This is a genomic window from Actinoallomurus sp. NPDC052308, assembly GCF_040679195.1.
Lineage (GTDB): Bacteria > Actinomycetota > Actinomycetes > Streptosporangiales > Streptosporangiaceae > Actinoallomurus > Actinoallomurus liliacearum.
In genome coordinates this window covers 1-55,747 of the sequence record NZ_JBFAUM010000008.1, presented here as the reverse complement: position 1 = coordinate 55,747, position 55,747 = coordinate 1, and the positions used below count along the sequence as shown (strand labels likewise).

The following is a 55,747-nucleotide window of genomic DNA, read 5'->3' as shown; positions in this document are numbered from 1 at the left end:
GCGTGGTGAAGAACAGGAAGCCGCGGTCGTGCGCCTCCTGTTCGATCTCGGCGCTGGTGAGCACGGCCGCGAGAGGAAGGCCCGCACCGAGCGTCTTGGAGAGCGTGAGGATGTCGGGGACGATCCCGTCCCGTTGGAAGGCGTACCAGTTCCCGGTGCGGCAGAGCCCGGTCTGCGCCTCGTCGAGGATCAGCAGCATGCCCCGCTCACGGCACTTCTCGTGCAGGGCGGCGAAGTATCCGGCGGGCGGCTCGATGAGCCCGCCGGCGCTGAGGATCGGTTCGACGATGCACGCGGCGAGGCTGCCGACCGACTGGGCGTCGATCAGCTCGAAGCCGAAGTCCAGTTGGCGCCGCCAGTCGAGCTCACCGTCGGCGGTGGTGAAGTCCGGCCGGTACGCATTGGGCACCGGGAGGGCGAAGTTCCCCGGCACGGCGGGGCCGTAGCCCTTGCGGCCCGCGCTGTAGGTGGCGTTCGCGGCGGCGTTGGTCATTCCGTGCCAGGACCGGGCGAACGACACGATCTCGTGCTTGCCGGTGACGAGCTTGGCCATCCGGATGGCCGCTTCGTTCGACTCGGCGCCGGTCGTCAGGAGCAGCGCCTTCTCCAGCGGCGCCGGGAGCGTCTCGGCCAGCCGCCGGGCGAGGTCGACGACGGGGCGGCTCAGCATGCCGCTGTACAGGTGGTCGAGATGGGCCACCTGCCGGCGCACGGTGGCGACGATCTCGGGATGCGAGTGGCCGAGGATCGCGCTCATCTGACCGGAGGTGAAGTCGAGGATCTCCTCGCCGTCCTCGGTGAACAGGACGCTGCCCTCGGCGCGTTCGATGATCTTCCGCGTGAAGTCGCCGGCACCGGCGTAGCGCGTGAGGTACCGGTCGGCGTCGGCCCAGAAGGTGTCGGCCGAGGACGCCGGAACAGGAACCGTGGTCGGAGCGGTCATGCCCATGACGCTAGGAGACGTCCGAGCGACACGTCCATCTCATAATTCCGGCTTTCCTGTTCGGAAGAACCGAACAAAGATGGCGGCATGACACTGAATCCGGTGCGTCTGCGGCTGTTGAGCCAGTTGGACGCTCTCGGCACCATCCGGGCCGTGGCGGTCGCCGCCCACCTGAGCGCGTCGAGCGTCTCGCAGCAGCTCGCGGTGCTCGAGGCCGAGACGCGTACGCGCCTGCTCGAACGGACCGGACGGCGGGTCCGGCTGACGCCCGCCGGGCTGATCCTCGCGCGGCGGGCGCGGGCGGTCCTCGACCACATGGACGCGGTCGAGGCGGAACTGCGCGGTCTCGGCGAGGAGCCGGCCGGGTCGGTACGGCTGGGAGCCTTCCAGAGCGCGATCCACGGGCTGGCCGTGCCGGTGGTGACCCGGATCGCGCGCTCGCATCCGCACGTCGACGTCGAGTTGCTGGAGGTGGAGCCGCACCAGAGCATGCAGGCGCTGCGAGCCGGCGACGCCGACATCGTCATCACGACCACGGACTTCGTCGAGGTGCCCCTGGACCCGGACGTGGACATCGTCCCGCTGGCGACCGACCAGATCGTGCTCGTCGTACCGCCCGCCCACCCGCTGGCACGGCGGGGCCCGATCGATCTCGCCGCCTGTGTCGACGAGTCCTGGGCGTTCGACATCCCTCAGTCGTACATGGCGAATCTCGCGACCAGGCTGTGCCGGCAGTCCGGGTTCGAACCGCGGGTGGTGTGCCGGTTCAGCAACTACCTGATGGCCCTGCAGCACGTCGAGGCCGGCCTGTCGATCGCCCTGCTGCCCGGCCTCGCCGTGGACCCCCGGTACCGGGTCGCCACCCAGACACTCGCCGCGCCGGTCACACGCACCATCGCCGCGGCGGTCCGGCGCGGATCCGCGTCGAGGACCGCGGTCAACCTGGTCGTCGACGCGCTGCGCCAGAACCAGGACCTGCCGTCTGCGGCGTCGCCCCTGTGACGGCTGGCCTTTTTATGTAGATCGGTCTATTCTCGTGCGCATGGCCGCGAAGGGCGACGAGACACGGGCCCGGATGCTCGAGGCGACCCGGACCCTCACCGAGGCGAAGGGCTACCACGGCACCGGGCTGAACGAGGTGCTCGCGCTGAGCGGCGCGCCGCGCGGCTCGCTCTACCACCACTTCCCCGGCGGCAAGGACCAACTGGTCGGCGAAGCGCTGACCGGGGCCGGCCGGGAGGTGGACGGCCTGCTCGCCGACCTGGCCGAGGAGGCGGCCGGCGTGCCGGCACTGGTGCACGCCCTGTTGGACGCGCTGGCCGAGCGCATGACGGCGGCGGGTTTCGCGAAAGGCTGCCCGGTGGCCACCGTGGCGCTGGAGGTCGCCTCGTCCAACGACGCCCTGCAGCAGATCGCCGCCGAGGTGTACGGGGGCTGGCAGCGGCGGCTGGCCGACGCACTGCGCGCGGACGGACGTGAGGCGGCGGAGGCCGAAGACGTGGCCACCACCGTGCTGGCGCTGATCGAGGGGGCCCTGGTCCTCGCCCGCGCACAGCGCAGCCGGGAGCCGATCGACCGGGTACGCCGCCGGATCGCCGCGGTGCTCGGCTGAGTTCTTTTTTCGGCGTCGAATATGTAGATCGGTCTAAATAGAAGGTGGATCATGGACGCGGTGGTCATCGGTGCGACCGGTCTCCTCGGTCGCTGGCTGGTACTCGAGCTGCTCAACCGGAACCGGGCGGTCGCCGCCATCGTCCGGGGACGGGAAACGGAGTTGCGGGACTGGTTGCGGGATCGCGGCGCCGACCCGACGCGGTTGACGGTGGTCCGGGGCGAGATCACCGAACCCGGACTCGGGTTGACGGCCGCCGACGACGAGACGCTCGGCGACGTACGAGACGTGTTCAACGCGGCCGCGGTGTACCGATTCGGCCTCGACCGGGAGACGGCGCGAAAGGCCAACGTCGACGGGGCCCTGCACGTCCTGGACTGGGCGGCGACCCGGCCGAGGCTGCGCAGGCTGATCCACGTGTCCGGCTACCGCGTCGGGCTCGACCCGGCGCCCACGTACCCGATCCCGGCCGCCGAACTCGACGCGCTCTACCGCGCCAGGGGCGCCTACGACGCGTCGAAGACCGAGGCGGACGCGGCGGTACGCGTCACCGCCGCGCGACGCGGGGTGCCGCTGACCGTCGTGAACCCCAGCACGGTGATCGGCCACTCCGGCACCGGGGAGGCCGGCCAGTACATCGGCCTGGCCGAACTGGTCCAGAACCTCTGGGCGGGACGGCTGCCCGCCCTGGCCGGCACGCCCCGCACCTTCGTACCGGTGGTCCCGGTGGACTACTTCGCCCGCCTGACGGCGGCGATCCCCGAGCACGATCCGGAGCCGGGCGGTCTGCACTGGATCCTGGACGAGGCGACGCCGAACCTTCCCGAGCTGGTCCGCCTGCTGGCGGAACATCTCGGCGTGCGCGCGCCGCGCCGGCTGGTGCCGCTGCCGATCGTACGGCGCCTGCCGCGGGCGGTCAGCCGGGTGGAACCGGAAACGCTCACCTTCCTGACCGAGGACCGATACGACACCGGCTCGGCCGACAAGGTCGCGGCCGCCGCGGGCCTGACCCGCCCACCCGTACGGCCCGCCCTGCGGCATTGGGCCGACCGGCTGGTCGCGGACCGGTTCGGGGCCGCCGAATCGCCGCTACCCGGTGGATTCCACGAGGTCGCCGGGGCGCGTACCTACCTGGCCGGCGACCGGACCGCGCCCCGCTACGTCCTGCTGCACGGCCTGCCGCTGGACGGCGAGGCGTGGGCAGGGGTGATCGGTGAGCTGGCCGCGCCCGCCCTGGTCACCGACCTTCCGGGCCTCGGCCGGTCCGGCCTGTCGGCCGCCACCGAGGCCGAATGGCTCGCCGAGCTGCTCGCTCCCCTGCGGACCCGCCCAGTGATCGTCGCGCACTCGGCCGCCGCCGCGCCCGCGCTTCGCTTCGCCGCCGCGCACCCCGACCGGGTCGACCGTCTCGTCCTCGTCTCGCCGTACTTCCTGCAGCGGCCCGCGCCCCGGTTCCTCCGCGTGCCCGCGCTCGCCACGCCGCTCCTGAGACGCAGTTCCTCCGAGCGGCTGGCCACGGCGCTGCTCGGCGCCCCGTCGCCGCATCCGGCGATCGAGAGCGCCCGCGCGCAACTACGCCGGCCCGGAGTGGCCCGGCGTACCGCCCGGCGACTGGCCCTCGCCCACCGGCCCGCCGAACGCGCGTCGCTGCGGAACCTGCTGGCCACCGCGCCAGTGCCGGTACGGCTCATCGTGGGCGAGCTCGACCCGCTGGTCGACGGCACCGGCGATGTCCCCGTGTCCACCGTCGCGGAAGCGGGTCACCACCCGCTCATCACGCACCCGGACGCGGTCGCCGCCGGCCTCGACCTCGCCTGACCGCCACGGGGTGGGGCTCAGTCCTCGATCCAGCCGTACCCGGCGGCGAGCGCGATGACCCCGTCCCGCAGGCGCATGATCTGCGCGCCCGTCAGCTCCGGAGCCGTCTTGAGGAACGCCTCGGTGAGCTCGTTGCGAAGCTCCGCGGCGGACAGCAACTCACAGGTGCCCTCCTCGACGCGCGGCACCTCGGCCGGCCGTTCCGGCGAGCCCGTCCGCGCGGGCGGCCCGCCCTGCTTCTCCGGCGCGGCCACGACCCGTACGTCATAGCCCTTGCGGCCCCGGCCGCTGTCCACCACCTCGAACTCGACGCTCGCGCCCGGAGTGAACACACGCTTGTCGACGAGAAGGTCGTTCGCGTGGACGAACACGTCGTCGCCGCCGTCGTCGGGCGCGACGAACCCGTACCCGCGTACCTCATCGAACTTGACCACACGCCCTCTGACCACTGAACCCGACCTCACACCATCCGCGACTCACCGGAATCCCACTCGAACGCGCCACCCGCCCACCGGACCGCCAGGTCACGGCGCCCCCCGCGTTCCTGAATCAATCTAGTTCATCCACCGCCCCGGGCAGGAGGCCGTCTCCGTACGCCTTGGGGTGTTCTGTCAGTACACCGAACGGCAGGAACTCCCTCGTCGGCGCGACCAGCGGTTTCCTGGTCAGTGCGAGGGGTGCGCGGCCCGTCCGCCTCCCCGAGCCTCCTGACCGGCACATCGAAAGGCATGAACGATGGCAGAGAGCACGGACGGCACTCAGCCCTCAGGCGCCCAGGCGCTGCTCGGCGACTTCGCGCCCAAGCTGGTGGAGCTCACCGATGAGATCCTGTTCGGGGACGTGTGGAAGCGTCCGGGGCTGTCGGCGCGCGACCGCAGCCTGGTCACCGTCACCACCTTGGCGGCGCTCTACCGCACCGAGCAGCTGGACTTCCACCTGCGCACGGCGCTGAAGAACGGCCTGAGCAAGGACGAACTGGTCGAGGCCCTCACCCACCTGGCCTTCTACGCCGGCTGGCCGAACGCCATGAGCGCGGTCACCCGGCTGAAGACCATCATCGAGGAAGCCGGCGGGACCGTCTGAGGTCGCTTCTGCGGCACGGCGGCACGCCGCAGGGGTGCAGGGAAGCACCGCCCCCCGAATGAGGGGACGGGCTCACCACCATCGTGGGAAGCGCCGCCGGGCGCGCGAGCCGAGGCTGGAGACGTGTCTCAGCGACTCCTCCGCAGGCTCTCTGCCGCAGTCACCGCCACCGCCCTGCTCGCCGGGTGTGGTTCCGGTGGCCACCCCAAGGCCTCGTCCTCGCCGAACGCCCAGGACGTGGCCGCCGCGTACCGGCGGCTCGCCCAGTGCGTCCGGGCCCATGGGTTGCCGAACTTCCCCGACCCGGTACGGGATCCGCAGACCGGCCAGTGGGGACTTCCCGCCGGCACTCCCGATCCGCCGGAGAACGTCATGGACGACTGCCGTTCGACCGCCGACCGGATCCCCGCCGACAGGACCGGCACGACACTGTCCGCGCGGGACATGGCGAAGCTGCGCGAGTTCGCCGAGTGCTTCCGCCGGCACGGCGTCCCGGACTGGCCGGACCCCGCCCCGGACGGCAGCTTCACGATGCCGGCGAGGCTGGCCGGCCAGGGCAAGCAGCCGATCATGAAGCAGCTGGAGGCGTGCAAGCGGTACGGCGTCGGAGGCGGGCTGAAGATCAGGCGACCTGGGGATCCGTCCCATGGCTGACGGGAAACGGGTCGGGGTGATCGTGGTGGCGGCGCTGACGCTCGCGGGAGCGGCGGGCGGGATGGTCTGGGCGGCGGACGGCTCGAGCTCGGGGGCACGGCGCGGTTCCGCCGGCGGCGTCCCGACGGGCACCGCTCCGGTGGAGCGCACGGAGATCGCGCAGCGCCAGCAGGTCACCGGGACACTCGGGCACGCGGGCGGCCTCGACGTGGTGGCGGCCGGGCAGGGCGGAGTCGTCACCGGGCTCCCCCCCGTCGGCAGGGTGGTGCAGCGCGGGCAGGCCGCCTACGAGGTCGACGGCACGAAGGTGCCGCTCCTGTACGGAGCCCGCCCCGCCTGGCGGACCTTTCGGCCCGGGATGACCGACGGCGCCGACGTCCGCCAGTTGGAGAGCAACCTCAAGGCCCTCGGGTACGGCGACGGGCTCACCGTGGACGATCACTTCTCCACCGCGACGTACCGGGCGATCCGCCGCTGGCAGGCCGACGCCCACCTGCCCGTGACCGGAACGGTGCCCACCGGCCAGGTGACGTTCCTGCCCGGGCACCTGCGCGTCGGAGGACTCGACGTCAGGGTCGGCACGCCCGTGCGTCAGGGCCTGCTCGTCGAACACGGAACGGGCAGCAAGCCGGCCGTACGGGTTCAGCTCGACCCGGCGATCGTTCCGAACGTGCGCGTCGGCGACCCGGTCGTCGTGACGCTGCCCGACGGGAGCAGCCGGAAGGGCGAGGTGAGCGAGGTGGGGGCGGTCGTGGTGCCGCAGACCGGCCAGACCTCGGAGAACGGGCAGGCCGCCGCGGGCGCGCCGGGCGGGACCGGTGGGACGGCCGCCGCGGCGACGGCCACCGTCACCATCACCGTGGACGGCCCGATCCGTGGAGTGCTCGACCAGGCCCGGGTCCAGGTCGGCATCACCTCGGCGGCGCACGAGAACGTGCTGGCCGTGCCGATTGTGGCGCTGCTCGCACGGCCCGGCGGAGCGTACGAGGTCGTGGTCGTCGACGGTGCCGCGCGACGGCACGTGACGGTGCGGACGGGGCTGTTCGACGAGGTCACCGGGCTGGCCGAGGTCTTCGGCGGCGGGCTCGCCGAAGGCCGGCGGGTGGAGGTTCCCAGTGCCGGTTCTTGAGCTGGAGGACGTCCGCAAGGTCCATCCCGGCGAGCCGCCGGTCGAGTCCGTACGCGGCGTGAGCCTGGCCGTCGGTTCCGGCGAGATGCTCGCCGTCCGGGGCGCCTCCGGATCGGGCAAGTCGACGCTCCTGCACCTGATGGCCGGCCTGGACCGGCCCACCAGCGGCTCCGTACGCCTGCGCGGGCAGCGGGTCGACCTGATGTCGGACCGGCGGCTGGCCGGGCTGCGCGCCCACCAGGTGGGCGTGGTGTTCCAGCGGTTCTTCCTCCTGGAGACGATGACGGCGCTGGACAACGTCGCGGAGGCGCTGCTGTACCGCGGCGTGCCGCGAGCGCGCAGACGGGCCGCCGCGCGCGAGGCGCTGGCGCGGGTCGGACTGTCCCACCGTGTCCGGCACCGGGCGGCCAGGCTGTCGGGCGGGGAACGGCAGCGCGTCGCCATCGCCCGCGCGATCGTCGGCCGGCCCGCGATCGTGTTCGCCGACGAGCCGACTGGGAACCTCGACTCGGCCAACGGAGCCGAGATCCTCGACCTGATGCGCGAGCTCAACGGCTCGGGCACCACTCTCGTCATCGTCACGCACGAGGACCGGGTCGCCGACGCCTGCCGCCGCCGGATCGAGCTACGCGACGGCCTGGTGGTGGCATGAAGAGCACGATGCGGGTGGCGGACCTGCTTCCGGTCGGGACGCTGGGCCTGCGCTCCCGCCGGCTCCGCACGACCCTGTCCGGGCTCGGTGTCGCGATCGGGATCGCCTCCCTGGTCGCGGTGCTCGGCGTCACGAGATCGAGCGAGTCACAGCTGCTGGCCCAGATCGACCGCCTTGGCACGAACCTGCTGACCGTCGCCGACGGGCAGACGCTCGACGGCGCGGAGACGGAACTGCCCGCGACCGCCGGACCGATGATCGGGCACCTGCCGAAGGTCCTGCGCGTCGCGCCGACGGCTCAGCTCGTCTCCGCCGGCGTCTACCGCAGTGACCGCGTCCCCGCCGGGCAGGGCGGCGGGCTCGCGGTGCGCGCCTGCGACTCCACGCTCCTCACGACGCTTGACGGTTCACTGCTCGCCGGTCGCTTCCTGGACTCGGGCCGGTATCCGGTGACCGTACTGGGCCACGACGCCGCCCGTACCCTGGGCATCGGTCACTTCGACGCCGGTACGCGGGTCTGGCTCGGTGGGCACTGGTTCACCGTGGCCGGGATCTTGAATCCGCTTCCGCTGGCGCCCGAGATCGACCGTTCCGCGCTCGTCTCCTTCGCCGCGGCCTCCGGCCTGCTCGGGTACGACGGGCATCCCAGCCGGATCTACGTCCGGGCCGACCAGGACCACGTGACCGACGTCGCGGCGCTGCTCGCCGCCGCCGCGAACCCGGCCGCGCCGACCGCCGTGGGAGTGAGTCGACCGTCCGACGCCCTGACCGCCCGCGTGGCGGTGACGCGGACCTCCGGCGCCCTGTTCCTCGGGCTCGGCGGCATCGCGCTGCTGGTCGGCGCGATCGGCATCGCCAACGTCATGGTCATCTCCGTGCTCGAGCGGCGTTCGGAGATCGGCCTCCGGCGGGCGCTCGGCGCCGCGCGGTCGCACGTCGCCGCGCAGTTCCTGACCGAGTCCCTGGTCCTGTCCTTCCTCGGCGGGACGGCCGGCGTGCTCCTGGGCGCGGCGGTCACCGCGGGCATGGCGTACGCGCGCGGGTGGGCCGTGCTGATCCCCGGATTCGCCCTGTGGGGCGGAATCGGCGTCGCGCTGGTGGCCGGGGCGCTGGCCGGGCTGTACCCCGCGCTGCGCGCGGCCCGGCTCTCCCCCACCGACGCCCTCCGTGCCGCCTGACGTCAGGAGTCGTCGGACAACGCCTCATCGAGCGGGACCAGGCCCTGCTGCAGCCCGAAGATGGCCGCCTGCGTACGGTCCTGGAGGCCGAGCTTGGTCAGAATGCTGGAGACGTAGGACTTCACCGTCTCCTCGCTGAGCGACAGCCGTCGCGCGATCTCCCGGTTCGACCGGCCCCTGGACAGGGTCGCCAGCACGTCCCGCTCGCGGGGCGAGAGCACCTTGAGCGGATCCTCCCGGCCGCCGTCGCGGACCTGCCGGACCAGGATCGACGCGATACCCGGGCCCAGGACGCTGTCACCGCGCGCGGCGGCCCGTACGGCGGCCACGACCTCCTCGGCCGCCGCGGTCTTCGGCAGGTAGGACAGGGCCCCGGCACGGATCGCCTCGACGACCCGGTCCTCCTCGAGGAAGGAGGTGAGCACGATGACGGCAGGCGGAGTCTCGTCGCCACGCAGTGCCTCGAGCACGCCGGGGCCGTCCATCCCTGGCATCACCATGTCCAGCAGGACGACGTCGGGCCGCAGAGCGCGGATCGCGGTCACGGCGGACAACCCGTCGCCGCACTCTCCGGCGACCTCGATGTCCCGTTCCTGCTCCAGCACGAAACGGAGGCCCTGGCGGACGACCTGGTGGTCGTCCACGACGAGCACGCGGATCACGGCGTGCCGTCCGGGATGCTCGCCGTGACGGTCGTCCCCTCGCCCGGAGCGCTCACCACCTCGAAGGTGCCGCCGAGCTCCGTCGCGCGTTCGCGCATCAGGTCGAGCCCCATCCCGTGCCCGTCGACCGACCGCCGGTCGAACCCCCGCCCATCGTCACGCACCCGCACGACGACACAGCCGTCCCCGGCCGTCAGGCTCAGCTCGATGAGTCCGGGCTCGCCGTGCCGGACGGCGTTGCCGAGCGCCTCCTGGGCTATTCGCAGCACCGCGTGCTCCACCGCCGGCTCGAGCCGTACCGTCTCAAGATCGGTCCGGACCGGCACGCCGAGGCGCGCCTCGTACGCGCGGCACAGTTCCGTGAGCGCGGGCATCAGCCCGGCGTCCTCGATCGCGACCGGACGGAGTTCGAGCAGCAGCGCCTGCATCTCCCGCATCGTACGGTCGACCGTGCGCTCCATCGACTCGGCCTTGTCCCGCAGGTCCGTCTCGGCCGCGAGCGCCTTGCCCAGCCCTCCGGCCAGCAGCCGCAGGGAGAACAGGTCCTGGGAGATCGAGTCGTGCAGTTCGCGGGCGATCCTCGACCGCTCCGCCCGCCGCCCGTCCGACGCCGCGGCGTCCCGTTCGGCCTGCACGGCCGCCTCGAGGCGCTCCGCCATCCGGTTGAACGCCTCCTCCAGCCTCCCCACCTCGTCCCCGCCCGACTCCGGGATCCGCGCCTGGAAGTCGCCGTCGGCCATCGCCGTGGTCACGTCCGCCAGCCGCCGGATGCGCCGGATGAGCGCGCCCGTGCTGAGCAGCCCGAACAGCACCCCGACGGGAACGATCAACAGCAGCACGATGAGGCCGGGCAGCAGGAGCCGGCCGACGTGCCCGGCCGCCTGCCGCCGCCCGGCCGGAAGCTGCACGTAGACCATGCCGATGACCCGGCGGCCGTGCCCGGCCGGGCGACCGGTACGGGCCGCCGTGGCCGCGCCCCAGGCGACGACCGGGCTCGACGCCCAGGCGACCGACCGGCCCTGCTGCTTCCGCAGGCCGGAGCGGGCCGTCGTCGCGGCGCCCTTGACCGGGACCGGGGAGCCGACCGGATTACGGCCCGGCGCGGAGCTGAGCACGATCCTTCCGTCCCGTGCCGCCAGCGCCTCCAGGGCGACGCCGTCCCGCATGCGAGCGTCACCGATCCCGGTCTGCGCGCTCGCCTGGCCGCTCAGGCCGGCGAGGAGGTCTTGGTCGGACACCCCCGGCGTGGCGAGGCCCAGGTCGACGGCGGCGAGGCTGAGCGTCTTCGCGTCACCGGCCGCCTGTGCCTCCGCTCCCCCTGTGTCGCCGGCGCCCGTCAGCACCCGAGGCGCCACGAGCAGGAGCAGGACGGCCTCGACGACCAGCACGGCGGCCACGGAGACCATGACATACGAGAGCGCCATCCGAGTCCGCAGCCCGTACCGAGAAAACACCTATCGCCCGCCATCCGGTCTCGGCCCGGCAGGTGACCAACTGCGCGTGGGAAGACCAACCAGGACCGCCGCCCGATCCGGATCCCGCCGCATACCCCGATTGTGAATCACGGCTCTATACCGCACACGGGGTTTAGGAATCCACCGGCGATACGGCGGACATGCGGGGCCTGACCTGCGCGGTAGCGGCTGCGGCGAGGTGCGCGGCGGGCGGCCATCCCGCGTACATTCCGTGCGGAATTTGTGGGGTCACGCCTCGGCGACCGCCGTCTCCAAGAACCAGACCAGCCGGCGATTCGGACGCGGGCAGCCGAGGACCTCCCTCAGCCGAGGCCACATGTCCGCCTCAACTGGATACCAGTCGACGTCCCACTCAGGTCCCCGGTCCGACATGTCACGAAACTGATCCAGCTGCTCAGCTGTGATCGGAAAGGTGGTCGGCGGGCCTTCTCGCACGGGATAGCCGGTGAGTTGCCAACGAACGTCGGCCGCATCGTACAGAGGCTCGATAGGCACGGGCTAAAACCTAGTGACAGGCACCGACATGATCGGCAGGAGCGGACCCCTTCTGACGCTTCTATGTTTGTCAAGCGGTCATGGTGGCGTTGAGTGCTCGGTAGAGCTCGCGGGCGATGTAGCGCTTGAGGCAGCGGCGGATCTCGCGTGGGGTCTTGCCTTGGGCTGTGCGGCGGTCGATGTAGGCGCGGGTTCGGGGGCAGTGGCGTATCCGGGTCAGGGCAATGGCGTGGATGGCACGGTTGAGTGCCCGGTCACCGCCCCGGTTGAGGCGGTGGCGGATGGTCTTGCCGCTGCTGGCGGGGATCGGGCTGGTGCCGCTCAGTGCGGCGAAGGCGGCCTCGTTGCGGCACCGGCCGGGATGGGAGTAGCTCACGATCGCCTAGGCGGCGCTGACCGGTCCGACGCCGTAGCGGCTGGTCAGGCCGGGCGCGAGGTCGTTGACGATGGCCAGCAGCTGGGCGCGGTTGTCCTCCAGCTCGCGCCAGGCTTGGGTGAGTGCGAGCGCCAGACGGCGGATCTCGGCCTGGCGCACCACCTGATCGCGACCGGCGTCAGCGGGGAGTTCGCGGTCGGCCAGCGCGGCCAGGGCGGCCTGGGTCAACGGGCTGCGGGCGGCCTGACGGTCGGTGTCGTCGCCGGCGAGCAGCAGGGCACGCAGCCGGTTGGTCTGCGCGGTCCGCATCACGGCGATCTCCTGGCGCGCGACCAGCAGGATGCGCAGCGCTTCGCGGTCGCCGTCGACGCGAGGGCAGGCCACCCGGTCGGTGTCGGATCGCAGGGCGGCCAGCACGGCCAGGTGAGCGTCGATGGAATCGGACTTGCCCCTGCCGCGGCGATGGGTGCGGCTGGGTTGCTCGCACTCGATGACCCGAACGCCGGCGGCACTCAGCGCTCGCGCCAGTCCCACTCCATAGCTGCGGCTGCCCTCGATGGAGGCGACCACACGCGGTCCGGGCGCCACCTCGGCGATGGCCGCCAGCAGGCGGGTGAATCCGGCGTTGTCGTTGCCGATCCGCATCGCTTTGATCGGTCTGCCTGCCGCATCGTGCTGTACGGCGGGGTCGCCGCCACCGGCTGAGTCTCCGTCGCCCGACGGTGGCAGCATCGCTCGGCATGGAATGCGTCTTCTGTGACCTGCTCAAGTCCGGCACCGCGCGCTGGGTCACTCGTCAGTCCGCCGTCGCCGCGTTCGCGCCGCTGAACCCCCTCGCCCCAGGACACACGCTGGTCATCCCAACAGAGCACTACGCCGATATCTTCGACACTCCACCCGGCCCGCTCGCCGACGCCATGGCTGAGTTCGTCGGTTAGTAGCAGCAACGTTTGTTCACGCGTTCGGTGAACGATAGGGGGCCGCCCGGACCGGAGATGTCGATGAGATTGAGTAACGGTCTCGGCGTGTCGTCTGAGGTATGCCGCTGAGGAGTCTTTGTGTCAGCGCCGTTCTCCCTGAGCTTTGGGAGAACGGCGCTGGTGCGGTGATGGCTGATCGGTCAGGCCGATCTGTTGTCGAAGAAGGCGTAGACGCGGTGGATGCGCCCGTCGCGGAACGTCGTGACGTCGGAGCCGGTGGCGACCGGTGTGGGCGCGTCCAGCGGACCGTATTTCCAGGCAAAGCGGGCCTGCTGGTGGTGGGCATTGACCGGGGCCGCCAGATCGAAGCGGAAACCGGGTGGTGCCTGACTTTGGAGCCGGGCGAACAAGGCGTCGAGGGCGTCATGGCCTTCGACCGCGTCGTCGGGATCGGTGTAGGCGCAGTCGGGGGTGAAGATCTCCTGGATCGTCGCGCGGCGGCCGACCGGATCGGTGTCGTTGATCGCGTCGATCAGCCGGTGCACGAGTTCGGCGTGGGTGCTGCTCATGAGGTGTTTCCTTCGCTGGTCAGTGTTGGACGGTGACGACGATCTTGCCGAGCTGGCCGTTTGCTTCCATGTGACGGTGGGCGCCGGCGATGTCGGCCAGGTCGAAGGTGGCGTCGATCACCGGGACCAGGACGCCGCTGCGCAGACCGGCGTTGATGAACGCTTCCCCTCGCCGTAGCGCAACGGGATCGTCGGTGACGACGTTGAGGCCGAATCCGAAGATGTTGAGCGGCCAGTTCATCGGTAGCGGAGCGGGGCGCGGGTCGAGCCATCCGTAGACGATCAGTATGCCGCCCCGGGCCACCGCGCGGGCGAGGTCGGCCAGGCCGGGGCCGCCGATGGAGTCGAAGACCAGCCGGGCACCCCGGTCCGAGGTGAGTGCCGCTACCCGCTTGACCAGGTCGTCTTCGTCCATCACCAGCACGTGTGCGGCTCCGGCCTGCATGAGCCGGTCGGTCTTGGCGGCGGTGCGGGTGACGGCGATGGGGACGGCGCCGATGTGGTTGGCGATCTGGATGGCCGCCATGCCGACGCTGCTGGAGGCGGCGGTGATGACCACCTCATCGCCGGGGTTCATCCGGCCCACCTCGACGAGGGCACCGTAGGCGGTGAGATAGGACAGCCACACGGCGGCACCGGTGACCGCGTCCACCGAGTCCGGCCGTCGCAGCAGGCTGCGGGCGGCAACGTTGACCCGGTCCCCGTAAACGCCGTTGGTCGACATGTGGATGCCGGTGGCCAGCACACTGACCGCGTCCCCGGCGGAGAACTCCTCGACGCCCGGTCCGACGGATTCCACCACGCCGGCGGCCTCCGTGCCGATTCGTGAGGCGGGCAGCGTCGGCTGGTAGTAGTACCCGCCGGAGCGGAACAGTGCCTCGGCCCGGTTCAGCCCGATCGCGTCGATCCGGACCCGCACCTCGCCCTCGCCGGGCTCATCAAGGCGCACCTGTTCCAGGCGCAGCACCTCAGGCCCGCCCAGCTCGTCGAACAGCACCGCCGTAGCGTTCATCAGCGTCCCGCCCCAGCTCTCGTGCTGCGTTCATTTTCCGTGCACCGTTCAAGTTTCATGCGGCGTACTCTACTGGAGCGGTGTAAGGTGTCAAGCGTGGACGAGCAGGTACCCGGAAGACGGGCGCGACTGAGGGCGCAGACCACCGCGGAGATCAAGAACATCGCGCTCAAGCTCATGACCGACGGCGGCGCGGACGCCATCTCGCTGCGTGCGATCGCCCGCGAGATGGGGATGAGCGGCAGCGCGATCTACAGCTACTTCGAGACTCGTGACGCGTTGATCACGACGTTGATCAACGACGTCTACACCTCACTGGTGGACCAGGTGGAGGCTGCCGGGGACGCCTGCCGACCGGACGACGCGGCCGACCGGATCCTCGCCTGGGGACAGGCCGTACGTGAGTGGGCGCTGGCCAACCCGCAAGGATTCCGGCTCATCTACGGCGATCCGGTCACCGGATACCAGGCGCCTGAGAGCGGGCCGGCTCCCGAAGCGGCCAAACGCGCGTGCCTGGGGCTGACCGGACTGGTCGCGGCCGCCTGGCCGCACGCCCGGTCCCTGCAGACCGGCGGCGATCACCAATGGTCCGATTTCGCCCCCACCTTGGTGGCCACGGTCCGGAATGCCTTTCCCGACCTGCCGCCCGCGGCCCTGGCCCTGGCCCTCCGTGTCTGGGGTCGCATGCACGGCCTGATCGCCCTGGAGATCTACGGTCACCTTGGCCCGCAGACACACGAGCCCGCCAAGCTCTACCGCGCTGAAATGATCGACCTGCTCAGATCACTGGGACTCGAACAACCGAAGTAAACAGGCGAGGGTTCTCTATCAAGCCAACCGGACCTCATCGACCAGGGGCGTCTGACAGCCGCCGACTATGCTGGGGAGTCGCCATTCCTCTAGGTCATTTAGGTTGCTGTTTGGCTGGTGACTGTCGGGCGGTGGGTCAGCCGGCGGTGGCTTGGTGCTGTTGCTTGGCGCGGGTCTGGGCCAGGCGGTAGGAGTCGTGCCGGTTTCGATAATGGCTCCGCCGAAGGTGAGGCGGTCGACGATCGCGGCGCAGAGCCGGGGGTCGGTGAAGGTCTTGGTCCAGCCGCCGAAGGATTCGTTGGATGCGATCGCCAGGCTGTTCTTCTCCTCGCGTTCGGTCAGGACCTGGAACAACAGTTCGGCGCCGCGCCGGTCCAGCTCCATGTATCCCAGTTCGTCGATGCAGAGCAGGTCCACCCGCCCATAGCGGGCGATGGTCTTGGACAGCTGCTTGTCGTCGGCGGCCTCGACGAGTTCGTTGACCAGCTTGGTCGCGAGGGTGTACTTCACCCGGAAGCCGGCCATCGCTGCTTCGGTGCCCAGCGCGATGAGCAGGTGGGACTTGCCGGTTCCCGAATCGCCGATCAGGCAGAGCGGCTGGCCCTTGCGGACCCAGTCGCAGGCGGCGATGGTGTGGATGGTGGCCGGGTCGATGTTGGGGTTGGCGTCGAAGTCGAACTCGCGCAGCGACTTGTCGCGGGGGGAAGGCGGCGGCCTTGATCCGGCGTTCGGATCGCCGCATACAGCTCGGTCTTCGACTGCCGTGGCATCCAGCCCCCTTCACGGTGAGTTACGCATCACGCTCCCACCGCAAAGACTCTGGTGTTCACGAAACTCATCGACACCAGATCCTGATGATCAGGGGCGTTGCCCAAACTCATCGACAAACGCTGCCGCTAGACGTCGACAGAACCACCATGGCATTGGTCCAGCACGTGGCCATGGCCATGCGCACCACCTTGGACGCCAGCGGCGTGAACGTCCTTCACGCCAGCGGTCCCGGCTCAAAACAGTCGGTCCCGCATCTGCACTTCCACGTAGTCCCGCGCTGGCCGGACGACCGATTCTCGACGTGGCCGGCCGGACGTTCCCATCACCACATCCCCGCCGATCCAATCGCACAGCTGGCCGACGCGCTCAGACCACACGAGTAAGCGGCGTCGATCGACGACGTCCGACCAGCCTCTGCACGTTCACCCGTACCTGGCTCTGCACGCGGCCGTTAACTACCCCGATCGTGGATCAGGACTTCGCGCCGAACACGGGGGGTTCAGGAACATTCGTGTTACCACGGGAGAGAAATGTGCCTTCTTCCGCTGCCGAAGTGCGCGGGTGGATGATCTGAACATCGCCAAGAGAGAAGGACCGGGGAATGACAAAGATCGCCATTATCGTCGGCAGCACACGGCCCGGCCGGATTGGTCGGGTCGTGGCGGATTGGGTGCATCAGCTCGCGTCGAAGCGCGTCGGGGTCGAGTACGAGATCGTCGACCTCGCCGACCAGAATCTCCCTCTCTACGACGAGGAGGTTCCGGCCGCCGTCGGCCGGTACGCCGGGGAGCGCACGAAGCGGTGGGCCGAGGTCGTCGGCCGGTACGACGGATACCTCGTGGTCACACCGGAGTACAACCACGCACCGCCCGCCGCGGTGAAGAACGCGTTCGACTTCGTGTACGCCGAATGGCAGAACAAGGCGATCGGATTCGTCGGATACGGCGCCGCGGGCGGCGCGCGGTCCGTCGAGCATCTCAAACTGGTGGCGGTCGAATTGAGCATCGCACCGGTCGCCGCCCAGCTCGGCCTGCTCATACCGGGCGACTTCCCGAACTACCCCGAATTCGCGCCGCTCGAGAACCGTGAGGCGGAACTCGAGCGCGTGCTGGACCAACTCGAGTCCTGGGCGCAGGCGCTGGCCGCCGTGCGCGCCTGACGGCGGCACGGACGGCTTGTTCCCACCCCGGTCGCGTGGAAGGCTGGCATCGTCGCCGGAGAAGGGAGCGCGATGCCGGCACGACCCCGACTGCCCGAGGATGTGGAGCCGGACGTGTGCGCGGCCTTCCGCGACGCGCTCGACCGGGTTGGGAGCAAGTGGGGGCTGGCGATCCTCGCGGCCGCGAGCGAAGGCCCCATCCGATTCGCGGAGCTCAACCGGACGATCCCCGGCATCAGCCGCCGCATGCTCACCCTCACCCTGCGCACGCTCGAACGGGACGGGTTGCTCGTCCGTACGGTGCATCCCACCGTGCCGCCGCAGGTCGAGTACACGGCGACGCCGCTGGCCAAGGATCTCTTCGCGTCCACCCGCGCGCTGTCGGCCTGGGCGGAGAACAACCACGAGAAGATCGCGGCCGCCCGCGCGGCGTACGACGACGGCGAGACCGCCCACGGCTAGCGCCCTGACCACGTACGTTCACGGTGTCGGCTGCCACGCCATAGGCCGTGCCGGGCGCACGGTGTTGTCGTGGTGGAGCATCCGCGGGCTCCGGTTCAGCCGCCCAGCTTGACCGCACGGCGTACGTCGGCGGCGTAGGCCTCGGGCTGTTCCCAGGCTGCGAAGTGCCCCCCGGCACGGTGCTCCACATAATCGCGAACGTTCAGGAACGCCTCGGCGTAGCTTCGCGGCTCCGGTTTGGTGTCGCGCGGGAACACGGAGAGCACGGTCGGCGTGTCGATCCGGTCGGGGAGGGCGACCGGTTCGACGTAGGTGGCGAAAGAGGTGCCGATCGTGCCGGTGACCCAGTAGGCGGTGACCCAGGTCAGGAGCTCGTCCGGAGTGAAGGCCGACTCGTCGGACCAGGACTCCAGCTTCTCGACGATCCACGCCGCGAGGCCGGCGGGTGAGTCGCCGAGGGCGACGGCGAGCGTGTTCGGCCGCGTCGACTGCTCCGCGATGTACCCGCCCTCGGTCCGGAACCACTGCGCCGCCCGGCCGAGGTAGGCCGCCGCGTCGGGCGTGAGCTTCGCCGGGTCCGCCGTGAGCGCGTGCTGCGGGGCGATGTTCGTGAGGTGCAGGGCGGTCACCCGGTCCGGGTGCTCGGCCGCGAGGATCTCCGCGACGGTGCCGCCCACGTCGCCGCCGGACACCGTGTACCTCGAGTAACCGAGCTCATCGAGAGCGTCCGCAACGATCCGAGCGATCCGGTTGACCGACATACCGGGGCCGGTAAGCGGGGCCGCGAACGGGAAGCCCGGCAGAGCGGGAACCACCACATGCAGGTCCGCGAGCAACGGGAGGACGCGCTCGAAGCGCAACACCGAGTCCGGCCAGCCATGCAGCAGCACGACGACCGGGGCGCCTGGATCCGCGGACCGCTGATGGATCGCACGCAGGTCGGTGCCGCCTGCCCGCACCGTCACCCAGGGGAACGCGCCGATGCGGCGCTCGTGCACACCCCAGTCGTACCCGTTCGCCCAGCGTTCGAGCAGCTCGTCGAGGTGGGTGCCGCTGATGCCGCGCGTCCCGTCGTCACTCCATGGGGTCGTGACGCGCCGCGTTCGCCGGAGTCGTTCCCGCATCTCGTCGTTCATGTGTATCAGCGTACACATGATGTGTATGCTCGTACACATGACCTTGCGCAACGCGGCCGCCACCAGGCAGCGGATCCTGGAACACGCGCGCAGCCAGTTCGCCCGGCACGGGTACGCGGCGAGCACCGTCAAAGGCGTGGCCGACGCGGCAGGCGTGTCGCCCAACCTCATCACGCGCTATTTCGGCGGCAAGGACGGCCTTTTCCTGGCGGCGACCCGGGTGGAGATCCCGGTCTCCGACTCCTTCGACGGCGACCGTTCCGCCCTGGGTTCGCGCCTCGCGGCGAGCATCGTCCAGCGCTGGTTCGGCGCACCCGGGGAGGATCCGCTGCTCGTGCTGCAACGCGCGTCCGGCGAACGCCCGGAGGCGGCGGAGGCGCTGGCCGCCTTCCTCGACACGAACTCACTGGAGCCGCTGCACCGCTACCTGCGCGACAGCGGCCTGGACGACGCGGACGCCCGCAGCCGAGCCGCGGCGATCGACGCCTTCGTGCTCGGCGTATCGACCCGCCGCCGGGTCCTGCGTTCCGAACTCGGCGACCCCGCCGAGCTCGAGGCCTGGCTGAGCGCCACCATCCAGCGCCTCGCCGACGGGTGACGCACGGCGTGAAGAAGTACTGAAACTCCGCTTCCGGTCAGTGCACGTTCCAGGTCAGGGCACTGGTTCGGCGGCCCGGCACCCACCGAGGCGGGTGCCGGGCCACCGCGCGGCGCCGGTCGGTCAGCGGTCGCGTGACACCGTCAGCGGGAAGGTGCCGTGGCCGACGTCGGTGAGCGTCGTGGTGTACGCCGCGAGGTACCGGTCCAGGTACGGCGAGCGGTCACCCTGGGTCGGCACGTCCGACCGGGCGTCCAGCACGGCCAGGGCGAGCCGCGCGCCGGAGACCGCCACGGTGTGACCCGACGGTACGTCCAGCCAGCCGTTGGAGCTGATCGTCCCGATCTGGACGCCCAGCCGGTGTCCTCGCTGGAAGGTCCAGTCGGTCGACTTCAGGTCGAAGGAGATCCGGCCCTTCCTCTGCAGCAGTGCGACGTTCTCGTCGAACATCGTCGCCGTGCCGTCCGGGGCGACGTCCCACAGGCGCACCATCACGTTGCCGGTCGTGCTCGCTTCGAACGTGATCCGCGGCGTAGCCGTGAGCCGGAGCGTCCGGGAGGCGGGCGTCGACCAGGTCCAGAAGCTGGAGGCGGCGGTGTCGCTCCGCTTGGCGGCGTTCTTCTCCGCACCGGACAGCGGCTCGATCCGCGGTGCCCGCTCCATGTCCCAGCGGCCACGGTTCGCCGCCGAAGCCGCGGGCGCCGGGGCACCGCCGTCGTCGACGTACCGGCCGGCGGAGAGCCGCGCCTCGTACGACGTCGTGGTCACGGGCCAGGTCCGCTGGGCGCGCCAGTGGCCGAGGCTGTCCTCGACGGCGTACGCCGGGTCGGTCACCGACGGCTGGACGCCGCGGAGGTACTGGTCGTAGAACCGCATCACCTCGTCGAACCAGCCGGCACGTCCCTGCGACAGCCGGCCGTTCGCGTCGGTGTCGTTGCCCCGTACGTGCTCCCACTGGCCGAGCCAGCCGCGTTCCCGGCCGTGATGGTTGCCCAGGTACTTCTCGGCGTCCTCAGGCTTGGTGTTGGGCTCGATGAAGCCCTGGGTCACGAACAGCGGTGTGCTGGTGCCGCGCGCGTGGGCGGCCAGGTCGCGTGCCCTCCAGTACGCCGAGTTCGGGGCTGGATTGTTGTTGTTGGCCAGGTTGTCGCTCAGGCACTCCGGATGGCTGGTCTCGTACTCCGCGGCCGCCTTGTACCGGTCGCTGTCGTCGGCCATCGGCGGCATCGTCGCGATCGAGTTGTACGCGAGCGGTGTGCCCGTGACGTTCGGGCGCGGGACCCTGTTGCTGAACAGGTAGTCGTACATGTTCCAGACGGGCTCCTGCGCGACGACCGCCTTCAGGCTCGGCCGCTTCAGGTCGTTGCCCACCAACCCGGTGACGGCGTCGTACGACTTGCCGTACATGCCGACCTTGCCGGTCGACCAGGGCCGACTGGCCGACCAGTCGATGGCGGCGCGGACGTCGGCCTGCTCCCCCGGGCCGACCCAGTCCAGGCACCCGGTGCTCCCGCCGAAGCCGCGCAGGTCGACCATCACAAAGGTGTAGCCGCGCGCCATCAGGCCGGCGCCGTCGATGAAGTCCTGGAAGCGCGCCGACGGTCCGACCTGGTCCCAGCCCTCGGGACCGGTCTGCCCCGCGTGCGCGAAGTAGGGGCCCACCGAGAGGATCACCGGGGTTTTGGCTCCGGGCGGCAGGTTCGCCGGGCGCAGCACGTCGGCGTGCAGCACGACACCGCTGCCGTCGGAGGAGGGGAAGTACGCCTGCGTCCACGCCGCGCCCTCGGGCACCCGGGGATTCTGTTCATGGGTGATCGGGCTGTCGTCTGCCGCAGGCGCCGACGCCGCCTGTGCCGACGCAGGAAGACCGCCCGCGATGAGGGTGGTGGCCAGTGCACCGGCCGCCGCGACGGCCGATGCCTTCTTGCGCAAATCCATACGCGCTCCGCTGTAATCAGCTCCCAAGCGAGGCCCGCCTGGAATGCGTAGCGATTCAAGCGGAGTTGCCGCCGGTCTGGACGAAGGCGACATGACCGGTTGTGGACGACTGGCCGGGCGCGGGGGGGCGGCGCAGACACCGTCCGCCGGGCCGGTAGAAGACGCCGTCACTGGGCAGTAATCACGCCATGACGGGACAGGAACATTACGACGCCGCCGAACGCCTGCTCTCCTCGGCCGGTGAACTGGACGCCGCGGTGCCCGGTCAGCAGCAGGTCATCCGCCAGTTGCACGCCGAGGCCCAGGTCCACGCCACCCTCGCCGTCGCCGACTTCATCCGTAACCACAAGATTTAGCGCCTGGAGCACGGAAGCGGTTCCATGATCACCAGCTTGATCATGGAACCGCTCGCGTGTTCGGCGATGTCAGCCGCAGTGTGAAGGCTGGGAGTACCACATGACCCAGCCGGGATCTGCCGCGCCTCCCCAAACGATGCACGTGTGCGGAGCGTTCACCTTCACCGGGCCGGCGTAGTAGGCGTACTTGGTGCTGGTCGACGGCGGGTCATTGATGAACCCATACGAACCGTCGGATTCCACCTTGGCGATCGCGGCGAGCACGTGAGTGGGGGTCCCGAGGTTGACCTTCTTCGACGTGACCACACAGTCGGTGGTCCCGTTGTACAGCAGGTGGATGGTCGCGACGCTGCCCAGGTCGTGGTGGTCGATCTCGTGGTAGTTGCTGCCGCACGCCTCGGCCGGTGACGCCACCGCCTCCGCCGGGCTGCTCACGGCCACCGACCCGGCGAGCATGCCCGCGACGGCGAGGGCGAGCACGGCCCTCTGCTTGAGCCTACGCATCTGGCACATCCATTCCATATTGGGGCTTTTTGGGGCAGCAGAAGCTTAAGTGGCGGCTGATGCGTGCCCTGGATCGGGGCGTTCGACGTTTTGCGTCAGTCCGTGCCGCCGGTCGGAATGGCGGTCAGGGCCGCCATGTCCAGGGCGAGCGGCGTGATGTCGACCAGGTCGAAACCGGCCGCGCGCAGCAGTCGCCGGTACTCCTCGTCGGTGCGTTCCCGGCCGCCGATGTTGTTGACGGCCATGTGCACGTCCCAGGCGATGGCCAGGGACGGTGTGCCGTCCGTCGGAATGGGGCGTTCGATGATGACCAACCGGGCGGTCTCCGCCATGGCGCGGCGGCAGTTCGCCAGGATCTTCAGGCACTGCTCGTCGTCCCAGTCATGGAGGATGCGGGAGAGCAGGTAGACGTCGCCGCCCTCCGGCACCTGCTCGGTGAAGTCGCCGCCGACGACCTCGCACCGGTCGAGCAGGCCGTCCTTCTCGAGCACCTCGCGGGCCGCGTCGGCGATCGCGGGCTGGTCGAACAGCACTCCGCGAGCGGCGGGAGCCGCCGTCAGGACGTGGCGGAGCAGGTCGCCGTGGCCGCCGGCGACGTCGACGACGGTGCCCGCGTCGGCGAAGTCGACCACCTCGGGAACCCTGCTGAACCACGACGACCCGGCCGCCATGGCGCCATGGAAGACGCGGGCCTGCTCGGGATGTTCGTTGAGGTAGTCGAAGGGCGGCAGGCCCAATGCGTGCTCGAACGCGTTCTCGCCCGTACGAACGGAATGCGCGAGGGAGCCGAAGCTGCGGTAGAAGATCCCGCCGTACAGCCGGGCGACGTCGCGCAGCGCACCGGTCCGCAACGTCCGGCCGAGCCGGGTCAGCTCCCACCGCTCGCCGTCCCGGCGCACGACGCCGAGCGACGCGAGGTAGCGCAGCACCCGGTGCAGCAGGTCGGCGTCGGCGTTCGTCAGCATGGCGAGCTCGGCGCTGGTCGCCGGCTGGGAACTCAGGTGGTCGGCGATTCCCAGCTCCGCGGCGGCGCACAGGGCCTGCGTGGTCCACGCGCCGGTCAGCATCTCGAACATCTGCCGCGTCGCCTCCTCGTCGGCGCGCGGCTCCGTTTCGGCATGAACCGGACGAGACGATTCGGCCGACCGCAGGTGGGTGGCCAGCAGCTCAAGCGGGCCGTCGACGAGCAGCTCCAGCCGGCGCGGCCATCCCTGGGGCCGGCCCCGGCCCTCGGTGCGGAAGTACAGCACGGTACGGCCCGCCGGGCCTTCGTGGGGGTTGAAGCCACCGCCGTCGGGCGTCATTCCGCCGGGGCCGGTAAGCAGCTCCCACAGGCGCTCCGTCACGTCGGACTCGGACACGTGGAGCGCGAAATGCGTCTCGTTGTCGGCCCGGCGTTCGTCGTCCATCAGCCGTTCGAATGGCTCACCGGACCCCGCGGGGCAGACGAAGATCTCGACTTCGCCGCCGTGATCGGGTTCACCGCCGGTAATCGAGGCGTGCACGATCTGAATCGGCACATCCTCCTCGGGAATGCCATATCCACGGGCCACCCTGTCGCGTACGACGGTGCTCGGCTGGGGCGGCGCGGCGGTCAGTCCCATTTCCGCCAGCCGAGCGAGGAAGGCCTCCGGCCGGCCGGATGGGAAGACCATGACCGAGCCGTGCACGAAGCGGCAGTGTCGCGCGATGTCCGCGGCGAGGTGCCCGGGCGTGCCATCGGGCAGTATTTCGGCGAGCAGTCGGCCGGTGCTCAACGAGCGGGTGAACTCCATGACCCGTCGGATGCGCCGCACATCGACATCCTCGAGCGATGAATCACCCGCGTCGCCGGCCTCATCGGAAACATGCGTGGTCGTCATCGGCCCGGCCCCCAATTCACTTGGCCACAATGGTGATCATCGTTCCACACAGCCTCATGCGTTTCCAGGGATCACAACCCGCCGTTAGTTCATTGGTCAGCACCCCGAGTTCACCAGCGAGGGGCCGACGGATACCTCGGCATGGAGGCGATAGCTCAGCGGCCGGGCATTCACCGGCACGCGATCGGAACGCCCATGCCGATGGCACGGCTAAGCGCCGGTGCCTCGCCCTCCCCTGCCGTGGGGGCGAAAATCGGCCGGTTCGCCGACCGTCACACAGAGACCGGTGATCAGGTTCCGGCAGTCGGCCGGGTCGACATCCGCGAACGCACACCGCGTCATCTCGCACCGGGCGGGGCTCGGCGCGAGATGTGCGGTCAGCGGGTGGTGAGGGTGCGGATGATCTGCGCGATGGTCTCGGTCACCGCGTCGCGGGCGGGGCGGAGGTACTTGCGCGGGTCGGTCAGCGTCTCGTCGGTCAGGGTCCGGCGTACGGCGGCGGTGAAGGCGACGTTGAGCTGGGTGCCGACGTTGATCTTGGTGAGGCCGGCGGCGACGGCCCGGCGCAGGTCCTCCTCCAGGACGCCGCTGGAGCCGTGCAGGACCAGCGGCACGGGCACGGCGGCGCGCAGCTTCTCCACGAGCCCGATGTCGAGGCTCGCGCTCTTGGTGGTCATGGCGTGCGAGCTGCCCACCGCGACCGCGAGGGCGTCCACTCCCGTGTCGGCCACGTAGGCGGCCGCCTCCCCCGGGTCCGTGCGCGCGGTCGGCGAGTGCACGCCGTCCTTGCCGCCGACCTCGCCGAGCTCCGCCTCGAGCCAGAGGCCGTGCTCGTGCGCCCAGTCCGCCGCCGACCGGGTCGCGGTGAGGTTGTCCGCGTACTCCAGGTGCGAGGCGTCGTACATCACCGAGCTGAAGCCCGCGTCGGCGGCCCGGCGCAGCAGGTCGAGGTCGTCGACATGGTCGAGGTGGAGGGCGATCGGCACGCGCGCCGTCTCCGCGATCAGCGCGCAGGCTGCCGCGAGCGGCTCGACGCGGCCCAGATGGTGGCGGACCGCGTTCTGGCTGATCTGCAGGATGCCCGGGGCACCGGCGAGCTCGGCGCCGGCCACGATGCCCTCGGCGTGCTCGACGGTGATGACGTTGAAGGCGCCGACGCCTTCGCCGGCCTCGCGTGCGGCGGCGACCAGGTCGCCGGTACGGCTCAGTGACACGGGCGAGCACCCTCCCTGGGCGGAATGTCCCTCGATGTCCACTCTTGACGATCCCAACGAATCCCAACTATAACCATGTAACCCCCAATTAACCAGGATGAAACTCAAGCCCCGGTGGTGTTCTCTCGTGCCTGACCTGCTCGTAGGTGTCGACGTGGGGACCAGCTCCGTCAAGGCGGCCGTCTGTACGGCCGACGGACGGGAGGTCGCCCACGGGAGTGCCGCTCTGACCTGGAGCAGCACCCCGAACGGCACCGAGACCGACCCCGCGCGGGTGCTCGCCGCCGTACAGGCCGCGCTGGACGACGCGCTGACGTCGGCCCCCGAGGGCCGGGTCGCCGCGCTGGGCGTGGCGAGCATGGCCGAGGCGGGGGTGTACCTCGACGGGAACGACCGGCCGGTGGCCCCGCTCATCGCCTGGCACGACAGCCGGGACAGCGAGCAGGCCGCCCGGCTGGAGGCGGACCTCGGCGCGGAGACCTTCGCCGCCGCGACCGGGCTGCCGCTCGGCACCCAGTGGTCGCTGACCAAGCACCGCTGGCTGCGCGACCACGGCGGCCTCGATCGGGCCGTCCGCCGGCTGCACGTCGCCGAGTGGGTGGTGTACGCCCTGGGCGGCGAACCCGCGTCGGAGTTCTCCCTCGCCTCCCGTACGGGCTGGTTCCACCTGCGCGACGGGAGCTGGTGGGAGCCGACGCTGGAGTGGTCCGGGATGGACCCGGCGCTGCTCCCGCCGACCGTCGCGGGCGGGACCCCGCTGGGGCGGGTCGCCGCCGACCGCGCCGGTGACCGCCTCGCGGGAGCCGTGCTCACCCTCGCCGGCCACGACCACCTGGCGGCGGCGGTGGGCGCCGAGGCCACCGGCGACGGTGACGTCCTCGACTCGTGCGGGACCGCCGAGGCCCTGGTCCGTACGGTGCCCGCGCCGCTCGCCGAGGCGGCGGTGGTCGAGCTGACGCGCCACGGGGTGACCGTGGGCCGGCACGTCCTGCCGGACCGGCTGTCGGTGCTCGGCGCGACCCGCGGCGGGCTGCTGCTCCAGCACGTGCTGAGGCTGCTCGGCCGGGACCGCGACGACCTGCCCGAACTCGACCGGGCGGCGCTGCGGACCGACCCCGGCCCGCTGCGCGTACGGCTCGCCGGGGACGGCACCGCGACGGTCAGCGGCGCGGGGCGGAACGCGACCCCGGCCGCCGTCTGGCGGGCCGCGCTCGACGAGGCAACCTCGGGCGCGGCGGCCCTACAGAAGATCGTCACCGGCGCCGCCGGTGCACACCGCGAAGTGGTGATGACCGGGGGCTGGTCGAACAGCGAGGCGATGGTCGAGCTGCACCGCCGCGCCTTCGGCAACGCACGCCGGAGCACGGCCGTGCAGGCGGGCGCCCGCGGCGCGGCCCTGCTCGCCGGGCAGGCGGCGGGACTGTGCCCCGCCATCCCAGGGAGGAACGAATGACCGAACCACTGCTGGAGGCCCGCGGCATCGAGAGGAGCTTCGGGCAGGTCCAGGCCCTGCGCGGAGCCGACTTCACGGTGTACCGCGGCGAGATCGTCGCCCTCATCGGCGACAACGGAGCCGGCAAGAGCACGCTGGTGAAGATCCTGTCGGGCGCGGACCAGCCGAACGCCGGGCAGATCCTCGTCGAGGGCGACCCCGTACGGCTCGACAGCCCGCACGCCGCCCGCGACCTGGGCATCGAGACCGTCTACCAGGACCTGGCCCTCGCCTCGGACCTGGATCCGGCGGCCAACCTGTTCCTGGGCCGCGAGGTGTTCCGGCGCGGGCTGCTCGGCCGCCTCGGTTTCCTCGACAAGCGCGCGATGGCCCGCGACACCACCAGCGAGATGGAGCGGCTCGGCGTCCATCTGAAGGACGCCGCCGCGCCCGTCGCCGCCCTGTCCGGCGGCCAGCGGCAGAGCGTCGCCGTGGCGCGGGCCGCGATGTGGGCCCGCCGGGTGATCTTCATGGACGAGCCGACCGCCGCCCTCGGGGTCGTGCAGACCCAGCAGGTGCTCGAGCTGATCCGCCGGGTCCGCGACGCGGGGATCGCGGTCGTGCTGATCAGCCACAACATGCCTCAGGTGCTCGAGATCGCGGACCGGGTCGAGGTGCTGCGGCTCGGCGCCCGGGTGGCCCGGTTCGAAGCGGCCGACGCCACCGTCGAAGACCTCGTCGCCGCGATGACCAGCGGAACCGCAGAGGAGCGTGCCGCATGACGACCGTCCAGACCAAGGCCGCGGATCCGCGACCGCCGGCCGCCGACCGTTCGTGGCGGACCGTCGCGGACCGCCTGCGCCGCGGCGAGACGACCCGGATCTTCGGCGCGCTGGTGCTCCTGTGCCTGGTCTTCTCGATCCTGCGCCCGCACGCGTTCCCGACCTCGGGGAACATCGTCAACATCGCCTCGGACGCCGCCGTCCTGCTCGTCCTGGCGGTCGGCGCGACGTACGTCATCCTCACCGCCGGCATCGACCTGTCGGTGAGCGGCGTGCTGGTGTTCGCCGGCGTCATCTCCGCCAAGGTCATGCACGGGCTCGGCGGGCAGTCCGTCGGCGTCCTGCTGGTCGGCCTGCTCGCCGCGCTGGTGGCCGGGCTGGCGTGGGGCCTGGTCAACGGCTTCCTCGTGGCGAAGGCGCGGATCCCCGCGCTGATCGTCACCCTCGGCACGATGGGCGCCTCCCAGGGCGTCGCGCTGCTCATCACGAACGGCGTCGACGTACGGGACGTGCCGTTCAACCTGGTCATGAGCGTCGGCTCCGGCACCGTCGCCGGGGTCCCCTGGCTCGTGGTGATCGCCCTCGTCGTGGCCGTCATCGGCGGCGTCATCCTGTCGCAGACCCGGTTCGGGCGTTACACGTACGCGGCCGGGTCCAACAAGGAGGCGCTGCGGCGTACGGGCGTCGACTCCGCCCGTCACCTCATCAAGGTCTACGCCGTCGCCGGGCTGCTCGCCGGCCTGGCCGGTTATCTGTCGCTGGCGCGGTTCGCCACGACGACCCTCGGTGGCCACGCCACCGACAACCTGTCCACCATCGCGGCGGTCGTGATCGGCGGTACCAGCCTCTTCGGTGGCCGCGGACTCATGATCGGCACCGTCATCGGCGTCTTCATCCCCACCGTGCTGCAGAACGGCTTCGTCGTGCTCGGCGTCCAGGCGTTCTGGCAGCAGGTCGCGGTCGGAGTCGTTCTGATCGCCGCCGTCTACCTCGACCAGATGCGCCGGGCCGCCCGGGAACGGCCTTAGTCCTACAGGAGGAATCAATGCGGACCATCGGTGTGCTCGGAGCGGCCGCGGCGCTGGCAGTCGGCCTGGCCGCCTGCAGCAGCGGCGGAGGCTCCGGATCCGGTACGACCGGCGGAAGCGTGAAGGGGAAGACCATCTCCTTCGTGCCGGGCGTCTCCGGAGACAGCTTCTACATCACGATGCAGTGCGGTATCCAGGCGGAGGCCGCCAAGAACGGCGTGAAGGTCGACATGCAGGCGCCGCAGCAGTTCGACGCGTCGCTGCAGACCCCGATCGTCAACGGGGTCATCGCCAAGAAGCCGGCCGGGCTGCTGATCGCCCCGACCGACGCCAAGGCGATGGTGCCGCCGCTGCTGCGGGCCAAGCAGGCCGGGATCACGGTCGGCCTGGTGGACACCACCCTCGCGCAGAGCGGCCTCGCCGTCACCGGCGTGTCGACCGACAACAAGGCGGGTGGCGCGGCGGCCGCGGACGCCCTGGCCAAGCTGATCGGGCAGAAGGGCAAGGTGCTGGTCATCGCTTTCAAGGCGGGCGCCTCGACCTCCGACGACCGGCAGCACGGGTTCGAGCAGGCGATCAAGAAGTACTCCGGCATCCAGTACCTCGGCGCGCAGATCAACGACAACAGCCCGGCCAAGGCCGCGTCGATCATCTCCGCCACGCTGGCCGCCCACCCGGACCTGACCGGCGTGTTCGCCACGAACCAGTTCGCCGCCGAGGGCGCGGCCACCGGCCTGCGCAACGCCGGAAAGCAGAGCAAGGTCAAGGTCGTCGGCTTCGACGCCGGCCCCGTCCAGGTGCAGCAGCTGCAGCGCGGTGACGTGCAGGCACTCGTGGCCCAGCAGCCGTACCAGATCGGCACCCAGGCGGTCGACCAGCTCGTCGCGTCCCTCACCGGTAAGAAGCCGACGGCTGAAATCGGGACAACGACCACGACGATCACCAAGGATGACTTGTCGACTGACACAGGACGGCAGGCCGTCTACAAGACCACCTGCTAGCGACGGGTCTCGGCCCGCCTCGAAGAGAAGGGACCGTGGTGGCACCGACTGGTGATTCCGCCCGACGGGCCGGACGCCCTCCGTACGCCGCGCAGCGCCGCCAGCTCCTGCTGCGGACGCTGCGCGACACGGGACGCATCGACGTCACGGACATGGCCGACCGCCTCGACGTGTCGACCGAGACGATCCGCAAGGACCTCACCGAGCTCGAACGGCAGGGGCTGCTGCACCGCGTGCACGGCGGCGCGGTCGCCGTGGAGGACCTGTCGTTCGAGCCGGCCGTCGGGGCGCGCACGGAGTACACCGACGAGAAGCGCCGGATCGGCCGGGCCGCCCTGGCCGAGGTGCCCGCCGAGGGGTCCGTGCTGATCGACGCCGGGTCCACCACGTCCTGCCTCGCCGAGGTCATGCCCGCCGACCGCGACCTCGCGGTGTTCACCAACACCCTGACCATCGCGATGACGCTGACGACGCGGCCCCGGCTGAACGTGCACACCCTGGGGGGCCGGATCCGCAGCCGCACGTTCGCCGAGGTCGACAACTGGGCCGTCCGCGCCCTCTCGGAGATCCGCGTGGACGTGGCCTTCCTCGGCACCAACGGCTTCACCGTGGAGGACGGCCTGCGCACCCCGGACGAGTCGGAGGCGGCCGTGAAGCGGCTGATGCTCAAGGCCGCCCGCCGACGCGTCCTGCTCACCGACCACAGCAAGCTCGGCCGGATCAGCCTGTTCAAGTACGGGGATCTGGCCGAGATCGACCTTCTGATCACCGACACCGGCATGCCGGACGCCGACGTCCGCAGGCTCGAGGACGGGGGAGTGAAAGTGATACGGGCATGATCGTGACCGTCACGCCGAATCCGAGCGTGGACCGGACCCTCAGCGTGGAGCGTATGACCCACGGGGACGTCCTGCGGGCCACGAACAGTTGGAGCGAGCCCAGCGGCAAGGGCGTCAACGTGTCCCTCGCCCTGCTCGGCCACGGCTACGCCACCCGGGCGCTTCTCCCCATCGGGGGCGCCGAGGGCGCGCGGCTGGAGGCGATGCTACGCGCGGCGGGCCTGGACTACGTCCCCGTCCCGATCGACGGCGAGATCCGCAGCAACGTCAGCGTCCTCGAGCCGGACGGCACGGTCACCAAGGTGAACGAGCCCGGTCCAGAGCTGTCGGAGGCCGAGTTGAAGGCCCTCATCGACGCGGTCGCCGCGATCGGTGAGGGGGCCGGGTGGATCGTCGGCTGCGGCAGCCTGCCGGTCGGCACGCCCGCGGATTTCTACGCTGACATGGTGGCCGCCGCGCGCGGCACCTCCGCACGCATCGCCGTGGACAGCTCCGGGCCGTCGCTGACGGCCGTACTGGCGGCCGGCCCCGACCTGATCAAGCCGAACGCGGCCGAGCTCGCCGAGGCGGCCGGCCGCCCGGTCGAGACCCTGGGCGACGCCCTCACGGCGGCTCATGTCCTGCAGGACCTGGGCGCGAAGTCCGTCCTGGCCAGTCTCGGCCCGGACGGCGCGGTGCTCGTCGAGGGCGGCGAGGCCGTGCACGGCGAGGCGTACGTCGCGGAGACCCGCAGCACCGTCGGCGCGGGCGACGCCCTGCTCGCCGGGTTCCTCGCCGCGGGCGGGCGCGGGCCGGAGGCGCTGCGCTCGGCGCTCGGCTGGTCGGCCGCCGCCGTACGGCAGCCGGGCACCGTGCTGCGCGCGGACGGCACCGACACCGCCGCCGAGGTCACCCTGCACGACCGCGTCGACGTCGACCGCCGCCTGCGCCACTCGTAGCGCGTCATCGCCCGCGGATCGACGATCCCGAGGTGGCGGACGGTCACGCGTAGCGAGTTCTCACCGGCGAACCGCCGAACCGCCGACTCGCCGCGGGCGGTCACGCGTGCACGCGCACCGGGTCGATGTCGTAGCCGAAGTACCGCGGCCCGGCCAGGGCGAGTCCGGCCTCCGTGTGCCAGCGCGGATCGGCCGGCGCGGCGAAGACGGTAAGGCGCTGCCCGTAGCGCAGCGCCTCGGTGGTCACCGCGTCACCCGACTCGCGGTCCAGCGCGCAGATCAGGTCCGGCACCGACGCGCGGATGACGCCGTCGCGCTCGGCGACCAGGTACTCGTTCTGGAATCGCAGGACCAGCTCGGCGCCGCCGTCGCCGTCCGTACCGGCGAGCCGGGCCTCCCCCCGCGCGAACCCGGTGACCGTACGGCGGGAGACGTCGACCACCTTCCCGGTGAACAGCCGGCGCCCGCGCAGCCGTTCCACCACGACCGCCACCGGATCGGCGTGGGCCGCGCGGGCCGTGCGGACCAGGCCGCCCAGTTCGGCGCAGAGGCTGAGAGTGCCGGGCACCAGGGCTTCCCGGGCCTGAGCGCCGGTCATCGCGTAGGTGCTGATCGCCGCCGCGCAGCCCATGTCGACGGTAACGGAGCGGGCCAGCCGCTCGGCCCAGTGGTTGTCCGTCGTGTCCAGCACCGCCCGATTTCCCTTCTCGTCGGCGATCGCCATGGGCGTGGCCCGGATCCCGTACAGCGACGGGAGGACCATCTGGATCTCCGGGAAGGCGCGTCCCATCCCGTCGGCGTCCACGAGCGGCAGGCCGAGGTGCGCGGCCGCGGCCACGGGGATGACCGAGTTCACGCCGCCGGCCTCGGCGCAGGCGACGTGCGTCGGCGTTCGGCCGAGATGTGCGGCGAGGGTGCGGGCGGTCACGGCCACCTGCTCGACCGACGGCAACTTCTCGAGCATCACCGTGGGCGCGCCCATCATGGCGACCGGCAGCACCACCGCGTCCGGCGGCAGCTCGTCCAGCGCGGTGAGCCGGACCGGACCGTGCCGGCGGACGGCGGCGGCCGCGAGGAGCCGGCCGATGTACGGGTCGCCGCCGCCACCCGTGCCCAGGATCGCGGCGCCGCGCGCCAGGTCGTCCAGCTCGTCCACCGTGACCTGTTCCATGTCACTCCCCCAGCCGGAGGTCGCCGACCGCCTTCACCCTGATCCGGGTCGCGTTCCCCGGCAGGTACGGGATCGGCACCTCGTCGAACTCCACGATTTCCACGGTGGGCCTGCTCGCGCCGGCGGCGACCGCCCGGTCGACCGCCTCCTGCCTGGCCTCATCCAGCACCGTGTCCCGCCGGCCCGGCTCTATGGCGTACACCCGGTCGACCTCGCCGCCGATCTGCGCGATGGCGGCGCCGATGGCGTTGGCCACCGCGTGGTGTTCCGGCCGGTGCACCTTTCCGACACCGTCCAGTTCGTCGGGCAGCAGGATCGAGCCGCCGCCGACCGCGATCACCGGAAGCGGCTCGGCGGAGGTGCGCATCCGGTCCACCGCCTCCAGCACGTCGGCGGCGACGCGGTCCATCGCGGCCCTCGCCAAGGCCCGGTCCAGGCGCGTCACGCGTGCCGGATCGCCGATGTCGGCACGGCCCGCGGCCACCGCGACGTCGGTGGCGGTGAGGGTGTCGCCGCCGAACACCAGCGCCTTCGACGTCAGCTCGTAGCCGACGGAGTCGGGCCCTACCGCGACGTCGGACGGCCCGCCGCGGATCCGGCTGCCGCCGCCGACGCCGATCGACAGCACGTCGGGCATCCGGAAGTTCGTGCGGATGCCCGCGACGCCGACGTCCGCGGTCGCCTCACGAGGGAAGCCCCGTTCCAGCATGCCGACATCGGTGGTCGTGCCGCCGACGTCCACCACGGCGCAGGTGTGCAGGCCGGACAGGACCGCGGCGCCGCGCATGGAGTTGGTGGGTCCGGAGGCGAACGTCGCCACGGGGTACCGGCGGGCGAAGTCGAGGTCCATCAGCGTGCCGTCGTTCTGGCTGAGGTAGAGCGGCGCGGTGATGCCCGCGCCGGCCACGGACGCGACGAGGCCGTCCATGATGTGCGCCGCGAGCTCGCGCAGCGCCGCGTTGATCACGGTGGCGTTCTCGCGCTGCAGCATGCCGATCCGGCCGATCTCGTGCGACAGGGAGATCGGCACACCGGGCAGCTCGGCGGCGATCAGTTCCGCCGCGCGGATCTCGAACTCCGCGTTCACCGGGGAGAACACCGACGTGATCGCCACGCTGCGGACAGCGGCCCGTGCCATGTCCTCGGCGGCCCTCCGCAGCTCCGTCTCGTCCAGCTCGGCGATGTGCCGGCCGTCGAACTCGTGCCCGCCGTGGCACAGGTAGGACCGGCCCGCGATCGCGTCCACGAGCCGCCGCGGCCAGTCGACCATCGGCGGCAGCGACGCCCCGGCCGGCAGGCTGAGGCGTACGGCCGCGACGGGCGCGAGCCGGCGCGCCTCGACCAGCGCGTTGATGAAGTGCGTGGTGCCGATCATCACCGCCCGGACGCCGGCCGGGTCGAAGGGGTACCGCCGCCGCAGGTCGGCCACGGCGGCCGCGATCCCCGAGGTGACGTCCTCGGTGGTGCTCGTCTTCACGCCGGCCAGCACGCGCGCGCCGTCCAGCAGGACGGCGTCGGTGTTCGTGCCGCCGACATCGATGCCGATGCGCACGTCTCGTCGCTCCTTGTCGTCGAGGGGGTCAGACGGGCAGCGGCTCGTGCTCGGCCTCGGCCGTACGGCTGGACCCGAAGCCGCGCGCCAGCCCGAGGCGTCCGGCGACGGCGTACAGCACGAAGGCGAGAGCGAGGGAGTTGATGCTGCTCAGGCCGACCGTCACGTACTTGCCGACCAGCGCCGCGACGAGCCAGACGACGAGTGTCGCGGGCACCCAGGTCGGGGCGTCCTCGGGAACCGTGCCGACCGCCCTGGCCGCGTCGAGGTCACCGCGCCAGTTCCGTACGACGAAGTACTCCGCCACCATGATCCCGGCGATAGGCGGGAACACGACGCCGAGCAGGGTCAGGAAGTCGATGAAGTCGTTCAGGATGCCCGTCGCGCCCAGCACGGTGCCGGCGACGCCGACGGCCGCGGTGATCGGCGCCCGGTCGAACCGCCTGCCGGAGACGGTCCCGAGGAAGTTCACCACGCCCAGGCTCGAGGAGTACAGGTTCCAGTCGTTGATCTTCAACGTGCCGGCGATCACCACGAGAGTGCCCACCCAGCCGACCGAGGACAGGACGATCACCATCACGTCGGCCGTCCGGACGGCGTGCGCGAGCAGCACGCCGGACATCCCGATCGCGTACTCGCCGAGCGTGATCCCCACCACGGTCTGCTTGACGACGTCGCGAACGTCGCGGTTGAAACGGGTCATGTCCGGCGTGATCACGGCGCCCACGATGAACCCGCCCGCGACGAGCGTGGTGGCCTGCACCAGCCCCATCCGGGGGCCCGGCGGCGCCGACGTCAGCAGAGCGCCCACATCGTGCTTGGACAGCTCGCTGATGATCGACCAGCCGACGAGCGCGACGAACGCGGGGACGGTGAGGTAGGCCGTCCACGCCATGGAGTGGAACCCGCGCATCACGATCGCGGTGACGACCACGCCCACTATCAAGGTCCAGGCCCACTCCGGCAGCCCGCCGACCAGCATCACCAGGCCCTGCGCGGCGATCGCCGACTGGACGCCGAACCAGCCGATCAGGCTGATACCGATGGCCAGGCCGATCACGGCGGATCCGCCGCGCCCGAACCCGGTCCAGCGGGCCAGCATCGAGGTGGACAGTGCCTCACGGACCCCGATCACCCCGATGAGGATCGCGACCACCTCCAGGATGAGCGCGCCGAAGGTGAAAGCGAGGAACGCGTTCCAGAAACTCATGCCGAACCCGATGGTGGCCCCGAGCAGGAACTCGGTGAGCGCGGACATCTGGCCGAACCGCTGCACGGCCACCGACCACCAGGAGTAGCGAGCGCCCTGCGGCACCCTGGTCAACGCGTAGTCGTCGACACCGACCAAAGCGGCCATGCCGCCTCCTCAGATTGGGCGGAGCGGTTAATCCGCCACCGTAATCTCCGGTATCACGGTCATCGCGCGGAATACACGGCCGCTTTATGCCAAGTGCAAGACGCGTCACGGGATCGGCGACGGGACCGCCCAGCTTGCCGATCTCCGGCGCGGCGACCACTATCGGCTGCTGAACCCGACAGCGTTATCTTCCGGAGGGCCCGTGCGTAGGCTGGTCGTGTCGCAGAACCCCCGTCGCGGCTTCGTCGACCTGACCGACGCGCTCACCGACCCGCGCGGCGGGCCGCTGCGGATCGTGGTGGAGCCCGGGCACTATCGGATGACGAGCTGCCGATTCTGGGGTGTGGCCGACATCGAGGCCGGCGGTGGGCCGGGCACCGTCGTGATCGACTGCGGCGGAGAATACAACCTGCAGGTGGAAGGCCAAGGACGGGTCGTCCTGCGCGGGCTGACGCTGCGCAACTACCACGAGGACGGCTCCGCCGTGAACGTCGTGGGCGGTCATCTGAGCGCCGAGGACTGCACCTTCTCCGGTATCGCCGGCACCGCCGTCCAGGCGTGGGACCGCGCGCAGCTCTTCCTGCGCCGCAGCGTCGTGCACGGCGGCGGGATCGTGTGCACCGACAGCGAGGGCGTCATCGAGGCGAGCGCGGTGGCCGAGGCCTCGGGCAACGGCGTGGTGCTCCATCGGGGCAGCCGCTTCACGTTGCTGGACGTCGCCGTGCGCAAGGCGGGAAAGTTCGGGATCTGGGCGGACACCGGATCGGCTCCGCGTATCGAGGGATGCCGAATCGAGCAGCCGGCCTCGGCGGGCATCGTCATCGAGGGCAAGGCCGTCGCCGCCGTCATCGGCACACGCGTCGACGGCGCCGGCGAGGCCGGGCTCATCGTGCGCGCGAACGCGACGGCGACCGTAAGCGACAGCGGTGTCTCCGGCACCGGCGACGTCGGCGTCTGGGTCACCGACGGAGGGAACCTGACGGCACAGCGGATGTCGGTCGAGGCCGCCGGCGTCAGCGCGGTCTACCTGTCCGAGAACGGGACGGCCACGCTGGCGCAGTGCCATGTCGAGGAACCGAAGGCGAGCGGAATCGTGGTGGAGGGCGAATCCGCGATCACCGTCGGCGGTACCCTGATCCGTCGAGCCGGCATGAGCGGAATCGTGGTGGGCACCGCGAACGCGACGGTGGAGGACACCCTGATCCAGGAGGCCGGGCATGCCGGGCTGGTGGCGTTCGAGGCCGGTCGCCTCACGGCGCGCCGGGTCACCGTCGAGGACGCGACGCAGAATGGCGTCCTCGTCCGGGGAACGGCGGTCGCGCGTCTGGAGGACTGCGCGATCGCCAGGAACGAGACGGAAGGCGACGGGCTGGCGGTGACCGAGGCCGGCACCTGCTCGTACTCCGGCGGGTCCATCGCCGACGTCAACGGCGGCGGCGCGACCGTGAGCGGCGCGGAGTCGTCACTGACACTGCGCGGCACTCGCATCACCGGGAACGGAGTCTGCGGCGTGGCGGCCGTCGAGGGTGGCGAACTGGTGCTGCGCGACTGCGTGATCATGGGCAACAAGGGGTCGGGGATCCTGGCCACGGTGGAGTCGACGGTGACCGCCGAACGCACCGTCTCCCACGACAACGAGCGGGACGACATGGTGGACGTCGTCATGCCGGACGACGCGGAGGACGAGTCGACGCCGGCGGAGGCCACCGCCCCGGCGAACGACGTCTCGATCCCCGCGCAGCCGGAGTCCCGGCCCGCGACCGCCGAACCGACGCGTGCTCCGCGTGCGCCGGAGCCCGAGTCGGCGCCCGCTCCCCCGGAGCGTCCGGCGCCCGCCGTGCGGCCGACGGGCGAGGACGGGCTGCTGGCCGAGCTGACGGCGATGGTGGGGCTGGACGAGGTCAAGGATGAGATCCAGAAACTGGTGAAGTTCCTGCGGGTCGCCGAGCAGCGGCGGCGGGCGGGACTGCCCGAAGGACCGTCCATCGGACGGCACGTGGTGTTCTCCGGCGCACCCGGCACCGGCAAGACGACCGTGGCCCGGCTCTACGGGAGGCTGCTGGCCGAGCTGGGCGTGGTGTCCTCCGGCCACCTCGTGGAGGTGTCGCGGGCGGAGTTGGTCGGCAAGGGTCTCGGCGAGACGTCCGCCAAGACGCGCGCGGTGTTCACCAAGGCGCGCGGCGGCGTGCTGTTCGTCGACGAGGCGTACTCCCTGGCGCGCCGGTTCGGGACCGGCGGCGACTTCGGGCAGGAGGCCATCGACACGCTGGTCAAGCTGATGGAGGACCACCGCGACGAAGTGGTGGTGGTGTTCGCCGGGTACCCGGCCGAGATGCGCGAGTTCCTCGAGGCCAACCCCGGCCTGCGGTCCCGCATCTCGCGGACGATCGAGTTCGCCGACTACGGCCCGGGGGAACTCGTGGAGATCGTCCGCCGGATGGCCGACCAGTACGGGTTCCGCCTCACCGACGCCGCCCATGAGGCGCTGCTGACCCACTTCGGGAACGTCCGCCGCGACGAACGGTTCGGCAACGGACGCGAGGCCCGGCGGATCTTCGAGGCGGCGTTGCAGCAGCAGGCGCTGCGGCTGGCCGACCGCGACGCTCCGTCCGCGCAGGAGCTGGTGGAGCTGCTGCCCGAGGACCTCGACGGCGTCGTGGACCGGGGCCTCGGCCTGCGGCACGGAGACGGCCGGGACGACGCCCGGGTGGCCGCGCTGCTGGAACGCATGGACGGCATGGTCGGCCTCACCCAGGTGAAGCAGCGCATTCGCGACATGTTCGACCTGCTGGCCACCGAGCGGCGGCGCCGGCAGGAGGGTCTGTCCAGCGAGCCGTTCGCCGGGCACCTGGTGTTCTCCGGTCCGCCCGGCACCGGCAAGACCACCGTCGCCCGCCTGTACGGGGAACTGCTCGCCGCGACCGGCCTGCTGGCACGCGGCCAACTGGTGGAGGTGTCGCGGGCGGACCTGGTGGGACAGTGGATCGGCCACACCGCGGCACAGACCACCGGGGCGTTCGAACGCGCCCGCGGCGGGGTGCTCTTCATCGACGAGGCGTACGCTCTGACCCGCACCGACCACGAGCGGGACTTCGGCCGCGAGGCGATCGACACGCTGGTCAAACTGATGGAGGACCACCGCGACGAGGTCGTGGTGATCGCCGCCGGCTACACCACCGAGATGGCCGACTTCCTGGCGTCCAACCCGGGACTGGCCTCCCGGTTCTCCGGCACGGTCGAGTTCCCGCCCTACGGCACCGACGAACTGGTGGCCATCCTGACCCGGCAGGCCGCCGACGCCGGGTTCACGGTGACCCCCGAGGTCCGCGACGCCGTCCGTTCCCACCTGGACGCCGACGCCGAGACCTTCGCGCGGGGCAACGCCCGTGAGGTCCGCAAGCTGCTGGAGGCGATGCGCACCGCCCAGGCCCGCCGGATCGCCGCCCGCGAACGTGCCGGAGACCCCGTGCCGGCCCACGACCTCGGCCTGCTCCTCACCGACGACCTCCCCTGAGCCGGACCGGCTCCATGTGACAGGTGATGGGAATTCCGGGTCACTCGGAGTCCGGCGGATCGGCCAGGGCGTCGCGGAGGGCGGCGCGGGAGGTGATGCCGAGCTTGGGAAATACCTGGTAGAGGTGCGTGGAGACCGTTCGCGGGGAGAGGAAGAGGCGGGCGGCGATCTCTTTGTTGGTGTGGCCTGCCGCGGCGAGCAGGGCGATCTGGCGTTGTTGCGGAGTGAGGGACGCCAGGCCGGTGCTGGGCGTGGAGACGGTGATGCCGGTGGCTCGCAGTTCGCCGTCCGCGCGGGCCGCCCAGGGGGTCGCTCCGAGCCGGTGGAAGGTCTCCGCGGCGGCTGCCAGTTGACGGCGGGCGTCGGTAGTGCGCTTGGTACGGCGCAGGTGGGAGCCGTAGGTGAGTCGGATGCGTGCCAGGTCGAAGGGCCAGCGTTCGCTCCCCGGTTCGGTGATCGCCTGTTCGAGGGCGGCGATGTCGGGGCGGGGTTCGGTGATGGCCGTGCAGGCGAGGACGACCAGGCGTAGCCGTGGGGAGAGCCGGTCGAGGCGGCAGTCGCGGGCGGCGGCGACGTGGGCCGCGGCCTCGGTACGGCGGTTGGTGTGGATGGCCGCTTCGACGAGGTCCAGGAACACCCACAGTGCCTGCGGAGCGTAGGGGGCGAGGGTCCCCGGTGGGCTGATGGCGGCGGCGTTGTGGAAGGCGGTCTCGAAGTCCGCTCGGCCGAGGGCGGTGAGGCTGCGGATGTGGGCGGCGTAGGCCGCGACGATCCCGGCGCGCCGGGGCGCGGCCCAGGCGTCCATGTGGCGGGCGATGCGTGTGGTCGTCCGGGAGTCACCGCAGGCTGCCGCCAGCAGGGCGGCGGTGAGTCTGCCGGGCCAGGCCAGCAGGTGGTAGCCGTGGGTGTCGCAGAGCTGGAGCCCTTCGTCGGTCAGCTGCCGGGCCTCGTCCCATCTGCCGGTGTGGAAGGCATCCTGGGCGAGGAGGAACAGCGCTTCGATTGCGGAGGTGACCGCGCCCCCTTCCCGGCCGTGCTGGATGGCGCGCTGGAGGGGCTCGCGGCAGTCGGAGAGCCGGTCGAGGTAGGAGACGGCGATTCCGGTGCGGATGATGCGGGCGGGGCTGACCTGTCGGCCGAGGTCGGCGACGGAGGCGTCGGCGCGGGCCAGCATGGCCGGGGTGAGGCGGGCCGGGTCGCTGAAGGTCGCCGACAAGATCGCCAGGAGTTCGGGTGGGCGCGGCGTGAGGCGGTCGACGGTGGTCCGCAGAGATGGCCACAGGTCGGCGCGGCCGCCGAAGAAGCAGATCATGAGCAGGGTGTAGAGCGCCTCGATGAGGACCTTGTCGTGGGCGTCGCGGGGGTCGTCCAGGTGGTGGATGGCGGTGGTCAGCAGCCGGTGCGCGGTGTCGACGTCGCCATCGGCGTGGAGCAGCTGATAAGCGCCGGCGACGGCGGTCGAGAGCGGGCCGCGGGGGCCGGGGTCGGCGCGGCGGGCCTGCTCCAGGAGGCGGGGGGCGTCGCGTAGATCGCCGGTGACGATGGATCCCAGGTAGGCGGCTTCGGCCAGCCGTCCGCTCCGCCCCTTCCCGGATGGGCTGAGCTCGGCGGCGCGCAGCAACTCGGTGACGGCGCCGACGGAGTCGCCGCGCCTCAGGTTGGTGTGGGCGACCTCCTGGAGGAGCGCGGCGACCCGTTCGTCCGGTTCCTCGGTGGCCTCGGCCAGGTGCCAGGCGTGCCGTTCGGGCCGGTCGGCGAGGCGGGCGGCGAGTTCGGCGTGGGCGCGGCGGCGCTGTCGGCTGGTCGACAGTTCCACGACCGTCGACCGGATGAGCGGATGACGGAACGTCAGGCGTTCGGCGGACTCATCGGCGTGTACGAGACCGGCGCGTTCGGCGGGTTCCAGGCCCGGTCCCTCGCGGTCGGCGGCGAGGGCTCGGATCAGGCGCAGATCGCCTGTGCCGTCCAGGACCGCCGGCAGGAGCAGTTCGTAGGTCGAGGTGGGCAGCGCCTGGATACGGGAGGCGAAGACCGTCTGCAGTCGGCGGCTCAGAGGTAAGGCCGCGGGAATGGTTCCGGCGGCGGTGTGGGTGAGGTCGCCGAGGGAGACGGGGAGTTCGAGCAGGGCGAGCGGGTTTCCCAGGGCGGTCTCCAGCAGCCGCCGCCGCACGCGTGGTGTCATCACGGGGTAGCGGGTGGTCAGCAACTCCGCCGCCGCCTCTTCCGAGAGCGGCTCGACGTGCATGACGGTCAGGTCTCCCTGGTCGAAGAAGCCGGCCTGGCCTGTCCGGCACGCCGCCAGGAGGCCCGCCGGAAGGCCGGTGAGGCGGCGCGCCACCATCCCGAGCACGAGCGCGCTGGCGTGGTCCAGCCACGGCAGGTCGTCGACGATGAGCAGCAGTGGCCGCTCCTGTGCGGCCTGCTGTCGCAACAGTGCCAGCACCGCGCCGGCGACCAGAAGTGGTGGGGGCGGCGGCCCTTCGCCCAAGTACAGGGCCACGTTCAGAGCCCGGGCGTGCAGGGGGCTCAGGTGGGACAGCTCCGCCGAGCACGGCTGGAGGAGCTGGTGAAGGGCGGCGAAGGAGATGTCGGCCTCGAACTGCGAGCCGGTCGCCCGCAGCAGCCTGATCCCGCAGTCGGCGGCGATGGCGGTGGCGTGGTCCAGCAGGGAGGTCTTTCCGACCCCCGCATCGCCCGACAGCAGGAGCGTCTCCCCCGCTCCCTCAGTGACCCGGCCGACGAACAGGCGTAGCCGCTGAATCTCCATCTCGCGGCCGATCAGTTCGACCGGTCCGGTGGCCGCCCGGCCGTGGGGTGCACTGTGCCCGTCCATCTCCCGACCTTGCTCTGCCTTCCGGACCATGTCCAGTCCGCGGATCGGTCACCGGGCCTGGGAAGGATGATGTTGTTCAGGCTGTCGTGTACCGGGTCGGGCCGCAGCGTGGGCGTCCCGCCCGGCCGGAGCGGCCGGGCGGGACGGTTCGGCCGCGGCGCGGGAGCGCCGCGGCCGCTACTGGTCGGTGAGGGCCGCGGCGGCCTCGGCGATGACGGCGGCCACGGCGGCGGGGTTGGACACGTAGACCGCGTGGCTTCCCGGAGTCTCCGTGACGGTCGATCCGGCGCGCTCGGACATGGCGCGCTGGGCGGGCGGCGGGATCATGTGGTCGTCGGTGGCGACCAGGTACCAGGACGGCTTGGTCCGCCAGGCCGGTTCGGAGATCGCGCCGCCGAGCGCGTCCACGCCCCACGGCACCTGTGAGTCCGCCATGAACGCCGCCTGTGCCGCAGGCAGATCGCCGGCGAACGAGGCCGCGAACTTGTCGCGATCCAGGAACAGGAACCCGTCCTTGGGTGGCAGGATCGGCGGGACGGGCGCGCCGGGCGGCGGGTCGACGATCAGCGTGTTGACCGATTCGCCTTTGTCGGGCGCGAACGCGGCGATGTAGGCCAGCGCGGCGACGTTGGGGTGGTTGCCGGCCTCGGTGATGACGACGCCGCCGTAGGAGTGCCCGACCAGGACGGCGGGACCGTCCAGGCCGTCCAGCACCTGGTGGGTCGCGGCGACGTCGCCGGCCAGCGACAGGGTCGGATTCTGCACGACGGCCACCCGGTAGCCGTCGGCGGTCAGGTGGTCGTAGACCCCCTGCCAGCCGGAGCCGTCGACGAACCCGCCGTGCACCAGCACGATGTTCTTCACTTCCGGACCTGCGTTCACGCCGTTGCCTCCTTCGCCCGAGCTTCGCCCCCGGACTCGATGGGGAGATGCCACGGACGCTAGAACGGCGGCAAGGCGCATCGATTGCGTCAGATGACGTAGTTCGCGAACGGCTAGCCGACGTACGCCGGGGCGAGGGCGGCGGTCATGACGCGGCGCGGTGACCCCGTGCCGTCGGCCGGCACCGTCCACAGGTCACTGCCGTAGTCGCCCGCCATGGCGTACACGACGGTGTCGGGGCCGGACCAGACGACCTGGTCGTCGACGCTGCGGTGCTCGGCGAGCGGCGTCTCGCGCATCGTCGCGAGGTCCAGCGCGTACAGCCGCCACGGCGCGTCCGGCGACGCGCCCCTCACCCGTTCCTTGAACACCAGGCGGGTGCCGTCGGGTGACAGGGACGGGCATTCGACGTTCTCCCGCAGGGTGCGCACGGTGTGGGCGGCGTCGTCGCCCCGAACGAGGTACGTGCGCCCGCCCGTCGCCAGCGTCGCGTAGAAGTGGGTGTCGTCGGCGAAGGTGACGCCCCAGAAGTTGACGTCGGCGGCCCGGTAGGGGCGGCCGTCCCTGGTGATGGCGTACGGCTCCAGGCTGCTCTGCAACCGCCAGGTGCGCGTGTCCAGGATCGAGGTGCGGGTGGAGAAGGCCGTGCCGGCGTAGGAGTCACCGCTGACGAACACCGTCCAGGCGACCATGCGGCCGCTCGGCGACACCCGCGCCCGCGTCGGGATGCCGCCGAGCGGGAAGTGCCGCAGCTCGCGCAGCCGCGAGTCCAGGACGACGGCCCGGTAGGTGTCCTGGACGGCGCCGTGCACCGCCTGCAGGCAGATCCCGGTGCCGGCGGCGGTGGAGAAGCGCAGGCATCTGACCCCTGACGCGGTCCGCGGGCCGTCCGGCGCGACGGCGGGTACGGTGGCGAGCTCGTCGCGGTGCGGCCCCCAGGCCATGTTCCGGAACACCATCAGGCGCCGGGAGCTCGCGGCAAGGGAGACGCGACCGGCCGAGACCGGCGGCCCGCCCGCCTGCTCCCGGTCCCTGCGGCCGGCCCGGTTCGCGGCGTGCAGGACGGAGGCGGTGGCGACGGCGGCCAGCACCACGACGGCGGCGGCCAGGACGAGCAGGCGGTTGCGGTAGGTCATACCGGCCCTTCCGACGCGGGGGCGGGGGTGGTCATACGCGTACGGCCTCGGCGGGACGCAGCCACGCGGTGACCGCGACGCACAGGGCCAGGGCGAGCGTGGTGGCGGTCAGGGCGGTGCGGTCGCCCCACGCCGTCCAGGCGGCGCCGAACGCCAGCGAGCAGACGAACCGCGCCGTGGCCTGGCCCGTCTGGACGAGCGCGAGGCCGCTGGAGCGCAGCCCGGACGGTACGGTCGCGGCCGCGGCGGCCATCAGCACGCCGTCGGTGGCCGCGTAGAACGTGCCGTGCAGGGCCAGGACGACGTACGGCATCGCGGCGAAGTGCCACGACGTGAGCAGCAGCCCATAGGCGGCCAGGAGGAGGACGTGCCCGCCGAGGAACACCCGCCAGCGGCCGAGCCGGTCCGCGAGCCGGCCGAGCGGCACGGTGAGCGTGAGGAACGCCGCGGCCGTGCCCAGCGGCAGCAGGGCGAACCACTGCACCGGCACGTCGAACCGGTGCTGCAGCACCAGGTACACGAACGAGTCGCTGACCGTGGCGAGCCCGAGCAGCAGCGCGCAGATCGACAGGCGCCGCAGGTCACGGCCGCGGAGCAGCGCGAGCGCCGCGCGCAGCGAGACCTTCGGCGCCTCCGCCGTCTCCGCGTTCCGTCCGGACCGTCCGGGCACGAACAGCAGCAGGACCAGCACGCCCGTGACGGCCACGCAGGTGCTCACGGTGAACACCGCGTCGTACCCCTCGGCGGCCTGCCGGAGGATCACGAAGGCCACCAGCGGGCCGAGCAGCGCGCCCGCGGTGTCCATCGCGCGGTGGACGCCGAACGCGCGGCCGTGCGTCTCGGGCGCGGACGCGAGGGAGATCATGGCGTCGCGCGGAGCGGTGCGCAGGCCCTTGCCCGTACGGTCGGCGGCCAGCACGGCGCCGATGAGCGGCAGGGAGTGCGCGAGCAGGAGGAGGGGCTTGCACACGGCCGAGAGGCCGTACCCGGCGACGGCGACCGCCTTGTGGCCGGCGCGGCGGTCGGCGAGGTGTCCCCCGGCGAGCCGTACGACGGCGCTGAATCCGTTGTAGACGCCGTCGAGGAGGCCGAAGCCGAGCGGTGAGAGCCCGAGCCCGGCGACGAGGTAGAGCGGCAGCACCGCCGTCACCATCTCCGACGAGACGTCGGTGATCAGGCTGACGGCGCCGAGCGCGAAGACGGTGGGCGCGATGGCGGCGGCCCGGGGCCCGGGACGCAGCGCGCCCCGGGCCTCGGCCACGCCGCCGCTGTCGGCGACGTACATCCGGTCAGCTCGCCCAGATGCCGGTGATGTCGGTCGCGGAGGCCGCGTTCCCGGCGTGCGAGGTGCCGTACATGTCCTCGATCGTGCGCAGGACGTTGTAGTGGTTGTACCGGGTGCCGGAGCTGCTGCCCGCGCTCACCGGCTGCCCGTACAGGACGGTGGCGATGCGGTTGCCGCTGAGGCTGTTGTCCTCGTCGAAGGTCACGATGAGGACGCTGTTGTGCGTCTTGGCCCAGGTCGCGTACGCGCCGAGGTTGGTCTTCAGCCACGTGTCACCGGTCGAGACCGAGCAGTCGTGCATGTCGCTGCACAGGTTCGGGATGACGAAGGAGACCTTGGGCAGGGTCGTGAAGTCGGTCGGGAACTGGCCGAACGTCAGGGCGGTCGAGGTCGGCACGTTGCCGAACCCGAACCACGGGTTGTGCTTGCGGGCGTAGTTGCCGCTGCTGCACGTGGTCGAGCCCTGGCTCGGCAGCGACTCGTTGTAGCTGGCCCAGGACTTGCCCGCGGCCGCCAGCTCGGACGCGAGGTTCGGGGCGGAGCTGAACCCGGGGGTGTAGCAGCTGTCGTCCGTGATGCCCTGCGTCGAGCCGGAGAAGATGGCGAAGTAGTTGGGCTGGCTGGGGTGGGTGAGGGCGTAGGAGGCGGTGAGGACGGCGCCCCCGCTCTTGAGGGAGTTGATGTACGGCGCGCTGGAACTGCCGATGATCTGGCTGTAGGCGTGGTTCTCCAGCATCACGATCACGGTGTGGTCGGGAGTCGGGACACTGCCCGCGGCGTTCGCGGTGCCGCTGGTCCCGGCCCACACCCCGGCCGCGGCGGCCGCGAGGCCGAGCGCGGACGCGAGGGCGGCGAGGGTACGGCGGGCCGGTCTTCTTCCGGCGCGTGGCATCACTGGGACCTCCGGAGGGGTCGGGTGTGGGGCCCTGGGGCGGTGCCCCGCCAGAGTGTGAATGCAGGAGACGTGGCTGAATAGTGGCGTCTGGTGAAGTATGTCCGAACCCTGCGTTAAGGCCGTGGTCAGAACGGCGAAGCACCGGGATTCGGGGGTTCGACGGGGCGCACCCTCAGATTCGCCGCCAGCGGACGTCGCCGCCGACGACGGTGGTCAGGACCTTGGTGCGCAGCACCGCGTCCGCCGGCTCCCGGTAGGGGTCGGTGTCCACCGCGATGAAGTCGGCGAGCCTGCCCGGCGCGAGGACGCCCTTGCGGTCCTCCTCGCCCGCGGCGTGGGCCGCGCCCAGGGTGTGGGCGGCGATGGCCTCGGCCATGCTCAGCCGTTGCTCGGGCTGCCAGCCACCGGCGGGGTCGCCATCGGGGCGGGTACGGGTCACCGCGGCGTACAGCGCGGCGAACGGGTTCGGGTGCTCGACGGGAGCGTCGGAGCCGAAGGCCAGCGCCACGCCGGCGTTCAGCATCCCGCGCCAGGCGTACGAGGCCAGCTCGCGGCCGGCCAGCAGCGAGTCGACCAGGTCGATGTCGCTCGTGCAGTGCACGGGCTGCATCGAGGCGACGATGCCGAGCCCGGCCATCCTGGGCAGGTCGCCGGGCCGCAGGTGCTGCGCGTGCTCGATGCGGTGCCGCAGCCCCGCCGTGCGGCCGACCGCCTCGTACGCGTCGATGACCAGGTGGTTGGCCTGGTCGCCGATCGCGTGCGTGGCCACCGCGATGCCGGCGCCCGCGGCCCTGGCGAACAGCCTGACCAGATCGTCGTACGGCGTGACGGCGATGCCGACGTTGCCCTGCTCGCCGGCGAAGGACTCGCTCATGTGGCAGGTGTGCGAACCCAGCGCCCCGTCGCTGAAGATCTTCACGGGTCCGGTGCGGAACCAGTCGTCGCCCTGCCCGGTACGGCGGCCCTCGGCGATGGCCGCCTCCAGGTGGTCCATCGGGATCGCCTTGTGCACGCGCAGCTTCAGCTCGCCGGCCGCGTGCAGGTCCAGGTAGGCGGCCCGGCAGTCCTCGCCGTCGATGTCGTGCACGCTGGTCAGGCCGAGCGCGAGCAGCTCCTCCTGCGCGACGCGGAGCTGGTCGCGCAGGTCGGCGGAGACCATGCGGTCGCGCAGCGGGTAGGACGCCGCCTCGCGCAGGATGCCGGTCGGCTCCCCGTTCGCGTCCCGGACGATCTCGCCGCCGACCGGGTCGGGGGTGTCGGCGTCGATGCCGACCAGCCGCAGGGCCGCGGAGTTGGCCCACACGGTGTGGCCGTCCACGCTGGGCAGCGCGACCGGCAGCTCGGGGCAGACCGAGTCGAGCGCGTACCGGTCCGGCTGCGCCGGCGGGTCCCAGGTGTTGCTGTTCCACCGGCCGCCGAACAGCCAGGCGCCCGGTCGCAGCCGCGCCGCGTGCGCGGCCACCCTCGCCAGCGCCTCCTCGAGAGAGCGCACGTCGCGCAGGTCGACCGCGCCCAGGCTCTGGGCGTACTGCGCGGTGTGGACGTGGGCGTCGTACAGGCCGGGGAGCACCGCGGCGCCCTCCAGGTCGATCAGCTCCGCCTTAGGACCGGCGACCGCGCGCACCTCCGCCTCCGCGCCCACGGCCAGCAGGCGCTCGCCGTCCACGGCCATGGCCCGGGCCGGCGGCTTTCCGCTGTCTCCGGTATGGATGGCGGCGTTGCGGTACACGCGAATGCTCATGCACGACCCTCACGGACTCGAGCGACGGTGGCCATCACTGTAGGAGTCTCCCGGCCTGACGAGTGAGGGGACCATGCTCCGGCGGCCGGGCCCGGCCGCCGGAGCGCCGGTCATCTCACGTCTCGAACGACGCGAGGTACCGCGCGTACTCGTCCCGCTCGCCGTCGAGCAGCGAGTGCGGATCGCCGTAGACGTACTCGAAGATCTCGCCGGGCGCGGGGTCCGGCATGTTCCGTACGCCGTCGCGCAGGCGCTTGAGCAGCCGTTGTGCCTCCGCGTCCGCCTCGGCGAAGAACGCGTCGTCGGCGTGGCCCTCGGCGACGAGGAGCTTGCGCAGCCGGGTGATCGGGTCTTTGCGCCGCCATTCCTCCAGCTCGCTGTCGAGGCGGTAGCGGGCGGCGTCGTCGGACGTGGTGTGGCTGCCCATCCGGTAGGTGAACGCCTCGATCAGCGTCGGCCCCTGGCCGGTGCGCGCGCGGTCCAGCGCGGCGCGTGTGACGGCGAGGACGGCCAGCACGTCGTTGCCGTCGACGCGCACGCCGGGGAAGCCGAAGCCCTCGGCCCGGCGGAAGATCGGCGTACGGGCCTGGTTGTTCACCGGCGTGGAGATGGCGAGCTGGTTGTTCTGGCAGAAGAAGACCACCGGGGCCTGGTTCACCGCGGCGAAGACGAATGCCTCCGATACGTCGCCCTGGCTGGTCCCGCCGTCGCCGAAGTAGGTCATCACGGCGGAGTCGGCGGCGTCCATCGTGGCGCCGACGGCGTACCCGACCGCGTGCAGCACCGAGGGGCCGATGACGATCGTGTACGGGTGGAAGTTGTGCGTACGGCCGTCCCAGCCGCCGTTGACCCCGCGCCACAGGCCCATCATGTCGAGGGGGTCCATGCCCCGGCACCAGGCGACGCCGTGCTCGCGGTAGCAGGGGAAGACATAGTCGTCGTCGCGCAGGGCGCGGCCCGAGCCGATCTGCGCGGCCTCCTGCCCCTCGAGCGAGGGCCACAGCGCCAGCTCGCCCTGGCGCTGCAGTTTGATCGCCTCCGCGTCGAAGCTGCGGGTGAGCAGCATGTCCTGATACAGCCCGCGCAGCTCTTCGGGCGACGGGTCGATGGCGTACTCGTCGTGCTCGACGCGCTCCCCCGACGGGGTCAGCAGCTGGACGAATCCGGCCGTTTCCAAGTCTCCTCCTTCTCCGGGCGTCCGGCGCGCTCACGGGTCTCGCCGCGCCGGGCCGCCCGTCGCCGGCCACGACCGGGAGGCGGCGCGGGCGCCGCCGGGCGCGGGCGCCCGGCCCGGTCATGGCCTGGGTCGTGGTGTGCCGCACTGTGGGGCGGACACCGCTGGACGATGTGCGACTCCGTGCCCTGATATTGCCTGAGCGGACGAAATCCCGCCAGAGCCCCTATCGCCATGCCGGACACATGCCCGATGACCAGCGCAGAGCCGTAAAACCGCACCGAGTGCGCTGACCGGCGCCAGTCGAAATGGCATGACTGCCCGGTCACGCTGCGTCATTCGGATTGCGATGTACGATGCCCTGTTCCGTCACCAAGTGTCCGCTTCGGCGCGCTACGACCTCTCGTTTCGGGCATTTCTTTGGGATGGTCGTGCGGGGTCGTGCCGGATACTCGGGAAAGGCCCCGCCCAGGGTACCGAAACGCCCGAATTGATCCCTTCCTGGACTGTGGTCGCCGAGCATTTGGTACGCCCCGGGCAGCGGACCCGAAGCCATCCCGGCCGCCGGTTCGGTCGACCGGGGTGACGAATCCGCTGCTATCGGACAGGGATCAGCCTGGTCCCCGTACCGTCATAGGGCACCATGAGATCCACCGGACAGGTCCCATGTGGGCTTGCGAATCCATGTTCGCCCGGCGACGCTCTGCCGCTGTTGCCGTCAGGAGTAGAAGCCCTTGAAGTACTCCTCCGGCGAGAGCGTGAAGTCCTCAGGCCGCAAATCCCGAAGCTGTTCGTAGCGATCACCGAAGGCATCGATGGCTTCACGGATGCCGTATCCGAACTCCTCGCGGAGAATCACTATCGCCGGGACGATCCGTCTATGCACGATCAGTTCGTCGATCTCAGGCCACCGGTCGGTCACGGCTGAATCCTCACACGCGACCCCTCGCCGCGTCATCCCCGCTTCGGCCTCATAAAGCGCCGACTTATACCGGGGGCGGTGTCAGCTTTCCGGCCGCGCCTCTGCCGGTGGGACGGTCGCGGAGAGGGCGCGGAGGTCGTCGAAGGCTTGGAGGAGATGCGCGTCCAGGCTCTGCGAGGGGTCGTCGATCCAGGCTTGGGCCGCTTGGTGGAAGGTGGCCCAGCCGGTATGAGCGGCCAGGGCGGCCAGCCGGTCGGTGACACCGCGCTGCCGCAGCGCCTCCGCCAGGGCGTCGGTGAGCGACGCGGCCTTGGCCAGGTCGCGCTCGCGGAGCGCGGGCGTCGCGGCGATGAGTTCCAGGCGTGGTTCGGAGAACGGGCGGTTGTCCTCAAGGATCCGCCCGGCTTTCCGGAAGGCACAGAGCAGTATCTCGAGCGGCTGCAGACCGCCGGGCGCTTCGGCCACCTCCCGCGTCAGCGCGGCGCGCAGGTCGGCTTCGCCGTCGAAGAGCACCTCGCGCTTGTCCGGGAAGTGCCGGAAGAACGTGCGCTCGTTGACGCCGGCCCGGGCGGCGATCTCCGCCGCGGTGGTCTGGTCGAACCCGCGCTCCCGGAACAACTCCAGGGCCGCCTGCTGCAGGCGGCGGCGCGCTTCTACTCCGCTCCGTGGCACGCCCTGATGCTACCGGAGATGTCAGTGACCGACGCTACGTTGCGCCAGCGACTGACATTACGTGTAGGGTCAGCGACTGGCGCTAAGCAGCGCCAGTCACTGACGTTAAGTGGGAGAGCTCCATGCATGTATTCGTCACCGGGGGTTCCGGCCTGACCGGCCCCACCGTCGTCGCCGAGCTCGTCGCGGCCGGCCACACCGTCACCGGTCTGGCACGCTCGGATGCCGCCGCCGCCCGGCTGGAGTCACTGGGCGCCACACCCCACCGCGGCTCCCTGGACGACCTCGACAGCCTGCGCAACGGCGCCGAAGCCGCCGACGGCGTCCTGCACATGGCCTTCGGCGGCGACTTCGCCGACCCCGACGGCATGATGCGGCGCGACCGGACCGCGATCGAGACGCTCGGCCGAGCAATGGAGCACTCGGGCAAGCCGTTCGTCAGCACCTCGGGCACGTTGGTCATGCCCGCCGGCCGGGAGACCACCGAGAAGGACGAGCCCGACGCGGCCGGGATCGCCGGCTTCCGGATCCCGGGCGAGCGAGCCTGCCTGGACTTCGCCGCCCGGGGCGTACGCGCGAGCGTGGTCCGGCTCGCTCCCACCGTCCACGGCCCCGGGGACTACGGCTTCATCGGCATGCTCGTCGCCACCGCACGAAAGACCGGCACGTCGGCCTACATCGGCGACGGCGCCAACCGGTGGCCCGCCGTACACCGGCAGGACGCGGCGGTCCTGTTCCGCCTCGCGCTGGAGAAGGCGCCCGCGGGCAGCGTGCTGCACGGAGTCGCCGAAACCGGCGTGACCTTCAAGAGCATCGCCGAGACGATCGCCCGGGGCCTTGATCTGCCCGTGGTCTCGCTGACCCCGGACGAGGCCGCCGCGCACTTCCCCAGCCCGTTCATGGCCACCGTCTACGGCTTCGACGCCCCCGTCTCCAGCACCCGCACTCAGGAACTGCTCGGCTGGTCACCCACCCACCCGACGCTGCTCGGCGACCTGGAACACGGCGACTACCTCACCGCCCCGGCCTCCTGACCGAGTCGTAGGTCTCGTCGGGACGCTCGGCCTCGAGCGACAGGGTCGGGCGGCCCGGCCGTACGACGGACCTCAGTCCTTGGTACGGCCGGGGTTCGGGGTGGCGCACAGGGCGTCGTCGACCAGCTTGCTCTCGGCCTGTTCTATGCGCAGGACGTGGTCCGCCGTATCGGCGTTCGCGCCCGACAGGGAGACCGTGACGCTGCGCCGGCCGTCGGCGGTGACGCCGGTGGCCGTGATCCAGCCGGAATCGCCGCCCTCGTGGCCCCAGTACGTGCCGCCGCACGACAGTGGGCGCGAGAAGACCCCCAGCCCGTCACGGGCGCCCGGCATGAGCGGTTCGAACTCCTTGCCGACTGGAGCGGTCTGTTTCATCTGCGTCAGCTGCGCCGGGGGCAGGAGCCGGCCGCCGAGCAGGGCGCGGAAGAATCGGTTGAGATCGGCGGTGGTGGAGACGAGGCCGGCCTCCCCATTGTTGACCAGGCTGACCTGCTCGGTGACGTCCACGAGTGGTTCGCCGGGCTTGAACCGCTGGTAGGTCTCGGCGTGTGGCTGGGGCAGCTTGGGGGAAGCGCCCGGCGAGAAGGTGTGACGGAGGCCGAGCGGCCGGGCGATCCGGTCCCGTACCTCCTCATGCCAGGGGTGCCCGGTGACCCGCTGGATGATCATGCCGAGCAGGGCGTAGCCGGTGTTGGAGTAACTCCACTTCTTCCCAGGCTGGAAGTCCGGCCGGTGGCGCATCGCCCGAGCGACGATCTGCTCGGGGGTGTAGGTGTCGTAACGGTGCTGGTAGAAGTCCTTCGCCGAGGTGTAGTCGGGGTAGTCGTCGTGGATGCCGCTGGTGTGCTGGAGCAGGTGGCGGATGGTGATCGCGCGACCGTCGTTGCCGTTTCCGTGCACCACGCCGGGCAGCCATCGCTCGACCGTGTCGTCCAGGGAGAGCCTGCCGTCGCCGGCCAGTTGCAGGATCACGGTGGCCACGAACGTCTTGGTGACGCTGGCGATCCGGAAGTAGCCGTCCGGGGAGACCGGCCGCCGGGTCGTCAGGTCGGCGACGCCGCTGGTGGCGGTCAGGTTCCGGCCGTCCGGGGTGACCAGGCGGGCCTGCACTCCCGTCACGCCGAGTGCGGTGATCGCGTCGGCGTCGCGCCGGAGCCGGCTTCGGTCGTCGTGGTGTGGGGCGGCGCTCGCGCCGGACGTACAACCGGTGGAAAGGGTTCCGGCCACGATGGCGGCCAGGGCCAGGTTCCGGCGGATGGACCGGCCGCGCCGCCGCGGTGAACGCATCGGTGAACTCGTCATGGGCGTTGACGCTAGGTCTGGCCGGGGGAACCGGACGATACAGCGCACCAGTGAGAAAAAGGGGTAGTGGGCTGTAGTGCCGGGCTCGGTCGCCATGGCCCAGACTCATGCGGGTGAACCACCATGAGGCCGGTCGGCTTTCGGCGATGTGGCGCGGTCTGGCTTATCTGCTGGGAAGCCTGCTCACCGCTGCGGTCGCCCTGTTCGCGCTGCCCGTACTCATCGTCCCGATGATGACCCGCGCCTGGGCGTCCTGGCATCGTCGCCGCGCCGACCGGCTGCTGGGCCGTCCGCCTTCCGGCCCGGTCCGTGTCGGGGCGTGGCGGGTTCTCGGGTGGCTGGGCACCTACGTCGTGACCAGCCTGGCGTTCGGGCTCGTCGCGGTGATGTGCGCGGGCAACGCGGTGGCGACGGCCGTCACGGTGCCCTTGTGGTGGGCGTTGCCCGCCGGCACCCGCGCGGGCGGCTTCGGCGCCGGTGTTCCCCTGTCCGGGTGGGGCACGGCGTTGACCCTGGGGACCGTGCAGTTCGTCATCTTCGCGGCCCTGACCTTCGGGCTGGTCCCGCTGCTGGCGCGCCTGCACGCCCGGATCTGTGGGGCGTTGCTGTGCCCCTCGGCCGCGGAGCGGTTGGCGCAGCGGGTGGAGACGCTGACCGAGACGCGGGCCGGCGCCATGAACGCGCACGGCGCGGAACTCCGCCGGATCGAACGTGACCTGCACGACGGCACCCAGGCTCGGCTGGTGGCCATCGCGATGCGGCTGGGCGTGGCCCGTGAGTCGCTGGGCGAGGACCCCGAGATGGTGGGCAGGCTCCTGCGGGAAGCGCATGAGAATACCGAGGAGGCCATGGTGGAGCTTCGCGAGGTGATCCGGACGATCTACCCGCCGATCCTCGCCGATCGTGGACTCGCCGGGGCGCTGACCGCCCTGGGGAGCCGATCGGCGATCGACACCACCCTCGACATCGGCGACCTGGGCGCGATCCCCGCCGCGGTCGAGGCCGTGGCCTACTTCACGATCGCCGAGGCGCTCACCAACGCCGCCAAGCACAGCCGGGCCGCACGAACCACGGTCCGGGTCGTACGCGCCGGTGACCGGCTGTCGCTCGAGGTCACCGACGACGGGATCGGCGGCGTCGACGAGACCCTGGGCACCGGCATCGCCGGAATCCGCCACCGCGTCCTCGCGCTCGACGGCACCGTGCACCTTCACAGCCCCGCCGGCGGCCCGACCACGATCGCTGTGAGCCTGCCGTGCGGGTCGTGATCGCCGAGGACAACGTCCTGCTGTCCAGCGGGCTGGAGCTCCTGCTGACCGCCAAGGGCTTCGACGTCGCCGCGATCACCCAGGACGCCCCAGGCTTCCTCGCCGCCGTCACCGAACACCGGCCGGACGTCACCATCGTCGACGTACGGCTGCCGCCGACCTTCCGCGATGAGGGCATCCACGCCGCGCTCCACGCCCGCCGCCGGCACCCCGGCCTGCCGGTCCTCGTCCTCTCCCAGTACGTCGAGCAGCAGTACGCGGGCGAGCTGATCTCCGATGAACGCGGGGGCGTCGGCTACCTCCTCAAGGACCGGGTGAGCCGGGTGAGCGAGTTCATCGACGCCCTGCGGCGGGTCGCCGCCGGCGGCACCGTCATGGACCCCGAAGTGATCGCGCAGCTTCTCACCCGTCACGCCCACGACCCGATCGCCGACCTCACGCCGCGCGAACGCCAAGTGCTCGGCCTGATGGCCGAGGGAAAGGACAACGCCACCATCGCGGCCCGGCTCGTCATCACCGAGAACGCCGTCCACAAGCACATCGGCAACATCTTCGCCAAGCTCGGTCTCTCGCCGGCCGACAGCGGCCACCGCCGCGTCCTGGCGGTCCTCACCTACCTCAGCCGCCAATGAGCCCGGCCCTGAGCTGATCAACGGGACTACCATCGGTCGGCCATGGGCCAGATGTCGATTTCACGAGGATGGCCGCTGGGCGGGACGTGCCTGGCGGCGGTGGGTGCGCTGGTGGCGCTCGCATGGGCGCGCGAGAACCTGGTGGTCGTCGCCGTCAGCGGGACGAGCATGGAACCCACGTTGCGCGATGGCGACCGGGTCCTGGTGCGGCGCCGGTCCCTCCCCCGGGTGCGCCGCGGGGACGTCGTCGTCCTGGAACCGCCGCTGGACGGCCCCTACCTGCCGGGCCCCGCAGGTCCCGACGGCCGGATCTGGAACGTCAAGCGCGCCGCCGCGCTCCCCGGGGACCGGCTGCCGCCCGGCGTCCCCGGGGACGGCGACACGGTGCCGCCCGGAACCCTTGCGGTCTTCGGCGACAATCCGGACAGCGTCGACTCCCGCCAGCGCGGCCTGTTCCCCGGCGACCGGCTACTGGGTGTGGTGGTGCGCCGACTGAACGTCACGTATCCCCAGAGTCAATAGCCGTCCCGATGGCAAGAACCGCCAAGATCACGACGCGGTTGATCGCACAGTCCACAACAGCGCGCCGCCGGGGACATCGCCCCTTGCCGAAGATGATCAACAACATCTAGCTTCTGGACCAGCCGCGCCGATCATTTTGAAAGGCGCCATCCTCGTCCGAGGCTGGAACGTTCCGGCTCGACCTGTGAGGAGATCCTCATGATCCGTGCACTCAACCGTCTGGGCGACCGGATGCTCGGCAAGGTCCTGCCGAACACGACCGCCCGTGCCGAGGCCTGCTGGTGGGACCAGTGGGGCTCCCGCTGCTGCATCTACGCCGGTAAGACCTACTGCAGCTGACGCGACGGACGGGGGCGGCCCGCCCCCGGGCGGGCGGGGCCCGGCAGCGCCCCCGCACCCCCCCCCCCCACAAAAACACCCCCCCCGCGGCAAACACCCCAAATAACC

General features: G+C 71.4%; 56 protein-coding genes (1 of these 56 cut by a window edge). 28 read left to right on the top strand and 28 right to left on the bottom strand.

Annotated elements, in window-relative coordinates:
• Nucleotides 1-943, bottom strand: partial view of an aspartate aminotransferase family protein gene (locus tag AB0L00_RS21700; RefSeq protein WP_364436901.1) — the 5' portion only. It extends 404 nt beyond the left edge of the window; the window shows 943 of its 1,347 coding nt (coding positions 1-943); it begins with the start codon at nt 941-943; its stop codon lies off the left edge, out of view.
• Between the two features lie 87 nt (nt 944-1,030).
• Here AB0L00_RS21700 and AB0L00_RS21695 point away from each other — a divergent pair, with 87 nt between their 5' ends.
• From AB0L00_RS21695 to AB0L00_RS21685, 3 genes are read left to right on the top strand one after another with little or no spacing between them, the layout of a single operon-like run.
• Entirely contained in the window at nt 1,031-1,945 is a 915-nt protein-coding gene (locus AB0L00_RS21695; RefSeq protein WP_364436898.1) for a LysR family transcriptional regulator, read from the top strand.
• Between the two features lie 40 nt (nt 1,946-1,985).
• Nucleotides 1,986-2,555, top strand: a complete 570-nt coding sequence (locus AB0L00_RS21690) for a TetR family transcriptional regulator (protein WP_364436895.1) — start codon at nt 1,986-1,988, stop codon at nt 2,553-2,555.
• A 51-nt stretch (nt 2,556-2,606) separates the two neighbouring features.
• Complete coding sequence (locus AB0L00_RS21685; protein ID WP_364436892.1) at nt 2,607-4,373, top strand: alpha/beta fold hydrolase; 1,767 nt, start codon at nt 2,607-2,609, stop codon at nt 4,371-4,373.
• A 17-nt stretch (nt 4,374-4,390) separates the two neighbouring features.
• Here AB0L00_RS21685 and AB0L00_RS21680 read toward each other — a convergent pair whose 3' ends face one another.
• Nucleotides 4,391-4,822, bottom strand: a complete 432-nt coding sequence (locus AB0L00_RS21680; protein WP_364436889.1) for a cold shock domain-containing protein — start codon at nt 4,820-4,822, stop codon at nt 4,391-4,393.
• A gap of 286 nt (nt 4,823-5,108) precedes the next feature.
• On the opposite strand from AB0L00_RS21680, the gene AB0L00_RS21675 reads away from it, so the two are divergent.
• The 5 genes from AB0L00_RS21675 (at nt 5,109) to AB0L00_RS21655 (ending at nt 9,069) form a co-directional block, all read left to right on the top strand.
• The gene (locus AB0L00_RS21675) at nt 5,109-5,456 is read left to right on the top strand and encodes a carboxymuconolactone decarboxylase family protein (protein ID WP_364436886.1); all 348 of its coding nucleotides are present in this window, start codon (nt 5,109-5,111) and stop codon (nt 5,454-5,456) included.
• 123 nt (nt 5,457-5,579) lie between these two features.
• Nucleotides 5,580-6,110: a hypothetical protein gene (locus AB0L00_RS21670; protein WP_364436883.1), complete on the top strand. Its 531-nt coding sequence runs from the start codon at nt 5,580-5,582 to the stop codon at nt 6,108-6,110.
• Entirely contained in the window at nt 6,103-7,239 is a 1,137-nt protein-coding gene (locus tag AB0L00_RS21665) for a peptidoglycan-binding domain-containing protein (protein WP_364436880.1), read from the top strand. The genes AB0L00_RS21670 and AB0L00_RS21665 overlap by 8 nt, the downstream gene beginning before the upstream one ends.
• Nucleotides 7,226-7,891, top strand: coding sequence for an ABC transporter ATP-binding protein (locus AB0L00_RS21660; protein ID WP_364436877.1), 666 nt, complete (start codon nt 7,226-7,228; stop codon nt 7,889-7,891). Before AB0L00_RS21665 ends, AB0L00_RS21660 begins: the two co-directional genes overlap by 14 nt.
• Nucleotides 7,888-9,069 carry an ABC transporter permease gene (locus AB0L00_RS21655; RefSeq protein WP_364436874.1) on the top strand — a complete coding sequence of 394 codons (1,182 nt, stop codon included), beginning with the start codon at nt 7,888-7,890 and terminating at the stop codon, nt 9,067-9,069. Before AB0L00_RS21660 ends, AB0L00_RS21655 begins: the two co-directional genes overlap by 4 nt.
• 2 nt (nt 9,070-9,071) lie before the next feature.
• On the opposite strand, the gene AB0L00_RS21650 is transcribed toward AB0L00_RS21655, so the two are convergent.
• From AB0L00_RS21650 to AB0L00_RS21630, 5 genes are all read right to left on the bottom strand, one after another.
• Nucleotides 9,072-9,731, bottom strand: a complete 660-nt coding sequence (locus AB0L00_RS21650; RefSeq protein WP_364436872.1) for a response regulator transcription factor — start codon at nt 9,729-9,731, stop codon at nt 9,072-9,074.
• Nucleotides 9,728-11,155: an ATP-binding protein gene (locus AB0L00_RS21645; protein WP_364436869.1), complete on the bottom strand. Its 1,428-nt coding sequence runs from the start codon at nt 11,153-11,155 to the stop codon at nt 9,728-9,730. Before AB0L00_RS21645 ends, AB0L00_RS21650 begins: the two co-directional genes overlap by 4 nt.
• Before the next feature lie 279 nt (nt 11,156-11,434).
• Nucleotides 11,435-11,701, bottom strand: coding sequence for a hypothetical protein (locus AB0L00_RS21640; RefSeq protein ID WP_364436866.1), 267 nt, complete (start codon nt 11,699-11,701; stop codon nt 11,435-11,437).
• 70 nt (nt 11,702-11,771) lie between these two features.
• A complete protein-coding gene (locus AB0L00_RS21635; protein WP_364436863.1) occupies nt 11,772-12,077 on the bottom strand; it encodes a transposase in 306 nt (101 codons plus the stop codon).
• 6 nt (nt 12,078-12,083) lie between these two features.
• Nucleotides 12,084-12,809, bottom strand: coding sequence for a transposase (locus AB0L00_RS21630; RefSeq protein ID WP_364436861.1), 726 nt, complete (start codon nt 12,807-12,809; stop codon nt 12,084-12,086).
• 8 nt (nt 12,810-12,817) lie between these two features.
• On the opposite strand from AB0L00_RS21630, the gene AB0L00_RS21625 reads away from it, so the two are divergent.
• Entirely contained in the window at nt 12,818-13,015 is a 198-nt protein-coding gene (locus tag AB0L00_RS21625) for an HIT domain-containing protein (protein ID WP_364436858.1), read from the top strand.
• A gap of 182 nt (nt 13,016-13,197) precedes the next feature.
• Here the strand turns inward: AB0L00_RS21625 and AB0L00_RS21620 are convergent, their stop codons facing one another.
• The gene (locus AB0L00_RS21620) at nt 13,198-13,566 is read right to left on the bottom strand and encodes a nuclear transport factor 2 family protein (protein WP_364436856.1); all 369 of its coding nucleotides are present in this window, start codon (nt 13,564-13,566) and stop codon (nt 13,198-13,200) included.
• Between the two features lie 19 nt (nt 13,567-13,585).
• A complete protein-coding gene (locus AB0L00_RS21615; RefSeq protein ID WP_364436853.1) occupies nt 13,586-14,578 on the bottom strand; it encodes a zinc-dependent alcohol dehydrogenase family protein in 993 nt (330 codons plus the stop codon).
• Between the two features lie 96 nt (nt 14,579-14,674).
• Here AB0L00_RS21615 and AB0L00_RS21610 point away from each other — a divergent pair, with 96 nt between their 5' ends.
• Entirely contained in the window at nt 14,675-15,388 is a 714-nt protein-coding gene (locus tag AB0L00_RS21610; RefSeq protein ID WP_364436850.1) for a TetR/AcrR family transcriptional regulator, read from the top strand.
• An 18-nt stretch (nt 15,389-15,406) separates the two neighbouring features.
• On the opposite strand, the gene AB0L00_RS21605 is transcribed toward AB0L00_RS21610, so the two are convergent.
• Nucleotides 15,407-16,042 carry an ATP-binding protein gene (locus tag AB0L00_RS21605; protein WP_364437335.1) on the bottom strand — a complete coding sequence of 212 codons (636 nt, stop codon included), beginning with the start codon at nt 16,040-16,042 and terminating at the stop codon, nt 15,407-15,409.
• Nucleotides 16,043-16,242: 200 nt separating this feature from the next.
• Between AB0L00_RS21605 and AB0L00_RS21600 the strand changes: the two genes are divergently transcribed.
• From AB0L00_RS21600 to AB0L00_RS21590, 3 genes are all read left to right on the top strand, one after another.
• Complete coding sequence (locus AB0L00_RS21600) at nt 16,243-16,542, top strand: HIT family protein (RefSeq protein ID WP_364436847.1); 300 nt, start codon at nt 16,243-16,245, stop codon at nt 16,540-16,542.
• A 218-nt stretch (nt 16,543-16,760) separates the two neighbouring features.
• Entirely contained in the window at nt 16,761-17,318 is a 558-nt protein-coding gene (locus AB0L00_RS21595; protein WP_364436844.1) for an NAD(P)H-dependent oxidoreductase, read from the top strand.
• Nucleotides 17,319-17,390: 72 nt separating this feature from the next.
• A complete protein-coding gene (locus tag AB0L00_RS21590; protein ID WP_364436841.1) occupies nt 17,391-17,780 on the top strand; it encodes a helix-turn-helix domain-containing protein in 390 nt (129 codons plus the stop codon).
• Nucleotides 17,781-17,875: 95 nt separating this feature from the next.
• Here AB0L00_RS21590 and AB0L00_RS21585 read toward each other — a convergent pair whose 3' ends face one another.
• On the bottom strand, nt 17,876-18,916 hold the full coding sequence (locus AB0L00_RS21585) for an epoxide hydrolase family protein (RefSeq protein WP_364436838.1): 1,041 nt from the start codon (nt 18,914-18,916) through the stop codon (nt 17,876-17,878).
• A 37-nt stretch (nt 18,917-18,953) separates the two neighbouring features.
• Here AB0L00_RS21585 and AB0L00_RS21580 point away from each other — a divergent pair, with 37 nt between their 5' ends.
• Nucleotides 18,954-19,514, top strand: coding sequence for a helix-turn-helix domain-containing protein (locus AB0L00_RS21580; RefSeq protein WP_364436835.1), 561 nt, complete (start codon nt 18,954-18,956; stop codon nt 19,512-19,514).
• Nucleotides 19,515-19,637: 123 nt separating this feature from the next.
• Here AB0L00_RS21580 and AB0L00_RS21575 read toward each other — a convergent pair whose 3' ends face one another.
• The gene (locus AB0L00_RS21575; RefSeq protein WP_364436832.1) at nt 19,638-21,452 is read right to left on the bottom strand and encodes a CocE/NonD family hydrolase; all 1,815 of its coding nucleotides are present in this window, start codon (nt 21,450-21,452) and stop codon (nt 19,638-19,640) included.
• Between the two features lie 188 nt (nt 21,453-21,640).
• Here AB0L00_RS21575 and AB0L00_RS21570 point away from each other — a divergent pair, with 188 nt between their 5' ends.
• Nucleotides 21,641-21,808, top strand: coding sequence for a hypothetical protein (locus AB0L00_RS21570; protein ID WP_364436829.1), 168 nt, complete (start codon nt 21,641-21,643; stop codon nt 21,806-21,808).
• Between the two features lie 69 nt (nt 21,809-21,877).
• Here the strand turns inward: AB0L00_RS21570 and AB0L00_RS21565 are convergent, their stop codons facing one another.
• Together AB0L00_RS21565 and AB0L00_RS21560 are read right to left on the bottom strand one after the other, a co-directional pair.
• Entirely contained in the window at nt 21,878-22,312 is a 435-nt protein-coding gene (locus AB0L00_RS21565) for a hypothetical protein (protein WP_364436826.1), read from the bottom strand.
• A gap of 95 nt (nt 22,313-22,407) precedes the next feature.
• Complete coding sequence (locus AB0L00_RS21560) at nt 22,408-23,721, bottom strand: methyltransferase (protein WP_364436823.1); 1,314 nt, start codon at nt 23,719-23,721, stop codon at nt 22,408-22,410.
• On the opposite strand from AB0L00_RS21560, the gene AB0L00_RS21555 reads away from it, so the two are divergent.
• Nucleotides 23,686-24,129, top strand: a complete 444-nt coding sequence (locus tag AB0L00_RS21555; RefSeq protein ID WP_364436820.1) for a hypothetical protein — start codon at nt 23,686-23,688, stop codon at nt 24,127-24,129. The genes AB0L00_RS21560 and AB0L00_RS21555 overlap by 36 nt on opposite strands.
• Before the next feature lie 422 nt (nt 24,130-24,551).
• Here AB0L00_RS21555 and AB0L00_RS21550 read toward each other — a convergent pair whose 3' ends face one another.
• Entirely contained in the window at nt 24,552-25,388 is an 837-nt protein-coding gene (locus AB0L00_RS21550) for a class II fructose-bisphosphate aldolase (protein WP_364436817.1), read from the bottom strand.
• Between the two features lie 97 nt (nt 25,389-25,485).
• On the opposite strand from AB0L00_RS21550, the gene AB0L00_RS21545 reads away from it, so the two are divergent.
• From AB0L00_RS21545 to AB0L00_RS21520, 6 genes are read left to right on the top strand one after another with little or no spacing between them, the layout of a single operon-like run.
• Nucleotides 25,486-26,841 (top strand): FGGY family carbohydrate kinase, encoded by a 1,356-nt coding sequence (locus AB0L00_RS21545; RefSeq protein WP_364436814.1) that lies wholly within the window; start codon nt 25,486-25,488, stop codon nt 26,839-26,841.
• Nucleotides 26,838-27,602: an ATP-binding cassette domain-containing protein gene (locus AB0L00_RS21540; RefSeq protein ID WP_364436811.1), complete on the top strand. Its 765-nt coding sequence runs from the start codon at nt 26,838-26,840 to the stop codon at nt 27,600-27,602. The genes AB0L00_RS21545 and AB0L00_RS21540 overlap by 4 nt, the downstream gene beginning before the upstream one ends.
• Nucleotides 27,599-28,630: an ABC transporter permease gene (locus AB0L00_RS21535; RefSeq protein ID WP_364436809.1), complete on the top strand. Its 1,032-nt coding sequence runs from the start codon at nt 27,599-27,601 to the stop codon at nt 28,628-28,630. Before AB0L00_RS21540 ends, AB0L00_RS21535 begins: the two co-directional genes overlap by 4 nt.
• A gap of 17 nt (nt 28,631-28,647) precedes the next feature.
• Nucleotides 28,648-29,631: an ABC transporter substrate-binding protein gene (locus AB0L00_RS21530; RefSeq protein WP_364436806.1), complete on the top strand. Its 984-nt coding sequence runs from the start codon at nt 28,648-28,650 to the stop codon at nt 29,629-29,631.
• Between the two features lie 35 nt (nt 29,632-29,666).
• Nucleotides 29,667-30,470, top strand: coding sequence for a DeoR/GlpR family DNA-binding transcription regulator (locus AB0L00_RS21525; RefSeq protein WP_364436803.1), 804 nt, complete (start codon nt 29,667-29,669; stop codon nt 30,468-30,470).
• Nucleotides 30,467-31,408 (top strand): 1-phosphofructokinase family hexose kinase, encoded by a 942-nt coding sequence (locus AB0L00_RS21520; protein WP_364436800.1) that lies wholly within the window; start codon nt 30,467-30,469, stop codon nt 31,406-31,408. Before AB0L00_RS21525 ends, AB0L00_RS21520 begins: the two co-directional genes overlap by 4 nt.
• A gap of 100 nt (nt 31,409-31,508) precedes the next feature.
• On the opposite strand, the gene AB0L00_RS21515 is transcribed toward AB0L00_RS21520, so the two are convergent.
• Genes AB0L00_RS21515 through AB0L00_RS21505 form a run of 3 tightly spaced genes read right to left on the bottom strand, consistent with a single transcriptional unit; the run spans nt 31,509 to nt 35,488 of the window.
• Entirely contained in the window at nt 31,509-32,579 is a 1,071-nt protein-coding gene (locus tag AB0L00_RS21515) for a DUF917 domain-containing protein (RefSeq protein WP_364436797.1), read from the bottom strand.
• A gap of 1 nt (nt 32,580) precedes the next feature.
• Nucleotides 32,581-34,131: a hydantoinase/oxoprolinase family protein gene (locus tag AB0L00_RS21510; protein WP_364436794.1), complete on the bottom strand. Its 1,551-nt coding sequence runs from the start codon at nt 34,129-34,131 to the stop codon at nt 32,581-32,583.
• A gap of 28 nt (nt 34,132-34,159) precedes the next feature.
• Entirely contained in the window at nt 34,160-35,488 is a 1,329-nt protein-coding gene (locus tag AB0L00_RS21505) for a cytosine permease (protein WP_364436791.1), read from the bottom strand.
• A gap of 202 nt (nt 35,489-35,690) precedes the next feature.
• Between AB0L00_RS21505 and AB0L00_RS21500 the strand changes: the two genes are divergently transcribed.
• The gene (locus AB0L00_RS21500) at nt 35,691-39,002 is read left to right on the top strand and encodes a right-handed parallel beta-helix repeat-containing protein (RefSeq protein ID WP_364436788.1); all 3,312 of its coding nucleotides are present in this window, start codon (nt 35,691-35,693) and stop codon (nt 39,000-39,002) included.
• 40 nt (nt 39,003-39,042) lie between these two features.
• Here AB0L00_RS21500 and AB0L00_RS21495 read toward each other — a convergent pair whose 3' ends face one another.
• The 9 genes from AB0L00_RS21495 to AB0L00_RS21455 all read right to left on the bottom strand — a co-directional run bounded on the left by AB0L00_RS21495 (nt 39,043) and on the right by AB0L00_RS21455 (nt 50,542).
• Complete coding sequence (locus AB0L00_RS21495) at nt 39,043-41,835, bottom strand: AAA family ATPase (protein ID WP_364436785.1); 2,793 nt, start codon at nt 41,833-41,835, stop codon at nt 39,043-39,045.
• 177 nt (nt 41,836-42,012) lie between these two features.
• Nucleotides 42,013-42,717, bottom strand: a complete 705-nt coding sequence (locus tag AB0L00_RS21490) for an alpha/beta hydrolase (protein ID WP_364436781.1) — start codon at nt 42,715-42,717, stop codon at nt 42,013-42,015.
• 113 nt (nt 42,718-42,830) lie between these two features.
• The gene (locus tag AB0L00_RS21485; RefSeq protein WP_364436778.1) at nt 42,831-43,853 is read right to left on the bottom strand and encodes a hypothetical protein; all 1,023 of its coding nucleotides are present in this window, start codon (nt 43,851-43,853) and stop codon (nt 42,831-42,833) included.
• A gap of 31 nt (nt 43,854-43,884) precedes the next feature.
• Nucleotides 43,885-45,138, bottom strand: a complete 1,254-nt coding sequence (locus tag AB0L00_RS21480) for an MFS transporter (protein ID WP_364436776.1) — start codon at nt 45,136-45,138, stop codon at nt 43,885-43,887.
• A gap of 4 nt (nt 45,139-45,142) precedes the next feature.
• Nucleotides 45,143-46,030 (bottom strand): alkaline phosphatase family protein, encoded by an 888-nt coding sequence (locus tag AB0L00_RS21475; protein WP_364436772.1) that lies wholly within the window; start codon nt 46,028-46,030, stop codon nt 45,143-45,145.
• A 175-nt stretch (nt 46,031-46,205) separates the two neighbouring features.
• Nucleotides 46,206-47,774: an amidohydrolase gene (locus AB0L00_RS21470; protein WP_364436769.1), complete on the bottom strand. Its 1,569-nt coding sequence runs from the start codon at nt 47,772-47,774 to the stop codon at nt 46,206-46,208.
• A gap of 115 nt (nt 47,775-47,889) precedes the next feature.
• Nucleotides 47,890-48,951, bottom strand: coding sequence for a pyruvate dehydrogenase (acetyl-transferring) E1 component subunit alpha (gene pdhA / locus AB0L00_RS21465; RefSeq protein ID WP_364436766.1), 1,062 nt, complete (start codon nt 48,949-48,951; stop codon nt 47,890-47,892).
• Between the two features lie 715 nt (nt 48,952-49,666).
• Complete coding sequence (locus AB0L00_RS21460) at nt 49,667-49,870, bottom strand: hypothetical protein (RefSeq protein ID WP_364436763.1); 204 nt, start codon at nt 49,868-49,870, stop codon at nt 49,667-49,669.
• Between the two features lie 81 nt (nt 49,871-49,951).
• Nucleotides 49,952-50,542 carry a TetR family transcriptional regulator gene (locus tag AB0L00_RS21455; RefSeq protein ID WP_364436760.1) on the bottom strand — a complete coding sequence of 197 codons (591 nt, stop codon included), beginning with the start codon at nt 50,540-50,542 and terminating at the stop codon, nt 49,952-49,954.
• 122 nt (nt 50,543-50,664) lie between these two features.
• On the opposite strand from AB0L00_RS21455, the gene AB0L00_RS21450 reads away from it, so the two are divergent.
• Nucleotides 50,665-51,576 carry an SDR family oxidoreductase gene (locus AB0L00_RS21450; protein ID WP_364436757.1) on the top strand — a complete coding sequence of 304 codons (912 nt, stop codon included), beginning with the start codon at nt 50,665-50,667 and terminating at the stop codon, nt 51,574-51,576.
• Between the two features lie 72 nt (nt 51,577-51,648).
• On the opposite strand, the gene AB0L00_RS21445 is transcribed toward AB0L00_RS21450, so the two are convergent.
• The gene (locus AB0L00_RS21445; protein WP_364436755.1) at nt 51,649-52,878 is read right to left on the bottom strand and encodes a serine hydrolase domain-containing protein; all 1,230 of its coding nucleotides are present in this window, start codon (nt 52,876-52,878) and stop codon (nt 51,649-51,651) included.
• Nucleotides 52,879-52,991: 113 nt separating this feature from the next.
• Here AB0L00_RS21445 and AB0L00_RS21440 point away from each other — a divergent pair, with 113 nt between their 5' ends.
• The 4 genes from AB0L00_RS21440 to AB0L00_RS21425 all read left to right on the top strand — a co-directional run bounded on the left by AB0L00_RS21440 (nt 52,992) and on the right by AB0L00_RS21425 (nt 55,639).
• Complete coding sequence (locus tag AB0L00_RS21440) at nt 52,992-54,146, top strand: histidine kinase (protein ID WP_364436752.1); 1,155 nt, start codon at nt 52,992-52,994, stop codon at nt 54,144-54,146.
• Nucleotides 54,134-54,778 (top strand): response regulator transcription factor, encoded by a 645-nt coding sequence (locus tag AB0L00_RS21435; RefSeq protein ID WP_364436749.1) that lies wholly within the window; start codon nt 54,134-54,136, stop codon nt 54,776-54,778. The genes AB0L00_RS21440 and AB0L00_RS21435 overlap by 13 nt, the downstream gene beginning before the upstream one ends.
• Nucleotides 54,779-54,829: 51 nt before the next feature.
• The gene (locus AB0L00_RS21430; RefSeq protein ID WP_364436747.1) at nt 54,830-55,300 is read left to right on the top strand and encodes a S26 family signal peptidase; all 471 of its coding nucleotides are present in this window, start codon (nt 54,830-54,832) and stop codon (nt 55,298-55,300) included.
• Between the two features lie 198 nt (nt 55,301-55,498).
• Complete coding sequence (locus tag AB0L00_RS21425; protein ID WP_364436744.1) at nt 55,499-55,639, top strand: hypothetical protein; 141 nt, start codon at nt 55,499-55,501, stop codon at nt 55,637-55,639.
• Nucleotides 55,640-55,747: the final 108 nt, after the last annotated feature.

Bases quoted from the DNA above. Each gene is read 5' to 3' on its own strand.
- AB0L00_RS21695 (WP_364436898.1), top strand. From the start codon at position 1,031: ATGACACTGAATCCGGTGCGTCTGCGGCTGTTGAGCCAGTTGGACGCT.
- AB0L00_RS21690 (WP_364436895.1), top strand. From the start codon at position 1,986: ATGGCCGCGAAGGGCGACGAGACACGGGCCCGGATGCTCGAGGCGACC.
- AB0L00_RS21685 (WP_364436892.1), top strand. From the start codon at position 2,607: ATGGACGCGGTGGTCATCGGTGCGACCGGTCTCCTCGGTCGCTGGCTG.
- AB0L00_RS21675 (WP_364436886.1), top strand. From the start codon at position 5,109: ATGGCAGAGAGCACGGACGGCACTCAGCCCTCAGGCGCCCAGGCGCTG.
- AB0L00_RS21665 (WP_364436880.1), top strand. From the start codon at position 6,103: ATGGCTGACGGGAAACGGGTCGGGGTGATCGTGGTGGCGGCGCTGACG.
- AB0L00_RS21655 (WP_364436874.1), top strand. From the start codon at position 7,888: ATGAAGAGCACGATGCGGGTGGCGGACCTGCTTCCGGTCGGGACGCTG.
- AB0L00_RS21645 (WP_364436869.1), bottom strand. From the start codon at position 11,155: ATGGCGCTCTCGTATGTCATGGTCTCCGTGGCCGCCGTGCTGGTCGTC.
- AB0L00_RS21630 (WP_364436861.1), bottom strand. From the start codon at position 12,809: ATGCTGCCACCGTCGGGCGACGGAGACTCAGCCGGTGGCGGCGACCCC.
- AB0L00_RS21625 (WP_364436858.1), top strand. From the start codon at position 12,818: ATGGAATGCGTCTTCTGTGACCTGCTCAAGTCCGGCACCGCGCGCTGG.
- AB0L00_RS21620 (WP_364436856.1), bottom strand. From the start codon at position 13,566: ATGAGCAGCACCCACGCCGAACTCGTGCACCGGCTGATCGACGCGATC.
- AB0L00_RS21615 (WP_364436853.1), bottom strand. From the start codon at position 14,578: ATGAACGCTACGGCGGTGCTGTTCGACGAGCTGGGCGGGCCTGAGGTG.
- AB0L00_RS21600 (WP_364436847.1), top strand. From the start codon at position 16,243: ATGATCAGGGGCGTTGCCCAAACTCATCGACAAACGCTGCCGCTAGAC.
- AB0L00_RS21595 (WP_364436844.1), top strand. From the start codon at position 16,761: ATGACAAAGATCGCCATTATCGTCGGCAGCACACGGCCCGGCCGGATT.
- AB0L00_RS21590 (WP_364436841.1), top strand. From the start codon at position 17,391: ATGCCGGCACGACCCCGACTGCCCGAGGATGTGGAGCCGGACGTGTGC.
- AB0L00_RS21585 (WP_364436838.1), bottom strand. From the start codon at position 18,916: ATGAACGACGAGATGCGGGAACGACTCCGGCGAACGCGGCGCGTCACG.
- AB0L00_RS21580 (WP_364436835.1), top strand. From the start codon at position 18,954: ATGACCTTGCGCAACGCGGCCGCCACCAGGCAGCGGATCCTGGAACAC.
- AB0L00_RS21575 (WP_364436832.1), bottom strand. From the start codon at position 21,452: ATGGATTTGCGCAAGAAGGCATCGGCCGTCGCGGCGGCCGGTGCACTG.
- AB0L00_RS21570 (WP_364436829.1), top strand. From the start codon at position 21,641: ATGACGGGACAGGAACATTACGACGCCGCCGAACGCCTGCTCTCCTCG.
- AB0L00_RS21565 (WP_364436826.1), bottom strand. From the start codon at position 22,312: ATGCGTAGGCTCAAGCAGAGGGCCGTGCTCGCCCTCGCCGTCGCGGGC.
- AB0L00_RS21555 (WP_364436820.1), top strand. From the start codon at position 23,686: ATGCGTCTCGTTGTCGGCCCGGCGTTCGTCGTCCATCAGCCGTTCGAA.
- AB0L00_RS21560 (WP_364436823.1), bottom strand. From the start codon at position 23,721: ATGGACGACGAACGCCGGGCCGACAACGAGACGCATTTCGCGCTCCAC.
- AB0L00_RS21545 (WP_364436814.1), top strand. From the start codon at position 25,486: ATGAAACTCAAGCCCCGGTGGTGTTCTCTCGTGCCTGACCTGCTCGTA.
- AB0L00_RS21540 (WP_364436811.1), top strand. From the start codon at position 26,838: ATGACCGAACCACTGCTGGAGGCCCGCGGCATCGAGAGGAGCTTCGGG.
- AB0L00_RS21535 (WP_364436809.1), top strand. From the start codon at position 27,599: ATGACGACCGTCCAGACCAAGGCCGCGGATCCGCGACCGCCGGCCGCC.
- AB0L00_RS21530 (WP_364436806.1), top strand. From the start codon at position 28,648: ATGCGGACCATCGGTGTGCTCGGAGCGGCCGCGGCGCTGGCAGTCGGC.
- AB0L00_RS21520 (WP_364436800.1), top strand. From the start codon at position 30,467: ATGATCGTGACCGTCACGCCGAATCCGAGCGTGGACCGGACCCTCAGC.
- AB0L00_RS21515 (WP_364436797.1), bottom strand. From the start codon at position 32,579: ATGGAACAGGTCACGGTGGACGAGCTGGACGACCTGGCGCGCGGCGCC.
- AB0L00_RS21505 (WP_364436791.1), bottom strand. From the start codon at position 35,488: ATGGCCGCTTTGGTCGGTGTCGACGACTACGCGTTGACCAGGGTGCCG.
- AB0L00_RS21495 (WP_364436785.1), bottom strand. From the start codon at position 41,835: ATGGACGGGCACAGTGCACCCCACGGCCGGGCGGCCACCGGACCGGTC.
- AB0L00_RS21485 (WP_364436778.1), bottom strand. From the start codon at position 43,853: ATGACCTACCGCAACCGCCTGCTCGTCCTGGCCGCCGCCGTCGTGGTG.
- AB0L00_RS21480 (WP_364436776.1), bottom strand. From the start codon at position 45,138: ATGTACGTCGCCGACAGCGGCGGCGTGGCCGAGGCCCGGGGCGCGCTG.
- AB0L00_RS21475 (WP_364436772.1), bottom strand. From the start codon at position 46,030: ATGCCACGCGCCGGAAGAAGACCGGCCCGCCGTACCCTCGCCGCCCTC.
- AB0L00_RS21470 (WP_364436769.1), bottom strand. From the start codon at position 47,774: ATGAGCATTCGCGTGTACCGCAACGCCGCCATCCATACCGGAGACAGC.
- AB0L00_RS21450 (WP_364436757.1), top strand. From the start codon at position 50,665: ATGCATGTATTCGTCACCGGGGGTTCCGGCCTGACCGGCCCCACCGTC.
- AB0L00_RS21445 (WP_364436755.1), bottom strand. From the start codon at position 52,878: ATGACGAGTTCACCGATGCGTTCACCGCGGCGGCGCGGCCGGTCCATC.
- AB0L00_RS21430 (WP_364436747.1), top strand. From the start codon at position 54,830: ATGTCGATTTCACGAGGATGGCCGCTGGGCGGGACGTGCCTGGCGGCG.
- AB0L00_RS21425 (WP_364436744.1), top strand. From the start codon at position 55,499: ATGATCCGTGCACTCAACCGTCTGGGCGACCGGATGCTCGGCAAGGTC.